This is a genomic window from Actinomyces massiliensis 4401292, from assembly GCF_000269805.1.
GTDB classification, from domain to species: domain Bacteria; phylum Actinomycetota; class Actinomycetes; order Actinomycetales; family Actinomycetaceae; genus Actinomyces; species Actinomyces massiliensis.
Genome location: NZ_JH711481.1, coordinates 1,551,998 through 1,606,824 on the forward strand (window position 1 = coordinate 1,551,998; position 54,827 = coordinate 1,606,824).

Sequence of the window (54,827 nt, forward strand, 5' to 3'; positions counted from 1 at the left end):
AGAGAGGTCATGTGATCCTGGGGACTCTGGAGCTCGTGGTCTGCGCCGTCGGGCTGGGCGGCCTGCTCCTGGCGGTTGCCGCGGGCGCATTCCGCAGGCGCGGCGGGGAGACGCGGTGAAGTGGGCGCGGCGATTGTGACTCACTCGGTCAGCAGACGTCAGACGTCCGGAGGTACACTCCGGGTATGAGCAGCGTTGCCACGGCCCTGCGAGGGCGAGTCGTCACTCCCGTCGAGATTATCGAGGATGGCCTGGTCGTTGTCGCCGAGGGGCACATCCCATGGGTGGGGGCCGCCGCCGAGGCCGAGCGCGCCGGTTGGGGCGACCTGCTCGCCGACGCCGTGGTCGCCCCCGAGAGCGGCTACCTGCTGCCCGGCCTCGTCGACGTCCACTGCCACGGCGGCGGCGGGGAGTCCTTCCCCAATGCCGAGACCGCGGATCAGGCCATGGTCTCCATCCTGGAGCACCGCCGTCACGGCACCACCAGCCTGGTGGCCTCCTGCGTCACCGCGGCCGCCGACGTCCTGAGGGCGCGCGCGTGCGTCCTGGCCGATCTGTGCGACGCGGGCGAGCTCGCCGGCATCCACTTCGAGGGGCCGTTCGTATCGGTGGAGCGCTGCGGCGCCCAGGACCCCACCTACATCATCGCGCCCGATGCGGCCCTGACCCGCGAGCTCATCGAGCTCGGCCGCGGGCACGTGGTCACCATGACGATCGCCCCGGAGAAGCCCGGCATCACCGGCGGCGACGGCGTCGTGGCCGCGCTGATCGACGGCGGGGCCCTGCCCTCCTTCGGGCACACCGACTCCGAAGCCGCTCCGGTGCGCGCGGGACTGGCCGACGCCTCGGCCCGACTCGCTGCGCGTGTCCGTTCCGGCCAGCCGGTGCGTTCGACCCGCTCCACCGCCACCCACCTGTTCAACGGTATGCGGCCCATGCACCACCGCACGCCCGGCCCGGTGCCGGAGTTCCTCGCCGCCGCCCGGCGGGGGGAGTGCGTCCTGGAGATGATCGGCGACGGCGTCCATCTGGCCCCGGAGATCGTCCTGGACATGTTCGAGACCCTTGGGCGGGAGAACGTCATCCTGGTCACCGACGCCATGGCGGCCGCGGGCATGCCCGACGGCGACTACGTGCTGGGGCCCGCCGCGGTCACGGTGGCCGATGGGGTGGCGCGCCTGACCGAGGGCGGTGCGATCGCCGGGGGCACCGCGCACCTGATCGATGTCGTGCGCACCACTTGGCGCGGTGGGGTCGATCTGGTCGATGCCGTCTACGCCGCTTCCTGTCAGGGGGCCGAGGTCCTCGGCGACGACTCGATCGGGGCCCTGGAGCCCGGCAGGTGGGCGGACCTGGTGGTTACCGATGCCGATCTCGCGCCCGTGCGCGTCCTGCGTCGTGGCGAGGTCGTCGTCTGAGGGGTAACGCCTAACGCCGAGATCGGTCGTAACCCGCGCCGAGATCGGTCGTAACCCGCGCCGAGATCGGTCGTATTCCGCCTCGAGATCGGTTGCGCTGTCGCCGATCTGCTGCTCGCCGACGGTTTCGAATTGTGGCATGTGGCCTTTGTCCCCGAGTTCGTCGTGCGTGCCTCGACGTCGGGTCGGCCGGGCCGAAATCGAACCGATCTCGAGCCGGAACTCGACCGATCTCGGTATGGGGTGTGGATGGGTAGGCCTGGCGGGTGTGGTTGCCATCGGTGTTGCACATGGGAGACTGGGGTCTCTGCGGAGTGGGGGCTGGTTTTTGTTGGAATGACGGGCTTATCCGGCGAGCGTCGTGTGCGGCGGTCGGGCTCCCATGTGCGGTGAGGGGGGTCTGCGCATATGGGAGTGGGATTGTGGTCGTTGCTGACGGCGCTGTTCCGCATGATTCCGCGGTTTCCCCCGGCGCGGAGTGCGCGCGAGTGTGCAACATCGGCCGCCCCGGCACATGCGGGTATCAGCAGAGCCGTCCCGCGGCGGTGCAACCCGGCTCATATGCTCTCCAGTCCCGAGACCACCCCACCCGAGACACTCACAGACACCCATCCCGTTCCAGATGTACTGACGCACCACAATCTCGACGCGGAACCGGACCGATCTCGACGCGGATTACGACCGATCTCGGCACAGGTTTCGACCGATCTCGAGCCGGAGCTCGACCGATCTCGGCACGGGTTTCGACCGATCTCGAGCCGGAGCTCGACCGATCTCGGCACGGGTTTCGACCGATCTCGACGACACAGGGAGTGCCTCAGCTCTGCACAATGATCAGCTCGTCGAAGTCGGCGTCGCAGTGGCTCGCCGTGTCCGAGGGGGTGAAGCAGCGGTCCAGCGATGCATTGTGGCTTCGGACCTACCGGCAGGGCGCTGTGTCTGCCCGGCTCGCTTGAGCGGCCGGTCGTCGGGGCTCTCGGGTTGAGGCGTCCTCGTTGTTTTGCTGTTGTCGTCTCTGCTGTCCCTGCTGGTTTCACCGCCCTCGTCCCGCCCCGCGGCGATCACCGAGGAGATGGCGTCCCGTGAGGCCGCCAGGGTCTCGATCGACGCCTGGATCCGGGCCTGTTCGCGCTTGAGATCATTGACGGTCTCCTCGCAGATCGGGGCGAGGCGGCCTGCGCGCTCGGTCAGGCACGGCAGGACGGTGCGGATGGTCGCGGTGCTGAGGCCGGCGTCGAGCAGCTGTCGGATGCGGCGGGCCACCTCGACGTCCTGGCTGCTGTAGTCCCGGTAGCCGGAGGCGTTGCGCGCGGGCACGAGGAGCTTCTGCTCCTCGTAATAGCGGAGAAGTCGAGTGGGGATGCCCGTGCGGTCGGTGACTTCGGAGATGCGCATGTGGGCTGCCTCCCGTCGGGCGATGATCGGTTGATGCCCGGGCATCTTGCCCTCACATTGATGTGAAGGTTGATCCTATCAGGGTGAATGCCGAGCAGTCCTCTCCCGACCGATCCGATCCATCCGCCGCCCAATCCGCCGCCTCGTCCGTCACCTCCGCCGCTCGGTCCCGCATCGGGCGCGCCGTCGTCCTGGCCGGATTCGTGCTTCTGGTGTTCTGCACGGGCACCGCCGAGTACCTGGTATCCGGAGTCCTCCCGCAGCTCGCCGCCGACGTCTCCGTCAGCATTGCGGCCGCCGGCCAGATCGTCACCGCCTACGCACTCGGAGTCGCGATCGGCGGACCCGTCGTCACCGCGCTGACCGCCCGCCTGCCGAGGAAGCGCCTGGCCCTGGCGCTGGGGGCGGTCTTCATCGCGGGCACGGCGATCACCGTGATCGCGCCGTCCTACGCGTGGGTGATCGCGGGCCGAGTGGCCTCGGCATGCAGCCAGGCCACGCTATTCGCCATCGGCCTGACCACCGCGACGGGCCTGATGGGGCAGGCGCGGCAGGGACGGGCGATCGCGATCGTCGGCTCCGGGCTCACGATCGCCACCGTGCTCGGCGTCCCGATGGGCGCCCTGCTGGGTGGCAGTACGAATTGGCGGATGCCGTTCGTCATCGTCGCCGCGGTCGCTGCGCTCGGAGTGCTGCTGCTCGCGACGGCCATGGAACGTACCCCGGCCCCCACCACCGGCGTGGGCGATGAGATCCGGACGCTGCTGCGCGCTCCGGTCCTGCTCGCGGTCGCGACCACGACCATCGGCTTCGCCGGCGTCGGCCTCGTCTTCACCTACCTCGCGCCCCTGCTCTCCGAGGTGACCGGAATCGCCGCCGGGACGATCCCCGGTCTCCTGCTGGCCTACGGAATCGGCGGCTTCATCGGCAATCTGGTCGCCGGGCGCCTGGCCGATCTCTCCGTGAGGGCAACGCTTGTCGGGGTGCTCCTCGCGCTGATCCTCACCCTGGCGGTCTTCCCCCTTCTGGCCCCGCGCCCGGCACCGATGATCGGGGCCGTCCTGATCCTGGGCCTGCTCTCGACCGCCACGATCGCACCGCTGCAGTCACTCGTGCTGCACCATGCCGGAGCCGCGCCGACCCTGTCGCTGGCCGTCAACGTGGGCGCCTTCAATCTGGCCAATGCGATCGGGGCCGCTCTCGGCGGACTGGGCGCCGCTGCGGGGCTGCTGCGCTGGAGCGGATTCGGGGGCGCGCTCCTGGCGGCGGCCGGTCTGGGCCTGGCAGCTGCCGCCCTCCGCATGGATCGCGAGGCCCGCTAGGGCCGGTCGGACGATCACGCGCAGGAGATCGCGGTCGTAACGGCTGCGCCCGCGAGTATCAGAATGATCAGCGCGCCGATAGCCCTTCCCACGGGGTGCCCGAGGTTGATGGTGGTGCCGATGCCGGCTCGCTTGGGCACGATGAGCGAGGGATCCTCCGGATTGATGTAGAACATGCCTCCGAGCCACAGGGCGTCGTGTCGCGCGACATCGACGGCGTCGCCCCCAGTGCGACTCCAATGACGAGACTGGCGGTTCCGAGAGTGAGAGTGAGGGCGAGCATCAGGGCCTTCTGCCCACGGGGGAGAGCGTGTCGAGGCATCGGGCTGCGCTGTCCAGGATGCTCTGCTCGGTGCGGCCGTGGGCCAGGGCCTCGGCTAGCAGGATGCGCAGCCGCTCCTCCCAATGTGCGGTGCTGTGCCGGTCTGCGGCGGGGGCGGGAGAGATGACCGTGCCCGACTTCGCGTTGGTGACCACCAGTCCCTCGGTGCGCAGGAGCTCGTAGGCCTTGGAGACGGTGGCCGGGTTGATGGCGAAGGCCGAGGCGAGCGTGCGCACGGATGCGAGGCGGTCGCCCGGGCGCAGCTCGGATCGGGCGATGCCCTCGACGACGCGGTTGCGGATCTGCTGATAGACCGGGGTGGGGGAGAGCGGGTCGATCTCGATGTCTATGATGAACTCCCTTCTGTGCTATCTGTATGAGTAATAGTAGGACAGAGTGTGGTGTTGGCGCTTACTGCGCTCATTTGCCCCTTCCTGCACGGCTTGAAGAGGCGCAGCAAGGGGGAAATGAGCGTAGTAAGCGATGGGTGGTGCGGAAGCTGCCCCGCCTCAGCCCTCCAGGCCGAGCAGTCGGCGGGAGTAGACCGCCTGGCCGGAGTGCTGGGCGGCGTCGTCGATGATGGAGGCCAGCCGTGAGGCGCGGGTGACCGGCGGCTGCCAGGAGTGGTCGATGACCTCGTCGAGGGATGCCGGGTCCAGGCCGGTCAGGTAGTCGCGGATGAGCGCGTAGGCGGCGTCGAGGTAGTCGGTCAGGACGGCGAGGTCGCTCACGCGCACCAGGGCAGCCTGCTCGGGCGCGTGGCGCCAGTCCTCGGTGTCGTCGGGCAGCGGCAGGGCGAAGCGCTTGCTGAAGCCGGCCGAGGTCCACAGTGCGTCAGTGCCGGCCAGGGCCGAGACCTGCAGGTCGATCTCTCGGGCCGTGTGCCAGGCGAGCCAGGTCAGGGAGTCGATGCGCGGCGCGGTCGTCGGGGCGGGCTGGGTATTCGCCTGCTCGACGGTGACGCCGTCCAGGGCGCGGTCGAAGCGCTCGCGGGAGCGGTCCAGAGAGGCGGTCAGGAGGGTCGGCCAGGGGGTGGCGTTGGTGCTGCTGGTGGGGGTGTCTGTGGGGCGTCCGCTGCTCTCGCTCATGCCTCCACCGTATGCCGTCTGCGACGGGCTGCGGAGGGGGCCGCGCTGGGGCCGGGGCTCGGGCCGGGGCTCGGGCCCGGCCCGCACTTTTAAGGGGGCCGTTTTCGTGTCTCACCCCGATCCTATTCTGTTGTCATGTTCGAGAGCCGGGGTGCTGCTGGGCCGTCCGCGGAGGTCGCCGTGGGCGGTGCTGGTGGTGTGCTGCTGTCGGGCGGTGTCGGCTCGGATGCGTTGGCGGGCTTGTCGGGGATGGTGCCGGGTCCCGGACTGGCGGCTGCGATCGAGCGGTTGGTGGAGCCTTTGCTGGTCTCGGTTCCGGGGGCCGACGGCGCTGCTGGCGGCGGTGACGACGGCGGGAGTGCATCCGGTGCCGGGGCTGCTGGGGCTGACGATGACGGTGCCGGCCTTGTCGGGGACGTCGTGGATCCGGGTGAGCGGGCTCTGGCGGATGCCGCCCGGGCGCTGGTCGTCGACGGCGCCGGGTCCGATGTGCTGGTGGGCTTGGGTGCGGACGTGCTGAGCGAGGCAGTGGCGGCGTGCGGTCGTCTGGCCAGTTGGGCGCAGTGGGCTCAGGCGGTGGTGGCCGAGTGCCTGGCGCGGTGCCCGGATATGAGCGGTGAGCCCTGGATGCCCTCGCGCGATGATCAGTGCTGCGATGGCGGATCTCAAGGGGATGCTCGGGGCCGGGCCGATCGTGATGGCCGGGAGCAGAGTCGATCGGCGTCGTCTGGGGCGTATGCGGCGGGGCGCTGGAACGCCGTCAGTGAGATCGCGTGTCGTCTGGGCGTCTCGCGCACGCGGTCCTCTCACCTGGTTGATCGGGGAGCAGGACTGTTGGACGGCCGTTTGAGGGCGACTTCCGGGCTGCATCGAGTGGGATTGTTGGATGAGTCCAAGGCCGGTCTGCTGGTACGCCGCCTGGTGGAGGAGCCCGCCGTTGTGGCTGAGGCGGTGCAGGAGCGGGTAGTGGGGCGGGCCGTGCACCGCACGAGTGCTCAGGTGGGCAGGGATGTGGATAAGGCTCTGACGGCTTTGGATCCCGATGGGACCAGTGCCCGGGCCAGGCGTCATAGTGCGGGGCGTCATGTGACTCGGCCTCGCGAGGCGGGTACGGGGGTGTGCGAGATGCGCATACTCATGCCCCGCCCCGATGCGTTCCTGGTGGACGCCACCCTGGACGCCATCGCCGCCTCGGCGCGTGCGACGGGGGATCGGCGCACTCTCGGGCAACTGCGCGCCGACGCCCTGGTGTCAATGAGTCTGCACGCCTTGAAGTCCAGTCAGCATCGAGCCGCTGCTCAGTCCTCCGGGGCGGAGTATGCCGCCTTCGCAGCTGCGGATGAGCCCAGGGCTGCGGGCGGAGGAGGGGTCGCGGGTGTGGATGCGATGAGGGCTGTAGATCCAGCGGCCCCAGCGGACTCAACGGCACCCGCGGACCCAGCGGATCTGATGCCCGACGGCGTTCCGCTTCGAGGGCTGTTGACCGCTCTTAGCGACGTGGTCGGCCATACCGCCCCGTGGTGGATGCCCTCGGGTGCCGCTCCCGTGGTCCTGCCGCCGGGGTTGACGGTCAATGTGGACGTCACCGTTCCCCTGGACCACCTGGTCGACCTTCTCGAACCTGAATCGACCGGGAACGATTCATCCGAAAGCTGTCGGGCTGTCACCGCTGCGCCCGGCAGTGGGCCGTCCGGTGGTGGAGTGCTCGGCGGTGGGCTGCCCGGTCACGGAGCGCTCGGTGGCAGGCCTCCGGATGACGGGCCGACCGGTGGTGCGTCTCTAGATGGCGGGCCGCCTGGTGACGGGCGGTCCGATCGCCCCGGTGGTGGAGTGTCCGGTGGTGGCCCCCAAGACAGCAGGTCGCCCAGTGACGGAGCGCTCGGCGGTGGGTGGCCTGGTGGCGGGCCGTCCGATCGCCCCAATGAGGGGCCGTCCAAGTGCGGACTACCAGGCCTTGGCCGCGTTGATTCCGCTGTGCTCGAGGGCGGTTCGCCTGGCAGACGCCTCTCTGAAAGCGGCTCGCGTGGTTTCGCTGCGCCTATTTCAGGATCGACTGATTTCGGTCTGCCCATTTCCGAGTCGCCTGGCCCTGCAGAAGATGCGAGGGCGCTTAGGCCGTCCGTCGCTGTCCAGACCGTGCAGACTGCGCAGACCGTGGAGGCCTCCCTGGGCACGGCCGGGAGGAGTGTGCCCGTACCCGCCGTGGTCGCCAGGGCGCTGGCCGCCGGTGGGACCTGGCGTCGTCTGGTCACCGATCCCGTCTCGGGCACTGTGGTGGATGTGGGCCGTACCCGCTACCGGCCGCCCGCCGCTCTGGCCGATCTGGTGCGCGCTCGCGATGCCGCGTGCACCCACCCCGGTTGCGACGTGCCGGCGCGCGGCTGCGACGTGGACCATATCGTTCCGTGGGCCGGTGGCGGCATCACCTCCTACGAGAACCTGACCTGCCTGTGCCGAGCGCACCACCGACTCAAGCACACCCCCGGCTGGGCACTGACCCGCACCTCCACCGGTGCCCTGATGTGGCGCACTCCTACCGGTGCCCGCTACCACCGTGCACCGGACGGTACCGTTACCATGCTGCCCCGCCGCACCGGACCCCGTCAGCAGGTTCGTCCTGCGGTCCGTGTGCCCGACGCCCTTGCAAAGGACATCACGCCCGCGGTCTTCGACCGCTTGGCCAAAGGACTTGCCGAGTCCGATCCTGCCGGGCGCAAGACAGTACCGGTGTTAACGACTCGGGGTCCCCGTCCTGGCCAGAACCCCGGTGACTTCGAAACCGTCCCTTACTCTCGAGCCCTCCACGAGCTCGGTCTGACTCCGCTGCTCGACGCCATCCCACCCTTCTGAGACACCTTCTGGAACAAGTCAGGCCCAAGAGGGCGGTCGCGAAGCAGCCGGCCGCTGGCTCCCTCCGTCATTCAGGCGAAGACGACGGTGCGCTGCCCATTGAGCAGCACGCGATGCTCGGCGTGCCAGCGCACCGCCTGGGCGAGCACGCGGCGCTCGACGTCCTGCCCCTTGGCGCGCAGGGTCGCCACTGTGTCCTCATGAGCGGCGCGAGTGACGTCCTGCTCGATGATCGGCCCCTCGTCCAGATCCGCCGTCACGTAGTGGGCGGTCGCGCCGATGAGCTTGACGCCCCGCTGATGCGCCTGACGGTAGGGGTTGGCGCCCTTGAAGCTGGGCAGGAAGGAATGATGGATGTTGATGACGCCCCCGTGCAGGCGCTCGCACAGGGCGGGGGAGAGGATCTGCATGTAGCGCGCCAGCACCACCAGCTCGACGTCGAGCTCGCCGACCAGCCGCAGCAGCTCGGCCTCGGCCGCCTCCTTCGTCTCCCGCGTGACCGGAATGCAGGTGAAGGGCGCCCCGTAGAACTCTGCGACGGGCCGTAGGTCCTCATGATTGCCGACAACGCCCACGACGTCGATCGGCAGCCCCTGACTACGTGCCCGGAACAGGAGATCGGTCAGGCAGTGCCCCTCCTTGCTCACCATGATGAGGGTGCGCAGGGGCCGCCCGACCTCATCGAGGCTCCAGGTCATCGTGTAGGTCTCGGCGAGCTCGGCGAGATCCTTCTCCAGCTCCTCGCGCGGAACCGTGGTCATGACCTGGACGCGCATGAAGAACAGGCCGGAATCCTCGTCGCCGAACTGCTTCGACTCAGTGATGTTCCCACCGCGGCGCGCCAGCACCCCGGAGACGGCGTGGACGATGCCGGGCCGGTCAGGGCAGGACAGCGACAGGACGAGATGGGCGGGATCCGAAGCGGCCGGGGAGGCTGGGGAGACCCCCGACGGGGCGGACGGCGTGGCGGGCGTGTTCATGGCACGCAGCCTAGACGCCGTTGCTCTCACGTGCCGTCACGTGCCCTGCCCGGATGCATGCCGTTCGGAACCTCGGCGGTGAGGAATGATCGGCGCCGCCCGCCGGCCCCGGCATCTGGGAGCCTCTTCACGTGCCGTCATGTGCTCCGCTCGGCAGCGCGCTCGGCCTTCCGCCTTCGGCAGCCCGCCTCTCGCCTTCGGCCGCCCGCCTCGCCCCGTAGCGCAGCGCCCCCACTCCGCCGATCGCGCACAGGCCGATGACGATCAGCCCGACTCCTCCCACGCCGTCGGCGCCGCCCACAGCCGTCTCCCCATAGGCCGGATCCAGCGTCTGAATCCCCACAGCTGCGGTGATGAGGGCCATGAGCCCCACGGAGACCGCCTGGCCGACCCGCTCGCCCCCGGACCCGCCGTGGAGCGCCGCAATGAGCGAGTTAGCCGTGAAATAGAGGCCCACGAGCACACTGAGAGCCTCGATCGTGTCGTTGAAAAGCCCCTCGGAGACGAACAGCAGGCCGGTCCAGGCCACTGACGCGACCGTGACCACCGCCGTCGCCCAGGACGTGCGCCTCAGCGCCCCCGCCCAGGAGGGGACCTCGCCGGCGTCGGCCATCGCCTCGATCCCGCGGGCCGTGGGGATGAGCGTGGAGCCCAGGCTCATGACCGCCGAGGAGATCACGGCGATCCCGACGACCGGATTGCCGGTCACGGGAGTCGGATCGACGGTGCTGTAGGCCGTCCCGCCGACCACGGAGAAGGCCACCAGGGCCGCCATGGTCAGTACCGTCACGCGCTGGGGCGCGCCGACGGCGGTGTGCTCGGTGAGCGCGAAGATCGCGTCGAAGCCCCAATAGGCGAAGACCGCGAGCAGGACCGCGCGGAACCAGTCCAGCGGCGATCCGGTCACCGGCGCCAGGTGCACCGCGCCCCCCGCCACGAGCACGACGCACACGATCGTCGCGCCGATCCCGGCGATCACCGCCAGGTACTGCAGCACCGCCATGACGCGCAGCTTGTACAGGTCGATGACGGCGGCGACGGCAGTCAGCGCCGCCGCCAGGAGCGCCTTCACCGGTGTCGGGGCGGACCGGGCCAGAAGGTCGGCGGCCACATAGGCCATTCCCGAGGTGGCGATGATGCCCGTGGACGCCAGGCAGAACCCGGCGAACCAACCGGTGCGGGGCAGGCGCCGTCGCACCCAGGTGTAGACGCTGCCCTTGTGCGGGTCCCGCCGATCGTTGGCGCTCATGCCCTGGGCCACGAGGGCCGCAGGTATCGCCGCCACGATGTACACGACGGCGGTGCCCGAGCCGACCAGTGCGGCGATGAGCGGCGCGGTGACCATGATCGAGTACCACGGCGCGGTCGCGGACAGGGCCAGGGCGGTGCCCTGGGCGATGCTCAGGAGAGGCTGAGGCGCCCGGGATGACCGGGAAGTCGACTGAGAGTGCGGGGGCGAGTACGGCGATGCGGGTCCCAGTGGGGCTCCTCAGATGCGGATCCGGTTGGGCACGAAGCGGCAGTAGTAGTCCGTGATAGGGCCGTCGGACTCGCGGATGCCCAAGCCGTAGCACTCCTCGCCCACCATCCAGGTCCCCAGCACCGGGCGGTTGTGCGGGTGATCGGAGCCGGGGAAGTCGGGCAGCTTGCAGAACTCCTGGATGACGTAGCCCTCGACGCCCCAGCCCCCGGGCTGGACGATGTGCCTGCCCTCGCCGTGCAGCTCGATGTTCGCGCCCTCGCGGGCGTGCAGCGGCTTGATGACGTACTCGGACATGCCCATGGTGTCGTGTCGCGCGCGGGCGTCGTCGGGGTACATGTAGGTGGGGATGAGATTGGCGTGACGCGGGTAGAGGTACCACAGCGCCGCGGACAGCGCCTTGGTGGACAGGAACATCGTCCAGGCGGGCTGGAACCAGTAATCCGGCTTGAGGGAGCAGATGGCCGACCCGAACTCCTCGAACACCATCTCCTCCCACGGGTAGAGCTTGAAGATCGCCTCGAGATGGAGGTTCCCCTCATCGGTGAAGCGTGCATTCTCCCGGTCGAGGCCGATCTGCTTCATCTCCACGAGCTTGCTCTTCAGGCCCGCCTGCACGGCGGTGTCCATGATGTAGCCCGTGGTCATGAGGTCCTCGCCGGAGTCATCGGCGTCGGTGTAGGCGAAGTGGTACATGTGGGGGCGGACGCCGTGGCGCTCGCCCAGGTGGTCGTCGATGCGCTTCCACTGGGCGATGAGCTCCTCGTGCAGGCCGTTCCACTGGTCGATGCCCGTCATCCCCGCCTTGAGGTGGACGTCCTCGTGCCAGTACCACTGGATGAGGGCGGCCTCGAGCAGGCCGGTGGGGGTATCGGCGTTGTACTCCAGCATCCGCGGCGGGCGGCCGTCATTGCCGGAGTAGATGAGGTCGAAGCGCGAGTAGAAGGAGGGATCGTCGCGCTCCAGGGAGGCCTTGGCGTACTCGACCGCCTCGCGCGGGATGCCCAGGTTGAAGGGGGAACCGGGCTTGAGGCACTCCTCGGCGAGGAATCCGGCCGCGTCCCTCGCCATGAGGTGGAGATTCTCGCTGGCCATCTCCAGGGTGTCCACCTCGGTCATGGTGAGCTCGTAGCAGGCGTGCTCGTTCCAGTAACTGGTGGTGACGCCCGTGATGGGATCGGTGGTGTCGGAGAAGACGAGGCCCTGGAGCGCGACGGTCTCCCGCCAGCCCTGGCGCGGCGACATCGGGATGCGCTGCACCGTCAGGACCCCGATCCGTGTCCGGAGCCGGAGCCGAAGCCTCCGCGGCTGGTGCCCGAGCCGCGCGAGTAGGAGCCGCCCGAGCGCTTGGAGGTGGTGACCTTGCTGCTCGAGGGCGGCTTGGAGTCGCTGTAGCCGGAGGGCACCTTCTCGCCGACCGCCGGAGCAGTCACCGAACTGCCCCTGGAGGTGGGTATGTAGACCCAGTGCGGGTGAGAGGAGCCGTGTGACGTGCTGGAGGAGTCGTCGCACTTGTCGTCGTCGGTGCGCTGGTCGGTGCTGGGGTCCTTGCAGACCTTGACGTAGTCGGCGTCGGTGCTGCCGCTCATGGAGGAGCAGCCCGTCAGCCCGCCCACCCACAGCGCCGCGGCCGCCGCGGTCACGGCGGAGACCACCACCCGCTGACCTCGATTCCTCGCGCGCATCCTTCTCCCTTCCCCCACCTCGTGCAGTGCCGCGGCTGCCGCGGCTGGAGTGCCCGACGCCGGTGAGTGCGGGTCCCAGCGTAGGGCGCGCCACCGCCGTCGACAACGGCAGCAGTCCCCATGGTTCTCCATGACGCCCCGTGCCCCGGTCCGCGCGCGGGGTGTCAGAGAGAGTCAGAGAGTCAGAGAGAGGGCGAGGGCGGGCCGGCTCACTCAGCCCTGACGGGCCTTGAAGCGCGGATTCTTCTTGTTGATGACATAGGTGTGGCCGCGGCGGCGCACCACCTTGGAGCCGGGCTGCTTGGCCAGTGAGCGGATGGAGGCGCGAACCTTCATGGGAGTTCTCTCTTCTCCTTCCGGGTCCTGCCGTAGCGGCGCTCGAACTTCTCCACGCGCCCGGCGGTGTCCAGAATCCGGCCCCTGCCGGTCCAGAAGGGGTGCGAGGCGCAGGAGACATCGACATCGACGACGGGGTAGATGTTGCCGTCCTCCCACTCGATGGTCTGATCGGAGGTCATGGTGGAGCGGGTCAGGAAGGCGAAGTCCGCACTCTTGTCGCGGAAGACGATCGGGTGGTAATCGGGGTGGATTCCGGGGCGCATGTGACTGACTCGCTCCTCACCAGGACGACTTCGAGATACCGGGAAGCTCGCCGCGCAGGGCCATCTCGCGGAATCGGACGCGCGAGACCCCGGCCTTGCGCAGGAAGCCGCGCGGGCGCCCGTCGATGGCGTCGCGGTTGCGCAGGCGCGTGGGGGAGGCGTCGCGGGGCAGGGCGTGCAAGGCCGCCATGGCGGCCTCCCGCTCGGCGTCGGTCAGTGCCGGATCGACACCGGCCCGTTTGAGCTCGGCGCGGCGCTCGGCGTAGCGCGCCACGATCCGACGACGGCGCTTCTCGGCCGCGATCTTGGACTTCTTGGCCATCAGCGGGACTCCTTGAACTCCACATGCCGGCGCACGACCGGGTCGAATTTGCGCAGGACGAGACGGTCGGGCGTATTCCGGCGGTTCTTGCGGGTCACGTAGGCGTACCCGGTGCCGGCGGTGGAGACCATCTTGATGACGGGCCTGACATCCTTGGCTTTGGCTGATCTGGTGGCCATCAGACCTTCTCCCCTCTCGCGCGCATCTGCGCCACGACGACGTCGATTCCCTTCTTGTCGATGATCTTGATGCCCTTGGCGCTCACGGTCAGGCGCACGGTGCGGCCCAGGGACGGCACCCAGTAGCGCTTCCTCTGAAGATTGGGCAGCCACCGGCGCTTGGTGCGCCGGTGGGAGTGGGAGATCGAGTGGCCGGTGACCGGCCGGGCTCCCGTGACTTGGCAATAGCGGCTCATGGGTCCACTATATGCAAATGATTCTCACTACAGTCAATTGGGAGGTGCCGTGCACTGCCTCGCACTCATCAGCGCCGTCGACCCGCTGCTGGTGGATCTGACCGCTCTCGCACTCCACGGTCAGGACGCCCTCGTCCTGACCGCGTCCCTGTACGCCGGCGGCGAGGACGACTTCATCCGCCTGACCGCCGCGCAGGTGCCGATCAACGGAGAAGACGGAATAGACGGGGGCGCCCAGGCCCCTCCTGCTTTCCATGTCGCGCGCACCTCGGAGTGCTGGACCTGCTCCCTGCGGGAGGTGCTGGTCGCCATTGCGGAGGACCGCGCTCGCCTCGAGCCCGACGGCGCCACCGTCGTCCTGCTGCCGCCCGGCGTCGAGCTCATCCACCTGGCTCCCCTCCTGGCCGAGGAACTCGCGGAGCTGCCCGGTGTGGCGCTCGCGGGCCTGGCCCACATCATCGACGCCGATACCGCGGCCCGCGACCTGCTCACGCATCAGCGGCTGCCCGACTCGGTCGTCGCCGCCGAGGACCAGTGCGCGGGCGAGGTGCACATGGTGGCCCTCGGCTACGCCGACGTCGTCGTCGCGCTCGGCCGCGATCCGGTCGGGCTTGACCTGGTGGAGCATCTGCGCCCCCATGACACCCTCATGCTGCCCGGCCTGGAGGCCCCGCTCCTGCCCGAACTGCTGGCCCTGCGCCACGACGCCGATGCCGCCGTCGCCCGCGTCCATCCCGCCACGACCCGGGCCTGGGGCGGTCCCGCCGATCATGGCGTATGGACCCTGGACCTGAGCGCTTCTCTGCCCTTCCATCCCGGGCGCCTGCGCGAGCTCGTGGCGGACCTGGCCGGTTACGGCCTGTGTGCTCGCGGCTGCTTCTGGCTGCCGAGTCGTCCCGGGCGCGTGTGCGCCTGGGAGGTGGCGGGCGGGGCCGTGAGCGTGGGCGATGCCGGCACCTGGGACGAGGCCCCCGAGTGGGACCCCGACGGGATGCCCGGCGGGCGGGCCCCGGATGGGGTGATCGGTGTGGCGGGGCCGCGCTGCCACCTGGTGGTCACCGGTCTGGGCGATGCGCAGATGCGCGAGCGGGTGCGGCAGGCGTTCGGCCTGGTACTGCTGCGCGAGGATGAGATGGCCCAGGCCATGTCCTGGATCGGCGCCGATGATGGCCTGGGGGACTGGTTCGGTTCCTGACGCCCTTCTTCCGGGTTTCGCCCGGTGCTGCGGAGGCGGTTTCCGTGCTGGGCTGTCCAAAACGGAGGAGATCTACCCGCTGTTGCTCTCTCCTCAGATACTGATTGCGCAGGTTGGCGCATCGTTTCCAATGGAAACTGAAGGCGCCGCCGCTTTAATCCCCTCCGTTTTGGACACTTCCCAGGTCCGGGCGGCTGGATGGGCGGCCTGCGAGAGCCCCGCCGGAGCGTGAACCCGGCTGCTCAGCACGGAGCGCGGGCGCGGTCTGCGGGCGCGACGCGATAAGGTACGCGTGTCGCGACTGGCGCCGGGTGGGGCACCACCGGGGAGCGGCATCAACCAAGAGCGCTCGCGGGCGACCGCGGGTGCCAGGACTCCGGGGTCGCCCGCCTGGGCCACGGGTCATCCGCCATCCATGCCGATGCGCGCGCCACCGGACGGGCGCTCCCGCAAGCGCATGCCATACCTGAGGAGAGACATGACTGCGGAAGTCATCAACCAGCCCCTTGCCGAGCTCGACCCCGACATCGCCGAGGTCCTCGCCGGCGAGCTCGACCGTCAACGCGGCACCCTGGAGATGATCGCCTCGGAGAACTTCGTTCCCCGGGCCGTCCTGCAGGCCCAGGGCTCGGTGCTGACCAACAAGTACGCCGAGGGCTACCCCGGGCGCCGCTACTACGGCGGCTGCGAGGTGGTTGACGTGGCCGAATCCCTGGCCATCGAGCGGGCCAAGGCCGTCTTCGGCGCCGAGTGGGCCAACGTCCAGCCCCACTCCGGGGCGCAGGCCAACGCCGCCGTCCTCCACGCCCTGGCCAGCCCCGGCGACACCCTCCTGGGCCTGTCCCTGGCCCACGGCGGCCACCTCACCCACGGGATGCGGATCAACTTCTCCGGCAAGAACTACAACGCCACCGCCTACGGCGTGGACGAGACCACCATGCGCATCGAGATGGACCAGGTGCGCGAGGCCGCCCTGCGCGAGCGCCCCGCGGTCATCATCGCCGGCTGGTCCGCCTACCCCCGCCACCTCGACTTCGAGGCCTTCCGCTCCATCGCCGACGAGGTCGGCGCCGCCCTGTGGACCGACATGGCCCACTTCGCCGGACTCGTCGCCGCCGGTCTGCATCCCAGCCCCCTGCCCGCCTCCGACGTCGTGTCCACCACGGTTCACAAGACCCTGGGCGGCCCCCGCTCCGGCATGCTGCTGTCCAACCGGGCCGAGCAGTGGGGCAAGAAGCTCAACTCCGCCGTCTTCCCCGGCCAGCAGGGCGGCCCCCTCATGCACGTCATCGCCGCCAAGGCCGTGGCCATGAAGGTCGCGGGCACCGAGGAGTTCAAGGACCGTCAGGCCCGCACCATTGAGGGCGCCGCCATCCTGGCCGAGCGCCTGCGGGCCGACGATGCGCGCGCCGCCGGCATCCGGCTGGTCACCGGCGGCACCGACGTCCACCTGGTCCTGGTGGACCTGCGCGAGGCCCCCTTGGACGGCCAGCAGGCCGAGGACCTTCTCCACGACGCCGGCATCACCGTCAACCGCAATGCCGTCCCCTTCGACCCGCGCCCCCCGCGCGTGACCTCCGGACTGCGCATCGGCACCCCCGCCCTGGCCTCCCGCGGCTTCGGCGCCGAGGAGTTCACCGAGGTCGCCGACATCATCGCCACGGCGCTGATCGCAGGCGTCGCGGGCACAGCCGACGACGAGACGCTGGCGGGTCTGCGCGGCCGCGTGCGCGCCCTGACCGACGCCTTCCCCCTCTACCCGGGACTGGCCCAGTGAGGGCGCCCTGGAACGGCCCTGCCCGGGTCCTGGACGGCAAGGCCACGGCCGCGACCCTCAAGGCGGAGCTCAAGACGCGCGTGGCGGCGCTGCGCGAGCGCGGCATCACCCCGGGGCTCGCCACCGTGCTCGTGGGGGAGGATCCCGGCAGCGTGAAGTACGTGGCCGGCAAGCACTCCGACTGCGCCGAGGTCGGCATCGACTCCATCCGCATCGACCTGCCCGCCACCGCCTCGCAGGCCGAGGTGGCCGCCGCCGTCGACCGCCTCAACGCCGACCCGGACTGCACCGGCTACATCGTCCAGCTGCCGCTGCCCGCCGGGATCGACACCAACGCGATCCTGGAGCGCATCGACCCCGACAAGGACGCCGACGGCCTGCACCCCACTAACCTGGGCCGCCTCGTCCTGCGCAGCTCCGGCCCAATCGCCTCGTCGCTGCCGTGCACGCCCCGGGCCTGTATCGAGCTCATGACCCGCCACGGCATCGACCTAGCGGGGGCGGACGTGTGCGTCATCGGCCGGGGCGTGACCGTGGGCCGTTCTATCGGACTGCTGCTGGGGCGCAAGGACGTCAACGCCACCGTCGATGTCTGCCACACGGGCACCCAGGACCTGGCCGCGCACGTGCGCTGCGCCGGCATCGTCATCGCCGCGGCCGGCTCGGCCGGCATCGTCACCGCGGACATGGTGGCGCCCGGCGCCGTCGTCCTGGACGTGGGCGTCTCCCGGGCGGTCGACCCCGCCACCGGCAAGGGGCGGATCGCCGGGGACGTCGCCGACGGTGTGGACGAGGTCGCGGCCTGGCTCTCCCCGAATCCCGGGGGAGTGGGGCCCATGACGCGCGCCCTGCTGCTGGCCAATGTGGTGGAGGCGGCCGAGCGTCGGGCGGGCTGAGTCGGCGGCCGGGACGGGCCTGATTCAGTTGCCCGGCTGGAAGTCGCTCTGGGGCAGGCTGCCCGGCGGCAGCTCAGTGATCCTGACGTCGTCGACCCGCGCCCATCGGGACCCGTGGTGCAGCCAGGCCACCAGCTGCGAGACCGCGTCGGCCGGGCCCTGCGCCAGGACCTTGACGTCGCCGTCGGGCAGGTTGCTCACCCGCCCGACCAGGCCGAGTCGCTGCGCCTCCTCGGTGCAGTACCAGCGGAAGCCGACCCCCTGAACCTGCCCCGAGACGAGCGCGCGAATGGTGCGCATGCCGGCGCCCGCAGGGGCGTCCGGGTCGCTGGCCGCGGGCGACGAGCCAGGGCCGGAGCCGGGGCCGGGGCTGCGCAGGCGGGAGAAGATATTCATGGCCCTATCCTCGCAGGCCGCCCGCGCGGGCGGCGGGAGATCAGGAGATGGGGCCGGGCCGTCTCTCAGAAAGACTCAGAAGACTCAGGAAGAGAAGACTCAGAAGGCGTAGTCGACGACGAGCGGGGCGTGGTCGGACCATCTAGTGTCATGGGAATCGGCGCGATCCACGGTGAAGGTCGAGGCGCGCTTGGCCAGGCGCGGCGTGGCGACCTGGTAGTCGAGGCGCCAACCCGCGTTGTTGTCGAAGGCCCTGCCGCGCTGGGACCACCACGTGTAGGGCCCCTGCTCGCCCGGTGCCAGCCAGCGGGCCACGTCGATCCAGCCGGAGGCGAACCAGCCCTCCAGGTGGGCGATCTCCTCGTCCATGACCCCGGCGGTCTTGTTGTGGTTCGGCTTCCAGTTCTTGATGTCGCGCTCGGAGCGGACCACGTTGAGGTCGCCGGCCATGATGACCTGGGGGCCGCCGGACTCACTGGATTCCAGCAGCTCCGCCATGCGCGCGTCCACGAGCTCCAGGTGGGCGTACTTCTGGTCCATCTTCTCGGTGCCCAGCTGGCCCGAGTGCAGGTAGGCCGACACGACGGTGAGCGTGTGGCGTCCGGCGCCGTCCGAGCCCGGCGTCCCCTCTACGGCCAGGTCCACCTCGAGCCACCGGCCCGAGTCGACGTCGGGCTCGACGGTGTCCGGCAGGGCGACGCCGCGACGCACCTCGCCCACGGCGACCACGCTTCCCTCGCGCACGGCGACGGCGACCCCCGCACGCCCCTTGATACGGCACGGCCAAACCTCCGAGCGGTATCCGGGCAGGAGGTCGGAGGCGGTCTTCTCGTCCGCGCGGACCTCCTGGAGCACGAGGACGTCGGGCGCGCTGGCCTCCAACCACGTCGAGATGCCCTTGCGGGCCGCTGCCCGAATGCCGTTGACATTGACGGTGGCGATACGCATGGTGTCAGAGTACGGCCTGTCACGAGGACACCCCGGGCAGGACACTCGTTTTCCATTCGCTTTCTGTGTGCGTTCTGTGCGCCGTTCCCGCTCAGTAGCGGATGGCGTCGATGGGGCGGATGCGCACGGCTACGATCGCCGGGATGATGCCGGACAGCGCTCCCACGCCGGCCGCCGCCAGCAGCCCGGTCACGGCCGCCAGCATGGGGAAGGGCGGATTGGCCGCGATCTCTATTCCCCCCAGCAGGGCGCCCAGCGGCACGACCCTGAGCGCCACGATCGCGAGGCCGACGCCGACCACGCCGGCTACGACGGTCGCCACCACGGACTCCAGCATGATGGAGAAGAAGATCCGTCGACTCGTCGCCCCGAAGGAGCGCCGCACCCCGATCTCGTGGATGCGCTGGCGCACCGTGACCATCGAGATGTTCACCAGGCTCAGGGCGCCCAGGATCATGATGAGGACCCCGGCCGCGGTCACCACGCTCGTGAAGCCGTCCGCGCTCAGATTCGAATTGTTCCCCAGGTTGTCACTGACCTGCGTGGAGCCCTTCCCGAACTGGGCGTCCAGATTCTTCTTGGCGAGATTCTTGACCTCCTTTGTCTGGTCCTTCCCGGCCCAGATCTCGAGCGTCGGCGTCGGGCGCTCGGCCTCCTCGGGCAGTTGCTGCTCGTAGGCGTCCTTCAGGACGAACGCCGACAGCGGCTGCGGGCAGGGGATGGTCTCGCCGTTGGTGTCGGTGGTGGTGCAGTAGTCCGTGCTCCTGTCCGGTTTGAGCACGCCCACAATGGTGAAGGTGGTGCGCACGGGCGTGTAGGAGGTGACGGTGACCGGCTGCGTGAGCTCGGAGATGCCCAGGGCGTCGAGGAAGCCCTGGGAGACCACCAGCGTCGGGGAGGCGTCGTCGACGTCCTCGCTGCTGAACCAGCGGCCCTGCTTCACCTGGGTGTGGTGCAGGGTTCCGTAGCCCAGGCTCACCGCCTGGGTGGAGACCTGGCGCGGTCCGTCGGGGAAGGCGAAGCGCAGCTTGGTCGTGTAGGTGGTGGCCCAGGAGCTCGCCTCGTACCGGGTGACGAAGGATGCCAGAGCGCGGTCGACCCGCTCCGAGGTCTTGGCCGATGTCTCCTTGGAGGCGCCGGCAGAGCCCTGTCCCGAACCGGCGGACCCCTGATTGGAGTTCGACTGCCCAGAGCCGGCCTGCCCGCTGTCCGGGGCGCCCGAGGCCTTGGACCCGGCCTCGTCGGAGTTCGATTGCCCGGAGTCGCTGGAGTCGCCGTCCTCGGAGTCGTCATGACCCGAGGCCGTGACGTCCTTCCCGGTGGGGGAGACGCTGATGGTCACAGTGCCTGGACGCCCCATGTACTTCTCCATATCGGAGTTGATCGCGGTCACCGAGACCTGCCCGATGGCGATGACGAAGGACATGGCGGCCACGGCCGCCCCCACGCCCACGAGCGAGAGCAGCACTCGGACCTTGCCGATGCGCAGCTGCGCCCATGCCTCGATGATCGCGCCGACGAATCCCGTCATCAGGCCGCCGGTCCCTGCGAAGAGTTTCATCGGGCCCCTCCTGCTGCTCCTACCGCTCCTATTGCATCAGCGCCGGGCGCTGGTGCGACTGCTCGGTCCGCCACGGGGGCGAGTTGGACCTCGCTGAACTCCTCCAGGGAGCCCGCCTGGCGCCGACTCACCGAGATCGGGGTCAGCACCCCGTGCTCGAGGCGGTACTGGGTGTGCGCCCGCCCCGCTACGGCCAGGTCGTGGGTGATGAGGATGAGTGCCGCGCCATTGTCGCGGCACTGCTTCTCCAGCAGCTCCATGACGGCCGCCCCCGTGTCGACGTCGAGGGCTCCGGTCGGCTCATCGGCCAGGATGACGCGGGGTCGCCGGGCCAGCGCCCGGGCGATGGCGACCCGCTGCTGCTCGCCGCCCGACAGGCGCCCGATGGCCATCCCCGCCTTGCTGGCCAGTCCGACGGCGTCCAGGAGCTCCTCCGCCCGGGACGTGCGCCTCCAGAAGGCCGTGCCGTGGTCGTACAGGAGCGGGGCTGCGACGTTCTCCGTGGTCGTCAGGCCGCTGATGAGGTTGAAGGACTGGAAGACGAAGCCGAAGGTCTCCCCGCGCAGGTGGGCGCGGCGGCCCTCGCCCAGCCTGGCCGTGTCGATGCCCGTCAAGTGGTAGCTGCCGGAGGTCGGGATGTCGATCAGCCCGAGGGTGTTGAGCAGAGTCGACTTGCCGGTTCCGGAGCGGCCCACGATGGCCACGTGCTCGCCCGGGTGAACATCCAGATCGACGCCGGTGAGGATGTTCAGCGGCGGGGAGTCGGGGACCGTGAAGGTGCGCGTGATGCCGCGCAGACTGATCAGCGGGCCCGAGTTCACAGGATCTCCTTGCCGTTCTCGTCGTAGCAGGCGGAGTTGTCGGGCTCGCACGTGTTGGGGTTGCCGGTGCGGACGATGTCCTTGCCCGGCACGTACTGCAGGATTGTCTCGCCCTCGGCCAGGCCGTTGGTGATCTGAATATTGGTGCCGTCATTGATGCCCAGGGACACCTCGCGCTTCTCGGCGTCCTTGGGGTTGTCGGGGTCGGTCACCACCCAGACGTTCCCCGTCGTCACGGATCCCTCCACGGCCGTCACGGGGGCCAGGACCGCTCCCGTGGCCGAGCCCGCGTCGATGCCGATGGTGATCTTCAGGCCGGCGAAGACCTGCTGCTCAGGCGGCACGGAGCAGCGGACCTCCACTTTGGTGCCCTCCCCGGTGCTGGTGGTGGTACTGCTGCCGTTCTGGCCGGTGGTGGTGGAGGTGTTCTCCTTCGTGCCGATCTTCAGATCCGTGCAGGAGAAGGGCGCGGGGCCGTCCGTCGTCGAGATGGTGGCCGCGGCCGGGGCGTTGGTGAGCCGGTACTGCTGGGCGGCGGTGATGTCGCCGGTGGCGGAGTAGGTCTGCGGGGTCACGGAGGCCACGACCATGCCGACCGTCGTGTCCTGGTTCTCGATGACGTTGTAGGTCACCTTGCCGCTCACCGGGGCGTAGACGGTGCCCCAGGTCACCTTGTCGGAGGGCGTGACGGTGTTGCCCTCGGCGTCGGTCTTCGGCTCCTGCGGCTCGGTCTTCTTCAGGTAGAGCAGGGGCTCGCCCTGGGTGATCATGGCGTCCTTGGCCACGGTGAGGGAATCGACGGTGCCGGTCAGGGTGGCCTTGGCCTCAACCGCCTTGTCCTGGACCACCTGCCCCTTGACCTCGACCGTGCTGGTGATGTCGCCGACCGTGGCGGTCGTGGTTCGGGTCGTCACCTCCAGGCCGGAGGAGATGTCCGCCTGGTTCTGCCCCTCCTGGCCGGAGAAGAAGGCGATCTTCGTCAGGGCTATGGCGATGACCACAGCGATGAAGATCTTGACGGCGGGCAGGATGTATTTCTTCTTCATGCGAGTCTCCAGTTAAGCCCTGAATATGCGGGCGCCCGGGAATTGAGGCGCAGAGGCGCAGAAGTACCACGGCATCGGTACGCCGATGCGCCTCACAGGGGATGACTGAAGCCTATGGTTCCGGGCGTAGGAGGGATTCCTCCTGAAGGAGGAGACGTTCCTATGACCGGGGGAGGACGCCCGATGGGGAAGGTAGGACCCTGGAGGGAGTCGCGCAGGGCTCAGCTCAGCCGGCCGGCGGGAGCCGAGGGGATCGCGTTCAGGAAGGCCGGGGCCGTGAAGTCCGCCTCGGCATAGGCGACGACGACGGCCCGGGCGACGGCGTCGGCGGAATCGGCGTCGACGAGCGCGATCGCAGAGCCTCCGAAGCCGCCGCCGGTCATCCGCGCTCCGTGGGCGCCGGCCTTCCGGGCCGCTGCGACGGCCATGTCCAATTCGGGGCAGGAGCACTCGTAATCGTCGCGCAGCGAGTCGTGGCTGGCGTTCATGAGGGCGCCGACCTCCTCCAGCTTCGGACCGGCCAGCGGGCGGCTGTCGCGCAGCAGCGCGACGAGGCGCCGCGTCCGGTCGATCTCGGTCACCACATGACGGGTGCGCTTGACCAGCTCGTCGGCGTCCGCCTCCGCCTCCCCGTGGCCCGTCGGCCCAGCCGGCTCAGCCAGCCTGCTCAGGTGCGTCTCCAGATCGTCGGGCGCGATGTCCGCCAGGAGGTCGACGCCGAGCATGCGGGCGGCCTTCTCGCAGGCAGCCCGCCGCGCACCGTACTGGCCGTCCACCAGCGAGTGCTCGGCCTTGGTGTCGATGACCAGCAGCGCCAGCCCGGCGGCGCTCAGGTCGAAGGGGACCTGCTCGACCTCGCCGGTGCGGCAGTCCAGCTCCAGGGCGTGGCCGGCGCGGCAGCGCAGGGAGGCGGACTGGTCCATGCCGCCGGTGGGGGCTCCGGCCACCTCGTTCTCCGCGCGCACGCAGGACGTCACCAGGCGCGCGCGACCGGCGTCGTCGGGAGCCTCGGCCGGGCCGGCCAGCCCGAGCGCGTCGACGTCGTCCAGCGCCACCGCGGTGGCGCTCTCCAGGGCGGCCGAGGAGGACAGGCCTCCGCCCAGGGGCACGCAGGAGACCAGCGCGGCGTCGAATCCCGACAGCGGGCCCAGCCCGTCGCGCTCCAAGGCCCAGGCCACACCGGCGATGTAGGCGTTCCAATGGCGGACCTCGCCGGGCGTGCCCTTGGGGCCGATGACGTCCAGGTCCAGGGTGTCGATGCTCTGCGGCGTCAGGGAGGACACGAGCCGCACCGTCCTGTCCTCGCGGCGCCGAAGTGCCAGGTAGGCGCGATGCGGCAGGGCGATGGGCAGGGCGAGCCCGCCGTTGTAGTCAGTGTGCTCCCCGATGATGTTGACGCGCCCCGGTGCGCACCAGACGCCGTCGGGCTCGGCGTCGAAAGCCTCCCTGAACAGGGCGCTGGCGGCCCTGGCCCCCTCCTGCGGGGTCAGGGCGGGGGTGAAGACGGGAGCGGCGCTGGACATCGTGGTCTCCTGGAGTGTGCGGGTGTGGCGGGCGAGCCCGGGCCCCGGCTGCCGATGGCGGGGCGGATGCGGGCGGGCGCACGGCGTCAGTGTGCCAGAAACGACCGGAGACGACGGTCACTTCGCGCATCCTCGAGGGGAGTCCTCCCCGGGGTGACGTCTTCCGGGCTGGGACTGGCGGGGGCGGGCACGGTAATGTGTTCGAGTGGCCGCAAGGGCGTCCACCGCCCGCACGACCCGTAGGAGACCAGGAATCATGGATATCCCCGCACCAGGCGCGCACCAGTGCGTCATCGGTGTGGCCATCGCGCTGCCCGACTCGGATGCCGCCCGGGTGCGCCAGGTGCGTGCGGCTGCCGGCGATCCGCTGGCCCATGTGATTCCCCCGCACATCACGATCCTGCCGCCCACCGCCGTTGATGTGGGCTCGCTGGAGCAGGTGTCCCAGCACCTCCGGCGCGTGGCTCGGCGGACCTCGCCCTTCCGGATCCGCTTGGACGAGGTGGGCACCTTCCGCCCCGTCAGCCCCGTGGTCTACCTCGATCTGAGCCGCGGCGCTCCGGAATGCGAACGTCTCCAGGGCCGCGTGCGCGATGAGGCCGGGCCCTTGGCGCGCCCCCTCAGCTTCCCCTTCCACCCGCACGTCACCCTCGCCCACGAGATCGCCGACGACCACCTGGACGTGGCCGCCGCGGCCGGGGCCGAGTTGGACGTGGACTTCACCGCCGCCCGCATCCACCTCTACCGTCTGCGCCCCGAGGGGGTCTGGGAGGTTGCGGAGTCCTTCGTCTTCGGTCGCGCCTCCGCCTCCCAGGCCGCTTCCGATCCGGTGGGGGCCGCGGATTCGGGCGAACCGGCGGCTCCCGCGCTCCCGGGATAGCGGCCGGGATGGAGATCGGGGTGGCGACCGGGATGGAACCCGGGACAGAGACGTCGTGATCGCGCGGATCAAAGGGCTGATCGGGGCTCTTCAGCGCACCCGGCCGGGGCGGGCCCTCAAGCGCTACGGGACGGCGCGCGGCGCCCTCATGGCCGGGGGAATCGCCTATACCGCGATGTTCTCCATCTTCGCGGCCCTGGTGATCGGCATGAGCACTCTGATGGCGATGATAGGCAACCGTCCCGCCTTCCGCGCCGCCACCATCTCCTCTGTGGACTCCATGCTGCCCGGTGTGCTGGACACCGGCGATGGTCAGGGGCTGGTGACCGTCGAGCAGCTGACGCTGAGCTCGGCCCTCAACTTCGGGTCGGTCATCGCCGGCGTCGCCCTGCTGTACTCGGCGATGAGCCTGATGGGGACCATCAAGACCGCTCTGCGCGCCATGTTCGGCATCGTCAATCCCCCTCCCGGCCCCGTGGTGAGCCAGCTGCTCAACCTGCTCGGGTTCCTCGTCATCGTGGCGGGAGTGCTGGTGACCGCGGTCGCCTCGGTGGTGACCACCACCCTGTCCGGGGGCATCGGCCGCAGGCTCGGCCTGCCCGACTCGCTGACCGGGAGTGGGGCGTGGCTGGCCACACTGGCCGTGTCCTTCATCATCGATGCCGGCGTCCTGGCGATGCTCATCACCGTCTGCGGTGTGCGTCCGCCCAAGCGCGACCTGATCCAGGGCTGCATGCTGGGGGCGCTCGCCCTCGGCGTGCTGCGGCAGGTGGGGACCGGGGCGGTGGGCTCCGCCGCGGTGCGCAACCCGCTGCTGGCGTCCTTCGCCGCCGTCGTGGTCCTGGTGCTGTGGCTGCACCTGACCAGTCGCGCGGTGCTGCTGGTGGCTGCCTGGACGGCTAATCCGCCACTGCCGAGAGAGGTGGAGCACCCCGCGGAGGTGCATGCCCACGAGCGCCCCAACTACGTGACGCTCTCGGTTCCCGAGACCCTGACCTGGCCGCGGCAGTCCCTGACCGGCGCTCTGGAGGCCGACCCGACGGCGCGTCCCGACTACTCTCCGCTGGTCTCCGCCGAGCAGCGCGAATGAGCGATAGCCTGCGGGAGTGAATGAGAATCCTGAACGCATCGGCTGTGCCCACAAGGCCCACAAGGCTCACAACGCCGACCGAGTCGAGAGCGCCGAGCCTGCCGAGCGAGCCGGATCGGATGAGGCGATTCACGCCATCATCCCCGCCGGCGGCGCGGGCACTCGGCTGTGGCCGCTGTCCAGGCGGCACCATCCCAAGTTCCTCCTCGACCTGACCGGCGCCGGTCGCACCCTGATCCAGGGCACGGTGGCGCGCCTGGCGCCCGTGACCGCCACGACGACGATCGTCACCGGCGTCGCGCACGTGGCGGCAGTGGCCGATCAGCTGCCCGAGCTGCCGCGCGACAGCATTCTGGCCGAGCCCCTGCCGCGGGACTCCATGGCCGCCATCGCCCTGGCCGCCGGAGTCATCGCCGCGCGCCACGGCCGCGACGCCGTCGTCGGGTCCTTCGCCGCCGACCACACCGTCGCCGATGAGACCGCCTTCATCGGCGCCGTCCGCCAGGCCGCGGCGCTGGCGCGCGAGGGATGGGTCGTGACCATCGGCATCGAGGCGACCGGCCCCTCCACCGCCTTCGGCTACATCCACTGCGGCGAGAGCCTCGATGTGCCCGGGGCCCCCGATGGGCGCCGGGTGCTCGGCTTCACCGAGAAGCCCGACGCCGCCACTGCGGCCGCCTATCTCGCCACGGGCGACTACCGCTGGAACGCCGGCATGTTCGTCTCCCGTGCGGGCGTCCTGCTGGACCATCTGGCCGCTCACAGGCCCCGGCTCGCCGCCGATGTCGGGGCCATCGCGGCCGCCTGGGACACTCCCGCGCGCGAGGAGGTCCTCGCCGAGCGCTGGCCGGGCCTGGAGAGGATCGCCATCGACCATGCCATCGCCGAGCCCGTGGCCGCGGCAGGGGGCGTGGCCACGGTGCCCGCCGCCATGGGCTGGGACGACGTCGGCGACTTCGACTCCCTGGCCGAGCTCGTGCCGGAGCGCACCCGGGGGCCGGCCGATGGCGTCGCCGTGCTGGACGACTCCGCAGCGGGCGGTCCGGCCGCCGATGTCGAGGCCCTGGCCTCGCCCGGTGCGCTCGTGGCCTCGACCACCGGGCGCAAGATCGCCCTGCTGGGGGTGCCCCGCACCGTCGTGGTCGACACGCCCGACGCCCTGCTGGTGACGACTCCGGACCAGGCGCAGGCGGTCAAGGGCGTTGTCGATCGTCTGCGCGCCGAAGGGCGCGGCGAGCTCCTGTGAGCGCATGCGGTCGGGGATTCAGTCCCCAGACCCTCCTCAAACCTCGTTAGCGACGACGATCTTCCCGACGGCGTGACCGGTTTCGAGGATCTGGTGCGCCTCGCGCAGCGCTTCGGCGCCGATCGGTCCTAGCATTTTCGTCATGGTAGTACGGATGCGCCCGGCATCGACCAGCTCGGAGATGCTGGCCAACGCACGGTGCTGGGCTTCGAGGTCGTAGCCGAAGCGCGGCCGGGTGAACATGAGCTCCCAGTGCCAAGAGATAGCCTTCCCCTTCAACGCGAACAGGTCGAGGTCCCTCTCGTCATCGATCGCGACGATCTCGCCGAACGGGCGCACGATCTCGGTGAATAGCGGGATCCGGCCTTTGCTCTGTGGGGTGAATACCCAGTCCACGCCACCGGGGGCCACGGCCAGGATCTGGTGAGCCAGATCGTCCGAGGAGTGGTCGACTACGGCGTCGGCTCCGAGGGACAGAGCCCATTCACGTGACTCGGACCGGGATGCGGTGGCGATGACGGTCGCGCTAGTCAGTTCCTTGGCGAGCTGGATCAGGATGGATCCCACCCCGCCCGCACCTCCGAGAACCAGCAGGGTTCCGCTCGAGTTCTGGGTGAGGCCGAGCTTGTCGAACAGAGCTTCCCAGGCCGTGATGCCGGTAAGCGGCAGGGCCGCCGCCTGGGCATGGGTGAGCGAAGAGGGCTTCGGCCCGACGATGCGCTCGTCGACGAGTTGGCGGGCAGAGTAGGAGCCGGAGCGCTCGATCGCGCCGGCATAGAACACCTCGTCGCCGGGACGGAACAGCGTCACGTCCTCGCCTACGGCGACGACGGTGCCTGAGGCATCCCAGCCGAGGATACGGTCCTTATCGCCGCGGTTCCCGGAGGCGCGGACTTTCACGTCGACAGGGTTGACCGACACGGCCTGCACCTTGACCAGAAGATCGTGGCCCGTCGGCGCGCCGGGGGCGGGGATCCTCGTGTCAACCAGGCTGTTGGGGCCGTCCAGTGGCCCACCGGCGCGGGAGACGACGGCAGTGACGGTCTCGTTCTGGGGTACGGCTGTCATAGGAGCAGCTCCTTCTGGTGGTGTCGTCTGGCACCGGAAGACGGCGCCCTGATGACCGTAGCCAGAGGTCAGTAGTTACCTGCAAGATTGCTTACTACCTGTTAGATAGTAGATCAACGGTTCTGGGTGCGCGGTCAGTGCGCCTCGTTATGGTCAATGCGCGCGCGAGCCAGCTCGTACTGGGACTCGGCCCAGTCGCGCAGCATGAACATCGGGCGGACCGCACTGCGGCCCGCCTCGGTCAACGAGTACTCCACGTGCAGGGGGACGGCGGGGATCACCATGCGGTCCACAAGACCGAAGTCCTCGAGCCGACGCAGCGTCGCCGTCAGCACCTTCGGCGAGATTCCCTGCAGGCGCCGCTGCAGTTCCCCGAAGCGCAGCGTCTCCTCAGCGAGGGCGCTGATCGCGAGTGCCGCCCATTTGTTGGCGACGACATCCAGCAAGGCCCGGCACGGGCAGTCGGCCGAGTAAACTTGCCCGCGGGTCTGCCCGCTCTTTCCAACCCCCGGTGCGGCACCGTTTGCCGTCATCGCTCTCCGTCCTACTTTTCACGGTCTATTACTTCCTTTCGGATAGTAGCAGACCTTGCGGGTAACTATCGCTTCATGTTTAGCGTCGAGTCATCCCGCGCGGCCCGCGCGGGTCTGAATTTCACGATGAGGAGCACACCGATGCCCCACCCGTTGTTTTCTCGGTGACGCTGACCCGCGCCACTGTCCATGCTGCCCTCGACGCCGACTTTATGAAGTCGGAAGAGTTTGGGTGTCATTAATAAGCAAGCATCGCTGTTCTCGACAGAGAGAATCTCGTAGTTCAGGTGCGCGGCATTCTCGACACGGATGGCGCCGTCGTTCGGGTCATCCGCATCGGCTGCGGCTCTCCTGGGCGGAACTGCGAGGCCGCTTCTGTGACCTTAGCCACCGCTGCATGATCTCGGCTCTACTCGCACCCTGTACTGCATCAGAGCGCAGGCCTTCGAACCACCCCGACCGTCAACACACGACATAGAGAGATTTCCCTGACATGGTTACCCTCGTACCGCGAGCAGCCCTCCAGCCCACCAGCACTCAGATCCCCGCCGGCACCGCAATCCACCTAATTGTCGAGCATCTTAGCGACCTCCTCGTCCGTGTGGAGGCGGTACTCACCCGCGAGCGCTTCACCGACGATAGCTTCACTAAGATAGACCCCTACAGACTTCCGGTCCAGGAGACCCTTGAGGAGGCCGAGGCGCGCGTGCGCTCCGACCTTGGTCGTTTCGCGGAGCGGTTCCCTGACCAGACCCACCTGACCAGCGCATTCACTGCGACGCTCGACCTGGCGGGCGCCTCGGGCCACGGCGTCTCCGCACTCAGCTCCGCCTATAGAGACGCCCTCACCGCGTTCTGCGATGCCTTTGAACCTACATCCTCGTCCAGCAGGGCACACTCCATCTTCACGGACGACGGCCTCGACGTGTATGTGCACATTGATCACGACCGTTACATGCGTCCCGAGCAGGACTTCCTCGCAGCGGCTTCGGAGCTTATCGCCTACCGCCGTGATAGGAACGACAACCTGACCGTTGACGAACGCATTGCAGTGCGCGCCGCCTACTGGCTCCTTGATCAGGGCGTGCACATCCCCGGCAAATACCCGATCTGGGGTACCTCGGGCTTCCGCGACGTGCAGACATACGCGTCGATCACGGACCCCGGCGAGGGGCATCTCGCGGGTACCACTCGCTATCCGGGCTACCTTCGTGGTGTCATCGTCCACGTCGAGCACCTCGAGCGCGGGGTGAGCCGCAGCCGTGAGGAGCTGGAACCGTATCGGATCCCGTCGCCGCGCACGGTCGCCCGCGTCCGCCTGCACGCCGGTGAGGCGGCACCGACCTCGAGCTACATCGGGAGACCCCTGCTGGACGGAACGGTTAATGACTCGCTGATTAAGACCAGCCGCACCTTCGCCGCGGCGGCCTCCTCGTTGCTGTCCGATGGTCTCGCGGAGGTTAAGTTCTCGGTCGAAAGGCTGACGGCCTCCGAGGCGGTCCGCCTGCTGTCCTCCCTCGCCCGTGAGGTGCGACGCGACCGCCATGCCCAGGTCCTGTCTGCCGCTTTCAACATCAATACGCCCGTCCTCGACGATCGTGAGGAAACCGTGCGCGCCCGTGGCGGGGCTGTCCAGGCCGCCACGGCGGAGGAGATCGGACTGCTCGGCATCGAGATCGCTGCCCAAGCCGGTCTCGACAAGGTCACCTGGGATGGAACCGCGGACACCTACCCCAGCCGCTGCATCACCGATCAGCTCGGCGGTCCACTCGCGCTCACTCTGGTTCACCGTGCCCATGAGGTCGGTTTGCTGACCTACTTCTCAGCGGGTTTCAGATTTGCCAACATCCCTGACGCGGTCGTCACTGCGGTGGACGGGATCGGCATCGGGGGTGCTCAGATCCTGCGGCTTATGGACAAGAACACTGGTAACCACGGCCCGTTCCTCCCGGACAACATCAACCGCATCCTCGCCATCCGCGACCAGGCCGCAGATACCCCCGCCGGACGAGGGGCGAGGCTGCTCGCGTGCATGGACCGCCTTCACTTCGAAGGTACTTTGGGTGTCGATGACGAGCCGACACGTGTCGCGCTGTTCGAGGCGCTGTGCAATGGAGATGTTGCGGAGGCCGAGCACATCGCCTCTGGGCTTGTGGGCCTCCTGGCGCTCCCTGTCGACTCCGTTCACCCGCTCCTAGCCTGGGCCAAGCGCCTTCTGGGAGGCTCTGGACTCCTGGCCGAGCAGCGCATAGGTCAAGTGGGATGGGGTCAGTTCGTAGCTCGTGTACGGCGGGCGGCCGACCGTGCCGATCTGATCCAGCTCGCCGATCTTCTGCAGCGGGCATCCTCGTGCGGCGCTGGACAGGCCGTCGCTGCCGTGCACTGACCCCGTCCCGTCCTCCCCAGAAGAAGCCGGGAAGGACGGCCCGGGGTGCGTCCACCTCTACGAGCCGTCGTCGGGAGCCGTCAGGGTCCTGGATCTGCTCTCTCTGCGCGCCTCCGCGGGCCCGGGGCCGCGGGAACTCGGGTACTGGCCGCGCATTCTCGCGGTCATCCTGCCGCGCGAGCTGCGAGGGGCGGAGGGGAGGGCGACGGAGTGCTAGTCGGCTCCGCCGGGTTCTCGTGACTCGAGACTTGAAAGTTTCGGACGCCCGAAATACTCTCATCCCTCATGAGACCCATGTTCATCTGCGGGCGCCGGACGGCGGCCGTCCTCGCCTCCCTCGTCCTCGTTGCCGCGGCACTGCCCCTGACCGCCTGCGGAGCCTCCACAACGAGCGCTGACGACTCCGCCATCAAGGCGGTCGCGTCCACCACTCAGATCTGCGACTACATCACCCAGCTCGCCTCCGACGGCCAGGACGACGGCCTGTCCTTCGACCGCACCGGCGCCGACGGCACGACCGAGCACTTCGGCGCCGACACCGCCAGTGCCAAGACGCACCTGACCCTGACCTGCCTGCTCGCCCCCAACGCCTCCGCCCACGAGCACGACATGACCGCGGAGCAGTCGCGGGCGCTGTCCGAGGCCGATCTCTTCTTCGTCTCCGGCGTCGACCTGGAGCACTTCCTCGACGACGCCGTTACCTCCACCGGCTTCAAGGGCTCCATGGTCGTGACCTCCGGGGTCGCCGGCGCCGCCGACGTCGACGACCTCGACGCCCAGCTGGCCAAGGAGAAGGACCTGCCCTACACCGTCGATCGCGGGACGACCAAGGTGGACGTCGCCACCTGGCCCTTCCCGCCCGAGGACGGGGAGAACGAGCCCGAATTCCGCTTCGACCCGCACGTGTGGACCTCGCCCGCGAACGCCATCGTCCAGGTGACCAATATCGGTGCCGCCCTGGAGAAGGCCTCCCCGGAGTCCGCTGACCTCCTGAGTACCCGCACCCAGAGCTACATCGACCGTCTCAATGACCTGGACGCCTGGGCCCGCACCAGCCTGGAGACCGTCCCGGCCGACAAGCGCGTCCTGTTCACCAGTCACGACGCCTTCGGCTACTTCTCCGCCGCCTACGGCGTGACCTTCAAGGGCGCCGCCCTGTCCGACTTCAACGCCCAGCAGGACGCCACCGCCCAGAAGATCGACGAGACCGCCAAGGCCGTCACGGACTCCGGCGCCGTGGCGATCTTCGCCGAGAACTCCAACAATCCCGAATCCGTCGACAAGGTCGCCAGGACCGCCGGCGTCAAGGCTATTGTCGGGGACGAGGCCCTGTACGGGGACTCGCTGGGCGACCCCGGCTCGGACGGGGAGACCTACATCGGCTCGATCCTCCACAACGTCACCAACCTCACCAAGGCATGGGACGGCACTGTCGCGGAGATCCCGGAATCCCTGAACGAGTGGACGCCCATGTACACAGAGGTCAAGTGAGCCGAATGAATCCAGCGAGCCGAGCGAGCCGAGCGAGCTCTGAACCGGTCGTCGTCCTCGACGACGCGGCCTTCGCCTACAACTCCCGCACCGTCCTGACCGGGGTCACCGGTACGGTCGTGGGCGGCGAGGCCCTGGCCCTCATCGGTCCCAACGGCTCGGGCAAGACCACGCTCCTGCGCGGCCTGCTCGGCATGGTCAGAGTCGCCGCCGGCAGTCTTCGCGTCAACGGCGCCGCCCCCGGTCGAGCGCCGCGCGGATCGATCGGCTACGTCCCCCAGGTCGCCGACCTCGATCCGAGCTTCCCGGTCACCGTCCTCGACGTCGTCCTCATGGGCACCTACTCGCGTCTGGGCCTGATGCGCCGCCCCGGCCGCCGCGAGCGCCGGCGCTGTCGGGAGGCCCTGGACGCCGTCGGGCTGAGCGAGCTCGCCTCTCGGCGCTTCGGCACGCTGTCGGGCGGCCAGCGCCAGCGCGTGCTCGTGGCCCGGTGCATCGCCGCCGAGCCGCGGCTGATCCTCCTGGACGAGCCCTTCAACGGCCTCGACCAGCCCAACCGCGACGCGCTGCTCGACATCATCGCCCGGCTCAAGGACCGCGGCATCGGCGTGGTCGTCTCCACCCACGACTTGGTCCTGGCCCGGCAGACCTGTGAGAAGGCCGCCCTGCTGGCCGGACGGCAGATCGCCTTCGGCCCGCGCGCGGAGGTGCTGGTGCCCGCCCTCATCGAGCAGGCCTACGGCGGAGCCGGTTCGGACCGCCTCCTCGAGCTCGATCCCACGGCGCTGGAACGGGAGGGCGCGGCGAGCGGGGAGGACGCGGAGCAGTGACCGCAGTCATCCCAGCGATCCCAGCAACCGCAGTCATCCCAGCAACCGCGCCGGCCGGCGTCACCAAGACCTTCGCCGACCTCGTCGAGGGCCTGCGCGGCCTGGCCTCCCATGTGCCGGGCCTGGCCCAGTTCGCCTCCGCGCCCTACCTGTTCAGGCCCTTGCTCATGATCGTGCTGCTCGGCGCCGTGTGCGCCGTCGTGGGCACCCTGGTCAACCTGCGCGCCACCGAGTTCACCGCCGAGGCGATGGTCCACGCCGTCTTCCCCGGCATCGTGGCCGGCGCCGTCTACGGGGGCATCGATCGGATCGTCCCCGCGGCCGCTGCGGTGGCCCTGCTCGCCGCCGTCGCGCTGACCTGGGTCACCCATCGTGCGGCCCGCCGCTCCGCCTCCGAGGCGGGCACGGCGGTGGTCCTCACCAGCTTCTTCTCGATCGGGATCATCCTGTCCCTGGCCAAGGGGGACATGTCCGGCCAGCTCGAGGCGCTCATGTTCGGCCGCCTCCTGGAGGTCACCGACCTGCGCCTGGCCCAGGCCGTCCTCATGTGTCTGATCGCCCTGGCGGCCGTGGCCGTCACCTGGAAGGAGCAGGTCGCCTACGCCTTCGACCCCGTCGGGGCCAGGGCGGGCGGCATGCGTCTGCTCATCCTCGACCTGGTGCTCAACATGGCGGTGGCCGCGGTCGTGGTCTCGGCGTCGACGGCGGTGGGCACCCTCCTGGTCATCGGCTATCTCGTCATTCCCGGGGCGACCGGACGCGTGCTGGCCGGTCGAGTGGCCGCCATGGTGGCGGTGGCCCTGGCCGTGGGCATAGGTGGCGGCTGGCTCGGGCTGCTGGTCATGATCGCGCCGATGCCCCACCCGGTCTCGCCGCAGGCGGCCGTGGCGCTGACCATGACCGCCCTGTTCCTGGTGGCGGCGACGCGGGCCTGGTGGCGCAACCGCATCCACGGAGCGCGCCGCGAAGAACGAGACGACGTGGAGGCGGGCGCATGAGCGTGAGCTGGAACGTGCTGGCCCTGCCGCTGGTCGAGGTCGTCCTCATGGGGGCGCTGGCCGGAATCGTGGGGGCTCTGGCACTGCTGCACCGCCGGATCTTCTTCACGGAGTCCCTGACCCACTCCACCTTCCCCGGCGCGGTGGCGGGCGTGGTCGTGGCCTCGGGGCTCAGTCGCGCCCTGGCCGGGCAGCGTGCCGATTACGACCTGCTGACCGTCGCCCTGTTCGTCGGAGCCGTGCTCATGTGCTTGCCCATGATCGCCCTCATGCGCTGGCTGTCGACGATCCCGGGGCTGACCTCCCAGTCGGCCGCGGGGATCGTGCTGACCTTCGGCTTCGCCCTGGGGTACTTCCTGGCCAAGTGGTTCGCCCCGCTGCCGCTGAAGGTCGACGGGTTCCTGACCGGCTCGGTGCTCAACATCGGTCCCGTGGACGTCGCCGTGACGGCGGCGGTCCTGGTCGGGGCGCTGGCGGTCCTGGCGGTGGGCGGCCGCTTCCTGATCTTCCACGGCTTCGACCCGGTCGGCTATCGGGCCGCCGGGCTGCGCGGCGGGCCGGTCGAAGCGGTCCTGCTGGTCCTGATATGCCTGACCATTGCGACACTGGTCCCCGCCGTCGGCACGATCCTGCCCATCGCCCTCGTCGCGGCGCCGGCCGCCGCGATCGCCCCGTGGTGCTCCTCGACGCGCTCGCTGGTGGCCGGATCGGCCCTGCTGGGGGCCCTGACCTGCGTGGCGGGCATGTGGCTGGGGGTCGTGCTGAGCCTGTCGGTGGGCGGCGTCATCGCGGCGATGGCGGGAGCCGTCTACCTCCTGGCCGCAGCGGCGCGCGCCCTGGCATCGCATGTGAGCAGCTGACGCTCTCAGGCGCCGAGCACCCCGCGCATGTCGGTCTTGAGGGCCTCCAGACGGTCGGCGGCGGTCCGGCGGGCCAATTCGACCGGATCCTCGACGCCGACCGGTACGACGACCTCGCAGTGACATGCGAGCCTCGGCTCGGTGTCCGAGGGGTGCACGACGATGCGGTCGTTGGCCGCCGTCTTGATGATCAGGCCGTCTGTCGGCGGGAGCTTCCCGCCGTTGCCGTCCGAGGCCCCGTCCAGCAGGTCGAAGACGTCGACCACGGGGGAGCCGGCCAGTGAGGCGGGCACGCCCCCGGCGCGCAGGCGATCCATGGTCGTGGAGATGAAGGACGCATCCTCTGCATCCTCTGCGCCCCGGCTGCTCACGCTCAGGTGACCGGTGGCATGGAGCCCGTGCTCGCGCGCCAGCCGGTCGAGCAGGTCGGCGATCGAGCGGCCCTGCTGCTTGAGCACGCTGGCCAGCACCGCCAGGCGCACGGAGGCCGAGATGCCGTCCTTGTCCCGCACCGAGGCGGGGTCCACGCAATAGCCCAGCGCCTCCTCGTAGCCGAAGACCAGTCCGGGCACGCGACTGATCCATTTGAAGCCGGGCAGGGCGTTGCGGTGCCCCAGCCCGTGGGCCTGCGCGATCTTGCGCAGCATGCGGGAGGAGACGATCGAGTTCGCCAGGATGCCGGTGCCCGTGAAGGCCGCGAGCTCGGCGGCCTGCTCTCCCAGGACCGTGCCGAGCTCGTCGCCGGTCAGTCGTCGCCAGCCGCCGGTGACGTGCTCGTCCGGGATTGCGGCGCAGCAGCAACCGGCGTCGGGGTCGATGGCGATCACCAGGTCGGCGTCGGCGTCGCGGGCCTGCGCGAGGGGAAGGTCGAGAGTGCCGGCCTCCTCGGGGTCGGGGGAGGCGACGGTGGGGAAGCCGGGGTCGGCGTCGAACTGCTCGGGCACGACGATCACGTCCAGGCCCACGCGGCCCAGCGCGTCGCGGCAGATCCGCCCGCCCACTCCGTGCAGGGCGGTCAGGACGATCTTGAGGGGGGCGGCGGCGCGCATCCGCGCCGCCTTCGCCGCAGTCGCGGTGTAGTCCTCGATGATCTCCTCGCCCAGGGTCTCCCAGCCGGAATCGGGCATCGGTATCCCGGGTATCTCAGGTATCCCGGCCGGGTCGCCGACCGCCTCGATGCGCTCGGCGATCGCGGACTCGTAGGGCGGCGCGATCTGCGCGCCCTGCCCCGGGCCGGTCACGGCGCGCCCGCCCAGGTAGATCGTGAATCCGTTGATCTGGGGCGGGGTGCGGGAGGCCGCCACCATGACCGCGGCGTCGGCCTCGAGGCGCCTGAGCGCGAAGGCGAGGGTCGGGGTGGGGCAGGGGCGGTCGAACAGGACGGCGCGGCCCCCCGCGCCGGTGATGACGGAGGCCGTGTCGCGGGCGAAGACGCCCGAGTGGCGGCGAGCGTCGTAACCGATCACGACGGTGAAACCCTCGCCGAGGGTTTCGCGCAGATAAGCCGCCAGGCCGGCAGCGGCGCGGATGACGACGGCGCGATTCATCCGGTTCGGCCCCGCTCCCAGAGGGCCGCGCAGGCCGTCGGCACCGAGCGTCAGGGTGTCCGAGAAGGCGTCGGTCAGGGCTGCGGCGGCCTCATCGTCGCCGGCCTCGTGGGCGGTCAGCAGAGCGGTCAGCTCTTCGCGGGTGGCGGGGTCGGGGTCCTCATTGATCCAGGCAGTCACGGCAACGGTGTCGAGAGAGCGATCCGGGCGGGTCATGACTTCGACGCTACCGCGAGCCGCCCGTTCCGAACCGTGACAATGACAGCCCTCACCAGTGGTTCCCAACACAAGAACGTGAGGTAGCCAATGACGCCGGCGGGTCCTCACTCCCGACTCGGCCGTACCCTGGGCCCATGAGCGACACCGCCACCTCGCCCCCGCCGCTCGGCGGCCAGGTCCCGGCCCCGGTCGCGGAGCCGGTCGCGCTGCCCGATCTGAACGGCGATCTCGGCGCCCTCACCCTCGCCCTGGTGTCCGCCCCGAGCGTCTCCGGGGCGGAGGCCCCGCTGGCCGACGCCGTCCAGGCCGCCCTGGCGGCGCATACGCACCTGGAGGTTCTGCGGCACGGCAACACCGTCGTCGCCCGCACTCGCCTGGGGCGTCGTGAGCGAGTCGTCGTCGCCGGCCACCTGGACACCGTCCCCATCTCGCCCCGCACCGACAACGTCCCGGGCCGTATTGAGAGCCATGAGAACCTTGAGAGCCTCGAGAGCCTGGAGGACCTGGGCGGCACGGGCGCTCAAGACGGGCAGGGCGGGCAGACGGTCGTGTGGGGGCGCGGCAGCGTCGATATGAAGGGCGGTATCGCGGTGGGCCTGCAGCTGGCCGCGACCCTGACCGCTCCGCGCCGCGATGTCACCTGGGTCTTCTACGACAACGAGGAGGTCGTCGGCGAGCGCAACGGGCTCGGTCGGGCGCTCGCGGCCCACCCCGACTGGTTCGAGGCGGACCTGGCGATTCTCGGCGAGCCCACCGGCGCGGGCGTCGAGGGCGGATGCAACGGCACCCTGCGCCTCATCCTGGACGTGCCGGGTCGGGCGGCCCACTCGGGCCGGGCCTGGCGCGGCGTCAACGCGATCCATGCCGCCTCCACCCTCATCGAGCGGGTCAAGGCCGCCCCGGTGAGGACTGTGGAGGTCGATGGCCTGGCCTACCGGGAGTCCTTCAGCGTCGTCCTCATCGAAGGGGGCACGGCGACCAACACGATCCCCGACCACTGCCGCGTCACGGTCAACTACCGCTTCGCACCCGACCTGACGGCCGAAGAGGCCCTGGCCCGGGCCAAACGCGTGCTGGCAGGGCTCGATCCCGTCGGTGAGGAGACCGACCCTGTCATCGACGCCGGCACCGGGCGGGTCGATGTCGAGCTGGACGACCTGAGCCCGGCCGCGCGCCCGGGACTCGATTCCCCGATGGCCCGTGAGCTCATCGAGCTGGTGCGCGAGCGCGGGGGCGCCGTCGGGCCCAAGTACGGCTGGACCGACGTCGCCCGCTTCTCCGCGGCCGGCATCCCCGCGGTCAACCTCGGCCCGGGCGACCCGATGCTGTGCCACACCGATGACGAGCACTGCCCCGTGGCCCAGATCGAGGCCGTCGCGCAGATCCTGCGCGCATGGCTGGCCTGACGGTCCGACGGCCCGACCGGCCGTGATGAGATCATTCCCCCATGACACGCCAGACCTACCGCAGAGGGCCCGTGATGCTGCGCGGGACCCAGATCCCCGTCCGGACCACCGACGCGCGTCTGCTGGACCACCGCGGCGATGCCGAATGGCTGCACGCCGACCCGTGGCGCGTGCTGCGCATCCAGTCCGAGTTCGTCGAGGGCTTCGGGGCGCTGGCCGAACTGGGGCCGGCGATCAGCGTGTTCGGCTCGGCGCGCACTGCCGCGGACGACCCCGCCTACGCCCTGGCCCAGCAGATCGGGGCGGGTCTGGCGCGCAGCGGCTACGGCGTCATCACCGGCGGAGGCCCCGGGATGATGGAGGCGGCCAACAAGGGCGCCCATGACGCGGGCGGCGTCTCGGTGGGCCTCGGCATCGAACTGCCTCACGAGCAGGGCATGAACGAGTACGTCGACCTGGGCGTCAACTTCCGCTACTTCTTCGCCCGCAAGACGATGTTCCTGAAGTACTCCGACGGCTTCGTCGTCATGCCCGGGGGAATGGGCACGCTCGACGAGCTCTTCGAGGCCGTGACCCTCGTCCAGACGGGCAAGGTCTCCTCCTTCCCGATCGTGCTGGTGGGCTCCGACTACTGGCGCGGGCTGGTGGATTGGATCCGCGGCACCCTGGTGGACTCCGGGACGATCTCGCCCGGGGACGTCGATCTGCTCCCCGTCGTCGACACGGCGCAGGAAGCCGTCGACTACGTGGTCGACGGCGCGCGGCGGTTGCGGGCCGGCGGGGCGGAACCCAGGAGCGGAGCATAGTTGAGCCTTCGTGGACTTAACCACGTTTATCTGAGGATCGGCGTCCTCGTGCCGTAGAATGGGCTGGGCAGTGCGGTGATGAATCCGCGATACAGCACTGAAAGGGGAGCTCATGGCTGCCATGAAGCCCAGGACTGGTGACGGGCCGCTAGAAGTCGTCAAGGAAGGCCGCTCGATCATCATGCGCGTGCCGCTGGAGGGTGGTGGCCGTCTGGTTGTTGAGATCACGCCCGATGAGATCAAGGATCTCCAGGAGGCGCTGGCCTCCGTGAAGTACTGATTCTCGATCCGCACAGACCCGCACAGATCGGCTCAGACTTCCTCAGACCTGCTCAGATCTCTTCAATAGTATGCGGCGCCTGCCGCAGTAAGTAACGACGAGGACCGGGTCCCCGAGGGCCCGGTCCTTGTGCTATTCCTGCACCGCTTCATTCAGGTCATTCAGGTCATTTCAGGCCCGTCAGGCCTGGCGGACGGCCACCAGCAGTCCATCGCCGACCGGCAGGAGCGACACGAGAAGACCGTCGTGATCGCGCAGGGACTTGCCCAGCTCGCGTGCCGCGACCGTGGTGGGGTCGCGTCGAGCGGGATCGGCCACGTGATCGTTCCACAGGGCCCGGGTGATGGCAAGGACGCCGCCGACGCGCAGCATGCGCAGTGCCGGCCCGGCCAGCTTGATCGACTCCTCCGGATCGATGTCGAGCACGACCATGTCGTAGGAGCGGGCCGCCATGCGGGGCATGACGTCGGAGGCCCTGCCCCGGATGATCCGCGTGCGCGCTCCCGGATATCCCGCGGCGTCGAAGGCCCTGCGCGCCTCGCGCTGGAGCTCGGGCTCGACGTCGATGGTGGTCAGCACCCCGTCCGAACCCATTCCGCCGAGCAGGCACAGCCCCGAGACCCCGGTGCCGGTGCCGACCTCCGCCACGGACTTCGCCGCCACGGCGGCCGCGAGCATCTTCAGGGCGGCGCCCGTGGCTGAGGAGACGGGGGCGATGCCGAGCTCGATGCCGCGCAGCCGGGCGTCGGCGATCTGCTCGTCCTCGCTGGGGAACTCCTCGGTGTAGGACCAGCTCAAGGTCTTGTCGGCACTCACCGTTCCACCTTCCGTGCTGCGACCGGTGGTCGCGTGGGATCGGATCTGCCCGTGCACGGCCCTGAGGGGCGGCGCGGGCGAACACACTCATTGTTCCAGGTTGTGGGCGGATCAACGGTATCGCCACTGGCGATGCGCATGCCTCCGGGGTGCGACGGCGCACGTCCCGCATGGTGATCGGGTCCCGCGCTTGGTCCCTATACTGTTGGCGTGCTAGGCGTCTCAGGTTCCGAATTCCTCGTCATCATCCTGGTGGCGGTCATCGTCATCGGGCCTCAGCGTCTGCCCGAGTACACCCGCAAGCTGACTCAGGCCGTGCGGCGGCTCAGGGTATTCCTGGACGACGCCAAGGAGCAGATCGCCGAGGAGGTCGGCCCGGAGCTCGCGGACCTCAATCTGTCCGACCTCGATCCGCGCAACTACGACCCGCGCAAGATCGTGCGCGACGCCCTGGGGGAGGACCTCGACGCCATCCGCAAGGACCTTGCCAATCCGATCCAGTCGGTCGCCAAGGATGCCAGGGACGCGGCCTCCGATGCCGTTAAGACCGAGGCCGCCTCCCGCTCGAAGAAGTCCCTGAGCCGGATGATCGACGACAGGGCCGAGCAGGCTCGCGAGGAGCGCCGGGCGCAGCCTGAGGCTGACACCGAGCCGGTCGAGTCGGTTGAGACTGCCGGGGAGGCGCAGGCTGTTGAGGCTGACGCCGAGCCGGTCGAGTCGGTTGAGGCTGCCGATGAGGCTGTTGAGGCTGACGCCGAGCCGGTCGAGCCGGATGAGGCTGTAGAGGTTGCCGGGGATGCTCAGGATGCTGAAGATGCTCAGGATGCCGAGCTTGACGTCGAGCCGGTTGAGCTGGATGAGCCCGCTGAGGCCCCGACTCCGATCCCCTCGAGCCTGGTCGATGAGATCAATGAGATCGAGGAGGCCGGGGAGGCGATCCGGCCGATCCGCCGGGTGCGGCCGGTGTCCCCGCGAGAGATCGTGCGCGCGGCCAACGCCGCCGCCCGTACACGCGCAGAGGCTGCCGAGGCGCCCGAGGTCGTGATGGCCGCCGATCCCTCTGATTCCTAGGATTCCTCGGTCGGCGCCTGAACCGCTGAACTACATCAGCCGTGGGCGATCGACAGGACAGCGCCGCAGCCAGTCGGTTCCGCGCAGTCCTCCGCTCAGTTCGCCACGTTGAGGCTCAGCCGCCGACCCGCCAGCCCGCGGGAGCGGTGCACGAGCCTGCGGGCCACGTCCACCAGCTCCGCGGCCGCCGGGGCGTCCGCGGCGGGCTCGCCGTCCTGCGCCACCGTCGCGGGCGCGCCGACGTCGGATCCCTCTCGCAGACGGATATCCAGGGGCAGTTGGGCCAGGAGCGGCACCTCGTATCCCAGCGTCCGGGTCAGCGAGTCGCTGACCGTCCGGCCGCCGCCGGAGCCGAAGATCTCCAGGCGCGAGCCATCGGCCTGCGGCATGTAGGACATGTTCTCGATGACGCCGACGACCTTCTGATTGGTCTGAGTGGCGATGAGCCCGGTGCGCTCGGCGACCTCGGCCGCAGCCGTCTGCGGAGTGGTCACCACCAGGATCTCGGCGTTCGGCAGGAGCTGAGCCACGGAGATCGTCACGTCCCCGGTGCCGGGGGGCAGATCGAGCAGGAGGACGTCCAGATCTCCCCAGAAGACGTCGGAGAGGAACTGCTGGACCGCCCGGTGGAGCATCGGGCCGCGCCAGATGACCGGCTGCCTGGACTCCACGAACATCCCGATGGAGATGACCTTCACCCCGTAGGCCACCGGCGGGACGATCATGCCGTCCAGCTGGGTGGGGACCCGCTCCACGCCCAGCATGCGGGGGATGGAGAAGCCGTAGATGTCGGCGTCGACGACGCCCACGCTCAGGCCCTGGGCCGCCATGGCCGCCGCGAGGTTGGCGGTCACCGAGGACTTGCCCACCCCGCCCTTGCCGGAGGTCACCGCGTACACGCGCGTGAGACTGCCCGGCTGGGTGAAGGGGATGACCGGTTCCGCGGCGCCGCCGCGCAGCCGAGTGCGCAGCTCGGCCTTCTGCTCGTCGGTCATGACGCCCAGGTGCACGCTCACCTCGGTGACGCCCTCGACCCCGCCGACCTCGCGACGCGTGTCCTCCGTGATCGTGTCCTTCAGGGGGCAGCCGGCCACGGTCAGCAGAACGCCGACGCTCACGGCGCCCGATTCGCTGATCTCGACCGATTCGACCATGCCGAGATCGGTGATCGAGCGGTGGAGCTCAGGATCGATGACTCGACCGAGAGCCTCGCGAACTGCGTCTTCGGTAGGTGCGGACATGACGCCATCCTAAGTGCGTCCGTGCAGGAACCGTCGTGGTGCACAGCACGTTGAAACGGTTCGGTTCTCGTGTCCCGAGGGCCTGCCGGGATAACGACAGCGTAACCTGGATCGGCCGCCATGTGCGGATGACATCCCCTCCTGCGAGTCGGAAAGAGAAGCGCATGACTTCGACGCAGCGCTCCACCAACCCAACACCCGCATCTCAACGGGGCCGGATCGGCCGGATCGGCGGCCTTGATGGGCTGCGGGCCATCGCGGTCGCCCTCGTCCTCGTCTACCACCTCATTCCCGGGGTCCTTCCCGGCGGGATGGTGGGGGTCGATGCCTTCTTCGTCATCTCGGGATTCCTCATCACCAGTCTTCTGCTCCTCGAGCAGCGCCGCACGGGGCGCATCGACCTCAGGCGCTTCTGGATCAGGCGCCTGCGCCGTATCGTGCCCGCACTCGTCGCCGCCGTAGCCGTGGTCGTGGCCCTGGCCGCCTGCATAGGGGGCGATGCCCTGCTGGCCGTGCGGCGCCAGGTCCTCAGCTCGATCCTGCTGGCCTACAACTGGGCGGAGATCATCGGCGGATCGTCCTACTTCGACCAGACTCAGCCCCTCCTGCTGACCAACGTGTGGTCGCTGGCGGTGGAGGAGCAGTTCTATCTCCTGTGGCCGCTGGTCATCGTCGCCTTCCTGTCGCGGGGCCCGTCGTGGACGCGGCGCAGGTTCGCCGCCCTCGCCCTGGGGCTCTCGGTGGGCTCGGCCGCCTGGGCCCTGCACCTCATGGGGCAGGGGGAGTCCCCCTCGCGCGTCTACATGGGAACCGACACCCACGCCTTCGGGCTCATGATGGGCGCCGCCCTGGCCCTGTGGCACGGGCGCGCGACGGAGGGGCTGACCCTGACCCCTCAGCGCCCGGAGCTGCGCCGGGCGCGGGGGCTGCTGGGATGGGCGGGCCTGGCCGGTCTGCTCATCGTGGCCTGCGTCTCCGACGGGGACGCCATGGCGCAGCCCGGCGGCCTCGGGCCCGTGCCCGCGCTCATCATCGCGTCCGTGTGCGCCCTCGCCGTCGTGCAGGCCCTCACCGGTGAGGTCGCTCTCGCCGCCGGACCGGCACAGCGATTGTCGCGCCTGCTGCAGGCCGAGCCGCTGCAATGGGTGGGCTCGCGCTCCTACGGGCTGTACCTGTGGCACTGGCCCCTGGGGGTCCTGGCCTTCTACGCCATTCCGCCGACGGTCAGCCCCTGGGTGGTGGCGCTCGGCGTCCTGGGGCTGACGCTGTGCGCCACCGAGCTGTCCTACGTCTACATCGAGACCCCCGTGCGGCGCGACGGCCTGATCAGCTGGCTGCGACGGGCCGTACAGCTGCGGCCGCCTCAGATCGTCCCACTGGGGGGAGGGCTCACCGCCGTCGTCCTCCTCATCGTTCTCGCCTTCTCCTCCCAGCCCGGCCAATCCACGGCCCAGCAGGCGATTGCGGCCGGGGGCGAGGCCCTCGGCACTCCGGCCGCGGATGCGGCCTCCGACCCGGCATCGGGCGCCTCCGATGCCGCCTCCTCTGAGAGCGCGAGCCCATTCACCGGCGCGGAGGTCACCGTCATCGGCGACTCCGTGACGGTCGCCGCGGCGCCGAGCCTGGAGGCGAGCCTGCCGGGGATCTCCATCAACGCCGAGGTCTCGCGGTCCGTGTACGCCGCCGTCCCCACGCTCCAGGATCTCGACGCCGCCGGCGCCAGGCCCTGCGTCGTCGTCGCCCTGGCCACCAACGGCCCGATCGAGACGGACCAGCTCGACTCGATCCTGGACTACCTCGGGCCCGACCGCAGGCTCGTTCTCGTCACCGGCTACGGCCCCGCGCGCACGACCTGGATCCCGCCGGCCAACGAGGCGCTGCACGCCTTCGCGCAGGACCATCCCGATCAGGTCGCGGTGGCGGACTGGCAGGCCGCCGTTTCCGGACACCCCGACCTCCTGGTGGACGATCAGGTCCACCCCCAGCCGGCGGGCGCCGAGCTCTACGCGCAGACGGTCACGGACGCGATCGCGAGCCTCGAGCGCTAGCCGCCCTGAGGCCGCGTCGAGTGCGAGTGCGTCGCGTACGACGACCGCGACGAGTACGGGTGCGACGAGTGCGACTCCGGCTCGTCGGTCTCCTCGGAGAGCTCCTCCACGATCTCGCCGACGATCTCCTCGCGCGAGCGGCGCTCCTCGGTGAGCAGCTCCTCCAGCAGGTCGCGCAACTCGGAGCGCACGAAGTCGCGGGTGGCGACATCGTTCATGGCCAGGCGCAGCGAGGCTATCTCGCGGGTGAGGAACTCGGTGTCCTCCAGGTTGCGCTGGGCGCGCTGGCGGTCCTGCTCGGCGGTGACGCGGTCGCGGTCGTCCTGCCGGTTCTGGGCCAGCAGGATCAGAGGCGCTGAGTAGGACGCCTGGGTGGAGAAGGCCAGGTTGAGCAGGATGAAGGGGTAGGGGTCCCAGGCGGCCCCCTCATTGATCTTCACCAGGAGCATGTTCGCCGCGATCCACGCCACCACGAACACCGTCATGTAGAGGACGAACTTCGGCGAGCCCATGAACCGGGCCGTGGCCTCGGCGAAGCGCCCGAAGCCGTCGGAGCGCGAGGATCCCGGCCGGAACCAGCGCATCCACCGCGAGCGGGACCGGGTCACCGGCTGGTCGAGCTGGTCAGGCATTGGCGTTCCTCTCGATCATCTCGTCGGTGACGGCCTCGTCGGCCTCGCGCCAGTCGTCGGGCATGAGATGGTCCAGGACGTCGTCGACGGACACGGCCCCGAGCAGCCTGCCGGCCTGATCCAGAACCGGCAGGGCGGTGAGGTTGTAGGTGGCCAGGAGCCGGGTGACCGTGCCGATCGAGTCATCGGCGTTGACCGGGTCGAGGGCCTTGTCGAGGATGGAGCCGAGCAGGCGCTGCGGGCGCTCGCGCAGAGCCCGCTGGAAGTGGACCATCCCCAGGAACTGGCCCGTCGGGGACTCCAGCGGAGGGCGGCACACGAAGGCGATCGCCCCGAGCGCCGGCTGGACCTCGGCCTTGCGCGCCTGCGCCAGGAAGGTCGCCACATTGGCCTCCGGAGGCAGGATGATCGGCTCGGTGGTCATCAGGCCCCCGGCGGTGTACTCGTCGTACCGCATGAGGCGGCGCACGTCCTCGGCCTCCTCGGGCTGCATCAGTTCGAGCAGCTCGGTGGCCTTCGGCTGGGGGAGGTCCGAGACCAGGTCGGCGGCGTCGTCCGGCTGCATGGCGTCCAGGACGTCGGCGGCGCGGGAGGCGTCCAGGCCCGACAGCAGGGCGACGGCGTCGTCGGTGGACAGCTCCTCGACGGCGTCGGCCAGGCGCTCGTCGGACAGCTCGGCGGCCACCTCGATCTGACGGGACAGGGGCAGGTCCGACAGCACATCGGCCAGGTCGGCGGGCTTGAGGTCCTCCATGGTGGCCAGCAGCGCGGTCGCCCCCTGCTGGTCGGTGCTGCCCGCCAGGCCCGTGACCTCCTCGGGGCGCACCATGAAGGTCTCGCCTCGGCGCAGGCCCAGGGGGCCGGAGGCGCTGCGCTGGACGAACAGGCGCGTCACCTTCCAGTCCATGCCGCGGTCCCGCTCAATGGCGACATCGCGCACGGTGACGGATCCGGTGCCGTCGCGCATGGTGACTACGCGGTCGAGCAGCTCGCCCACGACGAGCGTCTCGACATGGCGCTGCTCGAAGCGGCGGATGTTGACCAGTCCGGTGGTGATGACCGCGCCCGGCTCGATGGCGGTGACCCGCGACAGCGGCAGGAAGACGCGACGGCGCCCGGGCACCTCGATGACCAGGCCCACCGCCCGCGTCTCCCCGCGTATCTGGATCAGGACGATGACGTCGTGGACCTTGCCCACCGGATCCCCGAGGGGGTCGAAGACGGTCGTGCCCACGAGGCGGGCGACGAAGACCCTTGAGACAGTGCGCGTCCTGGTGCTCTCCACAGGCACAGGATAATGCGCCCTGGGCGTGATGAGCCGGTATCGGGCCCCGGGCGGGCGCGTGGCGCGGGGCGGCGTGGGACTATGGAGCCATGAGTCATTTCTCCGCGCGACCCGCGCTCTCGACCCGGGGCGGTGTGATGCCCAGGGGCGACGAGGTGGCCTCCTTCGCCAGCTACGCCGAGGCCCAGCACGCCGTCGATTCCCTGTCCGACGACGGCTTCCCCGTGCAGTGCCTCACCATCATCGGCACCGATCTGCGGCAGGTGGAACGGATCACCGGCCGCATGAGCTGGGGGCGGGCGGTGGCCTCCGGGGCCGGCTCGGGGCTGTGGATAGGCCTGTTCTTCGGCGCGATGATGAGTCTGGTGGGCAATGACGCGGCCGGCAGCATGAGCATGGTGACGGCGGTGCTCCTGGGAGTGGTGTGGGGGATCGTGTTCCAGGTCGGCTCCTACGCGCTGACCCGCGGTCGGCGCGATTTCACCTCGGTGAGCCAGGTCGTCGCCTCGCGCTACTCGATCATCGCCTCGGACCGGGCCGCGGAGGCGGCGCAGGCCCTCGCCGATGTGCCCGGCAACCTCTCGCGGGGCGGGGACGCGGCGCGCCGCGCCGAGGAGCGCCGGGTCGCCCGGGAGCAGACGCGCGGCGGCCCCACGGCGTTCGGATCGCGTCCCGATGAGCGTCCGCGTTACGGCGTCCGCGTGCCCGAGGGCGTCGACCCCGCTGACTACTCAGGCTCCTCCGGCCCGGCTGAGCCCGGGGACGACCAGTCCGCGCAGCCGGGCGGGGTGCCGGAGGCGCGCGAGCCGCGCGAGGGCCGTGAGCCGAGTGAGGATCGCGAGCCGAGCCCGCCGCGTGAGCCGGGCCGGCCGCGTGAGCCGGGCCAGCCGCGCCAGGACCGTGAGCCGAGCGAGGACTTCGACCCCTACCTGCGGCCGGCGTCCGATGAGGGCCGGAGGAACGGATCCGGAGACGACCGGGCATGAGCATCCCTGTGGGCCTGTCCAGCGCCTCCCTTATGCCCTCGGGCGTCGAGAATACCTTCGCGCTCGCCTCCGAGCTCGGCTACGACGGCGTCGAGGTCATGGTGTGGTCCGAGCGCGCCACCCAGGACTCCCGGATCCTGTCCGCACTGTCCGAGCGCCACGGGCAGCCGGTTCTGGCCGTGCACGCTCCCACGCTGCTGCTCACCCGCGGGGTCTTCGGCGTCGACCCCTGGGACAAGATCGACCGCTCCATCGAGCTGGCCTTCGCCCTGGGCGCGCCCAACGTCGTTCTTCACCCGCCCTTCTTCTGGCAGACCCGCTACGCGCGCAGCTTCGTCGCCGGGGTGGCCCTGCGGGAGACGACCACCGGCATGCACCTGTGCGTGGAGAACATGTTCACCTGGCGCTCCCGCGATTCCCGCTCGTCGAGGGAGTTCCAGGCATATTCCCCGACCTGGGACCCGGTGGGCCAGGGCTATCACTCGGTCACCCTGGACATCTCCCACGCGGCCACCTCGGGATCGGACGCCCTGGCCATGGCCCGTGCGCTCGGCCCCACCCTGCGCCACCTCCATCTGACCGACGGCGTGCCCGGCTTCCGGGACGACCATCTCCTGCCCGGGCAGGGCGATCAGGACTGCGCCGGAGTCCTGTCGCATCTGGCGGACACCGGCTTCGAGGAGCGCGGCGGCCAGGTCGTCGTCGAGGTCAAGGCCGGCTCCATGAAGGCCGCTGAGCGTCGCGAGGGCCTGGCCAGCGCCCTGGCCTTCGCCCGCGAGCACCTCGAGGGGGAGGGGTGTACCGAGAGCGTCCACGTCCCCGCGCCCACGCGCAGGCGCTACCGCACCAGCTGATGCGTGTCCGCTGCGCCGTCCCGCTTGCTCAGCAGGCGTGCTCGTGCTCCCGGTGCGCGGCGGGCTCGAGCTGGAAGGTGGCGTGCTCGATGGGAATCGGGAAGTGCTCGGCGACGCAGGCCTGCAGTGAGTCCAGGATCCCCTCGGAGTGCCCGTCGCGCAGGCACTCGTCGCGCACGACGACATGGGCGGTCAGGACCGGCAGGTTGGAGGCGACCGTCCAGGCGTGCAGGTCGTGAACCTCCTCGACGTGGTTCACCTCGAGGACGTGGCGGCGCACCTCGGCCAGGTCGAGCGCCTCCGGCGTGAAGTCCATCAGGACGTGTCCGGCTGAGCGCAGCAGGCTCGTCGCCCGCGGGACGATGAGGGCGACGATGATGAGCGAGGCGACGGCGTCGGCCCGGGTCCATCCGGTCAGGGCGACGACGCCCGCGGCCGCGATGACGCCGACCGAGCCGAGCGCGTCGCTGACGACCTCCAGGAAGGCGGCGCGCGCATTGAGGCTGGAGTCGCGGCCGCCGGCCAGAATGAGCATGGAGACGATGTTGGCGACCAGGCCGATCGCGCCCATGACCAGCATGCCGTCGGCCTCGATCTCTCCGGGCGCGACCAGATCGATGACCGCGCGCACGCCGACGACCACCCCGACCACGGCGAGCATGCCCGCCTGAAGGGCGGCGCCGATGACCTCGGCGCGCCGCATGCCCCAGGTCGAGCGGTCCGTGGGCGGACGAGTGGACAGGTGCGCGGCGGCGAGCGCGATGACCAGCCCCATCGTGTCGGTGAGCATGTGGCCGGCGTCGGCGAGCAGGGCCAGGGAGCCGGTGAGCAGGCCGGTGACCACCTCGGCGATCAGGACCGTGGCGACCAGAGCGAGAACGATGGCGAGCCGCCGGGGCGAGGCGCCGGCGGTATGGTCGTGGGCGCCGTGGGCATCGGGGGCGTGCTCGTGGGTGTGCGCGTGGTGATGGCGGGTGTCCGGGGAGTGGCTGTGACTGTCCGTGTGCGAGTGGTCGGCGGTGCTCACTGGTCCTTCTCGATCCTCTCTGCCTTCTCAGTCTTCTCGGGCTTCTCAGACTTCTCGGGCCCGTGGCCCTCATCGGGGGCGATGCCGGCGGTGGTGGCCGTGGCGCGGGCCAGGGCCCCGGCCGCCACCAGGACGGCGGTGAGTTCGTCGGCGTGCTCGAGGACGCTCACGCGGGCGCGGCCGTGGGCGTGGGTGGAGATGAGCCCGGCTCCGCGCAGAATGGCGAGGTGCTGGGAGACCGTGGACTGGGCCAGGCCCAGGTGATCGGCGAGCTCGCCGACGCGGTGCTCGCCGCCGCGCAGGTGGGACAGGATGGCCAGGCGCGTGGGGTCCCCGAGAACGGAGAGAACTGCTGCCAGGGCGGTGGCGTCGTGGACGGCGGAGGTGTCGTCGGTGACATCGGTGGGCAGGAGCTCATGAACTATCGGCACCCACCGATGGTATCGGTGGGTGCCGAAATGTTGTCAAGAGGTGTCAGAAACCGCTCATGACTCGATCAAGCCGCTCACCCAGGCCTCGACATCATCGGGGCGCCGCGGGATCGCCGCGGTCAGGTACTCGGCGCGACCGTCCTCGCGCATGACGACGTCGTCCTCGATCCGCACCCCCATGCCCCGCAGTTCGGCGGGAACCCGCAGATCGTCCGCCCGGAAGTACAACCCCGGCTCGATGGTGAAGATCATTCCCGGGGCGAGCTCGGCGTCCATCGCCATCTCGCGGCGCGCCTGGGCGCAGTCGTGCACGTCCAGGCCCAGGTGGTGGCTCGTGCCGTGCACCATCCAGCGCCGGTGGTACTGACCCTCCGGGCCCAGGGAGTCGGCCGCCGTCACGCCCTCCGGCAGCAGGCCCCACTCCTCCAGGCGGCGCGCGATGACCTCCATGGCGGCGGCGTGCAGGTCCCGAAAGCGGCAGCCGGGCTCGTTCGCGCGGACGAAGGCGGCGTCGGCGGCCTCGAGCACCGCCTCGTAGACACGGCGCTGCGGAGCGGTGAAGCGACCGTCCACCGGAATCGTGCGGGTCACGTCGGCCGTGTAGAGGGAATCGACCTCCACGCCGGCGTCCACCAGCACCAGCTCGCCGGGCCGGACGGGCCCGTCATTGGTGATCCAGTGCAGGGTGTTGGCATGATCCCCGGCCGCCGCGATCGTGTCGTAGCCCAAGCCGTTGCCCTCCTCGCGGGCCTTGGCCCCGAAGGCGCCCTCCAGTACGCGCTCGCCGCGCCAGTGCCCCGTCGCGCGCGGAATGGAGCGGATGAGGTCGTCGAAGCCCGCCTTGGTGGCATCGACCGCCTTCTGCATCTGGTCGATCTCCCAGGCGTCCTTGACCAGGCGCAACTCGCTGGCCGCCTCTGCCAGCGCGTCGTCGGTCTGCTGGGCCGCCTGGCCCTCGGCCAGGCCGACACTGCGACGCACCTGGTTCACCAGTGCGGTGACCGCCGCGTCGGCCTCCGAGATCACGCGCAGCTGGACGCCGCCCGCGCCCGCGTCCTTGGCCAGGGCGTCGCCGAGGACATCAATGTGGGTGCAGCGGATGCCGGTGGCGGCCTCGACCTCCTCAATGGAGGGGCGCACCCCCACCCACAGCTCGCCGTAGCGCGGATCGGCGTAGAACTCCTGGCTCGTGCGGGAGGCGCGCGGCCGGAAGTAGAGCACGGACTCGTGCGTCGGCTCGCCCTCGGCCAGCTGCTGACCCGGCACGGTCAACGGCTCGAGGACCAGGACCGCGTCGGGCTCGAAATCGGTCCCCGTGCCGGCCATGTGGGCGAAGGCCGAATGGGGGCGGAAGCGGTAGTCGCAGTCGTTGTTCCGAGTCACCAGCGTTCCCGCGGGAATGACCAGACGCTCGCCGGGGAAGCGCGCCCCCAGGGCGGCTCGGCGCCCGGCCGCCCAGCCGGCGGCGTCGTCGAGCGGGGGGAGGCCGGAGGGGCGGGGGCCCCAGCCCGAGCCGATGAACTCGCGGAAGGCCCTGTTGGCGGGCTGGCGGGAGCGGTTGTTGACGCGCTGGCTCAGGGGCTGGTCATGAGTCCGGGCCGGTGACTGCGGGGCCGGTGACTGCGGGGCTCCGGCGGTCTCGCCGGTCTCGGCGGAGGAGGGGCGGTTCGTCTCACTCGTGTCGGTCATGCTCGCATCCTCCCACCGGGCGGCGCATCGGGCCGAATGATCTGGTCTCCATGCGGTCTTCATATACGCGTCGGGAGCACAGCCGGCGAGCCTGTCCCAGCACGCCGGCCGTGATCACGGTCTCCGCCAGCGGGTGGAGGTCGGATTCCCGCGCCTCGGCGGCGACCAGCCGGCAGACCTCGGTCAGTTCACGTGCGAGCACAGGGGCGCCGTCGTCGGTCACCGACAGGTCCTCCTCGCCCTCCGGCCCCGTCAGCCGGATGGTGCGCGGCCATTGGCAGTCGTCGAAGGCGAGGACCCGGTGGTCGGAGGCGATGCGGTTGACGTGATCGCCGGCGCCGGCGGGCGAGGTCTTCGAGTGCAGGCACACGACCTGCAGGTCCACGGGCCCGACTGCCCCTGCGCAGGCGCCGCCGAGTCGGTCGTAGTCGAGCACGACGACGCCGTGGGAGTCGGCTCCCGACTCGAGCGTCCTGCCCACGGCGGTGATCCGGCTCGGCGCCCCGAACAGGTGGACCGCCAGTGAGACCGGGTAGACGCCCAGATCCATGAGGCTGCCGCCTCCCAGTGCCGGGTTGAAGGCCGGGGGCAGCTCCCCGGCGCGCAGGCGATCCATGCGGCTGGAGTACTGCTCCTTGACCAGCACCGCGCGGTGCGGACCCGGCCCGTCGCTCAGCAGCGCGGGCAGCGCCCGACGCAGTGCCGCCGTTCCCGGCTCGAAGGCGGTCAGCCAGCCCTCCATGAGGAAGCGGTCGTGGTGTGCGGCGGCCGCGACCATCGCCTCCGCCTGCTCGGCGTCGAGCGCGAAGGGCTTCTCCACCAGGACGTGGAAGCCCGCCTCAAGGGCGGTGATCGTCTGGGAGGCGTGCAGAGAGTTCGGGGAGCCGATGTAGACGACGTCGAAGGGCGAGGCGCCGCCGGGGCGCCCCGCGGCGAGCATCTCCTCCAGCGTCGCGTACGAGGCCCCGATGCCGTGCTCGGCGGCGAAGGCGGCCGCGCTCTCGGGACGGGCCGAGGTCACGGCGACGACCCGGGCCCGCGGTACGGTGCGGACCGCCTGAAGGAACCAGCGGGCGATGAATCCGGCCCCCACGACTCCGAAGCGGATGGCCGGCGGATCCGCCTCGCCGGGGGAATAGGCGGTAGCGGGCTGGGCCGATGAGATGGGCGAGCCGGGCTGGGTGGATGAGACGGGCGAGCCGGGCTGGGCGGATGAGGCTGCGTCGACGGAGCTCATGGCCCTATTCTCGCACCGCTCCCTACACTGACGCTCGTGCGCATCGACCCCCACACCCATTCGGCCTGCTCGGATGGAACCGACACGCCCGCGGAGCTCATGGCCGCCGCCGCCCGGGTAGGACTCGACGTCGTCGGTCTGACCGACCACGACACGACCACCGGCTGGGCCGAGGCGGCGGCCGCCGTGCCCGCCACCGGCGTGACCCTGCTGCGCGGCACGGAGATCTCCTGCGCCGCCGACGGCGTCACCCTCCACCTGCTCGCCTACCTCTTCGACCCCGAGGACGCCGCCCTGCGCGACGCCTTCGCCCGGGCACGGCGCTCGCGCGACGACCGGGCCCGGCGGATGGTCGAGCGCCTCGCGACCGATTACCCGATCACGTGGCAGGACGTCGTCGAGCAGGCTCCGCAGGCGGTCACCATTGGGCGCCCGCACATTGCGGACGCGCTCGTGTCGTCCGGCTGCTTCCCGGATCGCTCCGCCGCCTTCGCCGGCCCACTGGCCACGGACTCGCCCTACTACGTGCGCCACTGGGCGCTGGATCCCGTGAGGGCATGCGAGCTCGTGCGCAGCGCCGGAGGCGCGCCCATCGCGGCGCACCCGCGCGCCGCCCGGCGGCAGCGCCGCCTCGTGCCCGACTCGGTCTTCGCCGCCATGGCCGAGGCCGGACTGGCCGCCCTCGAAGTCGACCACCGCGACCACGACCCCGCCGATCGCCAGGCTGCCCGGACCCTGGCCCACGACCTCGGTCTGGGGATGTCCGGGTCCTCCGATTACCATGGCAGCGGCAAGCCCAACCGCCTGGGGGAGAATCTCATGCCCCTCGAGCTGCTCGACCGTATTGTCGACGAAGGCGCTCTGCCCCTCATCACCGCCTGAACACCGCCTGATCGCCGCCGACCCTCTGGCCGGCGACCCGTTGTCACCCGCCCCTCAACTAGACAGACAGCCCGCACCCATACGCCCATGCTCGACTCGTTCTTCAACCTCAACCTGTTCGCCACCTCCTTCACGACGGTGCTCGTCATCCAGGACCCGCTCGGGGCCATCCCCATCTTCCTGTCGCTGACCAGCCGCCAGAACCATGAGGAGCGCAAGCGCTCAGCCCGCGAGGCCACCCTGGTCTCCCTGGCGGTGATCCTGATCTTCGCGATCTTCGGGCGCTACATCCTGAAGTTCCTGGGCATCTCCGTGCCGGCCCTGCAGACCTCCGGCGGTCTGCTCCTGCTGCTCGTGGCCCTCGAGCTGCTCACCGACAAGGCGGACGAGAGCCCCGACCCGGATGCGGTGACCACCAATGCGGCGCTGGTGCCCCTGGGCACGCCCCTGCTGGCCGGTCCCGGAGCCATTGTCGCGGCCATGGTGGCGGTCGAGTCCGCCGCGAGTCCGGTCGCGGGGTGGACGTCGGTGACGGCGGCCATGATCGCCACTCACGTGGTCATCTGGCTCACCCTGCGCTTCTCCGTGGCGCTCCACCGCTTCCTGGGGGACTCCGCGATCCGCGTTCTGACCCGGATCTTCGGCCTGCTGCTCGCGGCGATCGCGGTGCAGATGATCGCCGACGGCGTGCTGGCCTATATCGCGGCTGTGCTCTAGCGCTCTGCGCTTCGCCCGTTGCGGCCCTCTGCGCGCCGGTAGATTAGGTCATCGAGAGAGACATTTTGGGACGAGATCGACGGCGCCACCGTCGATCTCGTCCCAAAAAGTCGATCTCGTTCGAGAATGTCTCTCTCGTCAGTCCTCAGCGGGCGGGATGGGCTTGCCGCCGCGGGTGCGTTTGCGATTGCGCGGGCGCCGGGGCCTGTCCGACGATGCGGCGTCGCTG

The 54,827-nt window shown here is 70.1% G+C and carries 55 protein-coding genes (2 of these 55 running past the window's edge); 24 read left to right on the forward strand and 31 right to left on the reverse strand.

From position 1 onward, the window contains the following. Positions 1 to 119, forward strand: the 3' end of a protein-coding gene (locus tag W5W_RS0106640; RefSeq protein WP_017194822.1) for a hypothetical protein. The gene continues 382 nt to the left of window position 1, outside the view; the window shows 119 of its 501 coding nt (coding positions 383-501); its start codon lies off the left edge, out of view; its stop codon occupies positions 117 to 119. Positions 120 to 185: 66 nt separating this feature from the next. Next, positions 186 to 1,418, forward strand: a complete 1,233-nt coding sequence (locus W5W_RS0106645) for an N-acetylglucosamine-6-phosphate deacetylase (RefSeq protein ID WP_008729576.1) — start codon at positions 186 to 188, stop codon at positions 1,416 to 1,418. Between the two features lie 834 nt (positions 1,419 to 2,252). Here W5W_RS0106645 and W5W_RS16440 read toward each other — a convergent pair. After that, positions 2,253 to 2,813, reverse strand: a complete 561-nt coding sequence (locus tag W5W_RS16440) for a MerR family transcriptional regulator (protein WP_008729593.1) — start codon at positions 2,811 to 2,813, stop codon at positions 2,253 to 2,255. Between the two features lie 83 nt (positions 2,814 to 2,896). On the opposite strand from W5W_RS16440, the gene W5W_RS0106655 reads away from it, so the two are divergent. Beyond that, entirely contained in the window at positions 2,897 to 4,135 is a 1,239-nt protein-coding gene (locus tag W5W_RS0106655) for an MFS transporter (protein WP_154650258.1), read from the forward strand. A gap of 14 nt (positions 4,136 to 4,149) precedes the next feature. Here the strand turns inward: W5W_RS0106655 and W5W_RS16370 are convergent, their stop codons facing one another. The 3 genes from W5W_RS16370 to W5W_RS0106670 all read right to left on the reverse strand — a co-directional run bounded on the left by W5W_RS16370 (position 4,150) and on the right by W5W_RS0106670 (position 5,545). Continuing rightward, the gene (locus tag W5W_RS16370) at positions 4,150 to 4,311 is read right to left on the reverse strand and encodes a DUF5808 domain-containing protein (RefSeq protein WP_008729569.1); all 162 of its coding nucleotides are present in this window, start codon (positions 4,309 to 4,311) and stop codon (positions 4,150 to 4,152) included. Positions 4,312 to 4,417: 106 nt separating this feature from the next. Beyond that, entirely contained in the window at positions 4,418 to 4,810 is a 393-nt protein-coding gene (locus W5W_RS0106665; RefSeq protein WP_338009603.1) for a GntR family transcriptional regulator, read from the reverse strand. Between the two features lie 156 nt (positions 4,811 to 4,966). After that, positions 4,967 to 5,545: a DinB family protein gene (locus tag W5W_RS0106670; RefSeq protein WP_008729548.1), complete on the reverse strand. Its 579-nt coding sequence runs from the start codon at positions 5,543 to 5,545 to the stop codon at positions 4,967 to 4,969. 135 nt (positions 5,546 to 5,680) lie between these two features. Here W5W_RS0106670 and W5W_RS14760 point away from each other — a divergent pair, with 135 nt between their 5' ends. Beyond that, on the forward strand, positions 5,681 to 8,395 hold the full coding sequence (locus tag W5W_RS14760) for an HNH endonuclease signature motif containing protein (protein ID WP_238533273.1): 2,715 nt from the start codon (positions 5,681 to 5,683) through the stop codon (positions 8,393 to 8,395). 71 nt (positions 8,396 to 8,466) lie between these two features. Here the strand turns inward: W5W_RS14760 and purU are convergent, their stop codons facing one another. The 9 genes from purU to rpmB all read right to left on the reverse strand — a co-directional run bounded on the left by purU (position 8,467) and on the right by rpmB (position 13,879). Beyond that, positions 8,467 to 9,375 carry a formyltetrahydrofolate deformylase gene (purU, locus tag W5W_RS0106680; protein WP_017194826.1) on the reverse strand — a complete coding sequence of 303 codons (909 nt, stop codon included), beginning with the start codon at positions 9,373 to 9,375 and terminating at the stop codon, positions 8,467 to 8,469. 127 nt (positions 9,376 to 9,502) lie between these two features. Further along, positions 9,503 to 10,720: an APC family permease gene (locus W5W_RS0106685; protein ID WP_017194827.1), complete on the reverse strand. Its 1,218-nt coding sequence runs from the start codon at positions 10,718 to 10,720 to the stop codon at positions 9,503 to 9,505. Positions 10,721 to 10,864: 144 nt separating this feature from the next. Then, entirely contained in the window at positions 10,865 to 12,100 is a 1,236-nt protein-coding gene (locus W5W_RS0106695; RefSeq protein WP_017194829.1) for a glutathionylspermidine synthase family protein, read from the reverse strand. 17 nt (positions 12,101 to 12,117) lie between these two features. Further along, positions 12,118 to 12,540 carry a hypothetical protein gene (locus W5W_RS0106700; protein ID WP_029574133.1) on the reverse strand — a complete coding sequence of 141 codons (423 nt, stop codon included), beginning with the start codon at positions 12,538 to 12,540 and terminating at the stop codon, positions 12,118 to 12,120. 213 nt (positions 12,541 to 12,753) lie between these two features. Continuing rightward, positions 12,754 to 12,876: a type B 50S ribosomal protein L36 gene (ykgO, locus tag W5W_RS0106705; protein WP_017194831.1), complete on the reverse strand. Its 123-nt coding sequence runs from the start codon at positions 12,874 to 12,876 to the stop codon at positions 12,754 to 12,756. Further along, the gene (locus W5W_RS0106710) at positions 12,873 to 13,142 is read right to left on the reverse strand and encodes a type B 50S ribosomal protein L31 (protein ID WP_008729585.1); all 270 of its coding nucleotides are present in this window, start codon (positions 13,140 to 13,142) and stop codon (positions 12,873 to 12,875) included. Before W5W_RS0106710 ends, ykgO begins: the two co-directional genes overlap by 4 nt. A 16-nt stretch (positions 13,143 to 13,158) precedes the next feature. Next, positions 13,159 to 13,464: a 30S ribosomal protein S14 gene (rpsN, locus tag W5W_RS0106715; RefSeq protein WP_017194832.1), complete on the reverse strand. Its 306-nt coding sequence runs from the start codon at positions 13,462 to 13,464 to the stop codon at positions 13,159 to 13,161. Beyond that, a complete protein-coding gene (rpmG, locus tag W5W_RS0106720) occupies positions 13,464 to 13,643 on the reverse strand; it encodes a 50S ribosomal protein L33 (protein ID WP_008729562.1) in 180 nt (59 codons plus the stop codon). The genes rpsN and rpmG overlap by 1 nt, the downstream gene beginning before the upstream one ends. Continuing rightward, entirely contained in the window at positions 13,643 to 13,879 is a 237-nt protein-coding gene (gene rpmB, locus W5W_RS0106725) for a 50S ribosomal protein L28 (protein ID WP_017194833.1), read from the reverse strand. Before rpmB ends, rpmG begins: the two co-directional genes overlap by 1 nt. Positions 13,880 to 13,928: 49 nt before the next feature. Here rpmB and W5W_RS0106730 point away from each other — a divergent pair, with 49 nt between their 5' ends. The 3 genes from W5W_RS0106730 (at position 13,929) to W5W_RS0106740 (ending at position 17,747) form a co-directional block, all read left to right on the forward strand. Next, positions 13,929 to 15,074 (forward strand): CobW C-terminal domain-containing protein, encoded by a 1,146-nt coding sequence (locus W5W_RS0106730; RefSeq protein ID WP_017194834.1) that lies wholly within the window; start codon positions 13,929 to 13,931, stop codon positions 15,072 to 15,074. Between the two features lie 478 nt (positions 15,075 to 15,552). Next, a complete protein-coding gene (glyA, locus tag W5W_RS0106735; protein ID WP_017194835.1) occupies positions 15,553 to 16,851 on the forward strand; it encodes a serine hydroxymethyltransferase in 1,299 nt (432 codons plus the stop codon). After that, the gene (locus W5W_RS0106740) at positions 16,848 to 17,747 is read left to right on the forward strand and encodes a bifunctional methylenetetrahydrofolate dehydrogenase/methenyltetrahydrofolate cyclohydrolase (RefSeq protein WP_017194836.1); all 900 of its coding nucleotides are present in this window, start codon (positions 16,848 to 16,850) and stop codon (positions 17,745 to 17,747) included. The genes glyA and W5W_RS0106740 overlap by 4 nt, the downstream gene beginning before the upstream one ends. A gap of 24 nt (positions 17,748 to 17,771) precedes the next feature. Here the strand turns inward: W5W_RS0106740 and W5W_RS0106745 are convergent, their stop codons facing one another. From W5W_RS0106745 to galK, 6 genes are all read right to left on the reverse strand, one after another. Then, entirely contained in the window at positions 17,772 to 18,143 is a 372-nt protein-coding gene (locus W5W_RS0106745; protein WP_017194837.1) for an acylphosphatase, read from the reverse strand. Between the two features lie 99 nt (positions 18,144 to 18,242). Continuing rightward, positions 18,243 to 19,091: an exodeoxyribonuclease III gene (locus W5W_RS0106750; protein ID WP_008729579.1), complete on the reverse strand. Its 849-nt coding sequence runs from the start codon at positions 19,089 to 19,091 to the stop codon at positions 18,243 to 18,245. A 91-nt stretch (positions 19,092 to 19,182) separates the two neighbouring features. After that, positions 19,183 to 20,652, reverse strand: a complete 1,470-nt coding sequence (locus tag W5W_RS0106755; protein ID WP_008729551.1) for an ABC transporter permease — start codon at positions 20,650 to 20,652, stop codon at positions 19,183 to 19,185. Continuing rightward, positions 20,649 to 21,473: an ABC transporter ATP-binding protein gene (locus W5W_RS0106760; protein WP_008729582.1), complete on the reverse strand. Its 825-nt coding sequence runs from the start codon at positions 21,471 to 21,473 to the stop codon at positions 20,649 to 20,651. The genes W5W_RS0106755 and W5W_RS0106760 overlap by 4 nt, the downstream gene beginning before the upstream one ends. Continuing rightward, positions 21,470 to 22,519: a permuted SH3 domain-containing protein gene (locus W5W_RS0106765; RefSeq protein WP_017194838.1), complete on the reverse strand. Its 1,050-nt coding sequence runs from the start codon at positions 22,517 to 22,519 to the stop codon at positions 21,470 to 21,472. The genes W5W_RS0106760 and W5W_RS0106765 overlap by 4 nt, the downstream gene beginning before the upstream one ends. 221 nt (positions 22,520 to 22,740) lie before the next feature. Beyond that, entirely contained in the window at positions 22,741 to 24,042 is a 1,302-nt protein-coding gene (galK, locus tag W5W_RS0106770; RefSeq protein ID WP_008729560.1) for a galactokinase, read from the reverse strand. Between the two features lie 256 nt (positions 24,043 to 24,298). Here galK and W5W_RS0106775 point away from each other — a divergent pair, with 256 nt between their 5' ends. Genes W5W_RS0106775 through W5W_RS0106785 form a run of 3 tightly spaced genes read left to right on the forward strand, consistent with a single transcriptional unit; the run spans position 24,299 to position 27,258 of the window. Then, positions 24,299 to 24,922: a 2'-5' RNA ligase family protein gene (locus W5W_RS0106775; RefSeq protein WP_008729568.1), complete on the forward strand. Its 624-nt coding sequence runs from the start codon at positions 24,299 to 24,301 to the stop codon at positions 24,920 to 24,922. 55 nt (positions 24,923 to 24,977) lie between these two features. Then, positions 24,978 to 26,012: a YihY/virulence factor BrkB family protein gene (locus W5W_RS0106780; RefSeq protein WP_008729550.1), complete on the forward strand. Its 1,035-nt coding sequence runs from the start codon at positions 24,978 to 24,980 to the stop codon at positions 26,010 to 26,012. Positions 26,013 to 26,028: 16 nt separating this feature from the next. Then, complete coding sequence (locus W5W_RS0106785; protein WP_017194839.1) at positions 26,029 to 27,258, forward strand: mannose-1-phosphate guanylyltransferase; 1,230 nt, start codon at positions 26,029 to 26,031, stop codon at positions 27,256 to 27,258. Positions 27,259 to 27,294: 36 nt separating this feature from the next. Here W5W_RS0106785 and W5W_RS0106790 read toward each other — a convergent pair whose 3' ends face one another. Together W5W_RS0106790 and W5W_RS0106795 are read right to left on the reverse strand one after the other, a co-directional pair. After that, positions 27,295 to 28,326, reverse strand: a complete 1,032-nt coding sequence (locus W5W_RS0106790) for a zinc-binding alcohol dehydrogenase family protein (RefSeq protein ID WP_017194840.1) — start codon at positions 28,324 to 28,326, stop codon at positions 27,295 to 27,297. Between the two features lie 134 nt (positions 28,327 to 28,460). Next, a complete protein-coding gene (locus W5W_RS0106795; protein WP_050980350.1) occupies positions 28,461 to 28,859 on the reverse strand; it encodes a winged helix-turn-helix transcriptional regulator in 399 nt (132 codons plus the stop codon). Positions 28,860 to 29,352: 493 nt separating this feature from the next. On the opposite strand from W5W_RS0106795, the gene W5W_RS0106800 reads away from it, so the two are divergent. The 5 genes from W5W_RS0106800 (at position 29,353) to W5W_RS0106820 (ending at position 35,424) form a co-directional block, all read left to right on the forward strand. Continuing rightward, complete coding sequence (locus W5W_RS0106800) at positions 29,353 to 31,245, forward strand: hypothetical protein (RefSeq protein ID WP_154650259.1); 1,893 nt, start codon at positions 29,353 to 29,355, stop codon at positions 31,243 to 31,245. 294 nt (positions 31,246 to 31,539) lie between these two features. Next, positions 31,540 to 32,736 (forward strand): metal ABC transporter substrate-binding protein, encoded by a 1,197-nt coding sequence (locus W5W_RS0106805; RefSeq protein ID WP_017194843.1) that lies wholly within the window; start codon positions 31,540 to 31,542, stop codon positions 32,734 to 32,736. Positions 32,737 to 32,741: 5 nt separating this feature from the next. Further along, the gene (locus W5W_RS0106810) at positions 32,742 to 33,566 is read left to right on the forward strand and encodes a metal ABC transporter ATP-binding protein (protein ID WP_017194844.1); all 825 of its coding nucleotides are present in this window, start codon (positions 32,742 to 32,744) and stop codon (positions 33,564 to 33,566) included. Beyond that, positions 33,563 to 34,564: a metal ABC transporter permease gene (locus tag W5W_RS0106815; protein ID WP_017194845.1), complete on the forward strand. Its 1,002-nt coding sequence runs from the start codon at positions 33,563 to 33,565 to the stop codon at positions 34,562 to 34,564. Before W5W_RS0106810 ends, W5W_RS0106815 begins: the two co-directional genes overlap by 4 nt. Continuing rightward, positions 34,561 to 35,424 (forward strand): metal ABC transporter permease, encoded by an 864-nt coding sequence (locus W5W_RS0106820; protein ID WP_017194846.1) that lies wholly within the window; start codon positions 34,561 to 34,563, stop codon positions 35,422 to 35,424. Before W5W_RS0106815 ends, W5W_RS0106820 begins: the two co-directional genes overlap by 4 nt. A gap of 5 nt (positions 35,425 to 35,429) precedes the next feature. Here W5W_RS0106820 and W5W_RS0106825 read toward each other — a convergent pair whose 3' ends face one another. Further along, positions 35,430 to 37,187, reverse strand: coding sequence for a phospho-sugar mutase (locus W5W_RS0106825; protein ID WP_017194847.1), 1,758 nt, complete (start codon positions 37,185 to 37,187; stop codon positions 35,430 to 35,432). A gap of 137 nt (positions 37,188 to 37,324) precedes the next feature. Between W5W_RS0106825 and dapE the strand changes: the two genes are divergently transcribed. The 3 genes from dapE to W5W_RS15660 all read left to right on the forward strand — a co-directional run bounded on the left by dapE (position 37,325) and on the right by W5W_RS15660 (position 39,682). Further along, a complete protein-coding gene (gene dapE, locus W5W_RS0106830) occupies positions 37,325 to 38,596 on the forward strand; it encodes a succinyl-diaminopimelate desuccinylase (protein WP_008729592.1) in 1,272 nt (423 codons plus the stop codon). 41 nt (positions 38,597 to 38,637) lie between these two features. Beyond that, the gene (locus W5W_RS0106835; RefSeq protein ID WP_008729583.1) at positions 38,638 to 39,402 is read left to right on the forward strand and encodes an LOG family protein; all 765 of its coding nucleotides are present in this window, start codon (positions 38,638 to 38,640) and stop codon (positions 39,400 to 39,402) included. A 112-nt stretch (positions 39,403 to 39,514) separates the two neighbouring features. Further along, entirely contained in the window at positions 39,515 to 39,682 is a 168-nt protein-coding gene (locus tag W5W_RS15660) for a DUF3117 domain-containing protein (RefSeq protein ID WP_008729587.1), read from the forward strand. 180 nt (positions 39,683 to 39,862) lie between these two features. Here W5W_RS15660 and W5W_RS0106845 read toward each other — a convergent pair whose 3' ends face one another. Further along, positions 39,863 to 40,498, reverse strand: a complete 636-nt coding sequence (locus W5W_RS0106845) for an O-methyltransferase (protein WP_008729573.1) — start codon at positions 40,496 to 40,498, stop codon at positions 39,863 to 39,865. Between the two features lie 210 nt (positions 40,499 to 40,708). Between W5W_RS0106845 and W5W_RS14765 the strand changes: the two genes are divergently transcribed. Further along, a complete protein-coding gene (locus W5W_RS14765) occupies positions 40,709 to 41,569 on the forward strand; it encodes a twin-arginine translocase TatA/TatE family subunit (protein WP_017194849.1) in 861 nt (286 codons plus the stop codon). A gap of 95 nt (positions 41,570 to 41,664) precedes the next feature. On the opposite strand, the gene W5W_RS0106855 is transcribed toward W5W_RS14765, so the two are convergent. Further along, on the reverse strand, positions 41,665 to 42,810 hold the full coding sequence (locus W5W_RS0106855) for a P-loop NTPase (protein ID WP_008729556.1): 1,146 nt from the start codon (positions 42,808 to 42,810) through the stop codon (positions 41,665 to 41,667). A gap of 164 nt (positions 42,811 to 42,974) precedes the next feature. Here W5W_RS0106855 and W5W_RS0106860 point away from each other — a divergent pair, with 164 nt between their 5' ends. Beyond that, positions 42,975 to 44,858, forward strand: coding sequence for an acyltransferase family protein (locus tag W5W_RS0106860; protein ID WP_017194850.1), 1,884 nt, complete (start codon positions 42,975 to 42,977; stop codon positions 44,856 to 44,858). On the opposite strand, the gene W5W_RS0106865 is transcribed toward W5W_RS0106860, so the two are convergent. Beyond that, positions 44,855 to 45,490, reverse strand: coding sequence for a DUF1003 domain-containing protein (locus W5W_RS0106865; RefSeq protein WP_017194851.1), 636 nt, complete (start codon positions 45,488 to 45,490; stop codon positions 44,855 to 44,857). The two genes, W5W_RS0106860 and W5W_RS0106865, sit on opposite strands and share 4 nt — an antisense overlap. Then, positions 45,483 to 46,775, reverse strand: coding sequence for a magnesium transporter MgtE N-terminal domain-containing protein (locus tag W5W_RS0106870; RefSeq protein WP_008729555.1), 1,293 nt, complete (start codon positions 46,773 to 46,775; stop codon positions 45,483 to 45,485). Before W5W_RS0106870 ends, W5W_RS0106865 begins: the two co-directional genes overlap by 8 nt. 89 nt (positions 46,776 to 46,864) lie before the next feature. Between W5W_RS0106870 and W5W_RS0106875 the strand changes: the two genes are divergently transcribed. Together W5W_RS0106875 and W5W_RS0106880 are read left to right on the forward strand one after the other, a co-directional pair. Further along, a complete protein-coding gene (locus tag W5W_RS0106875) occupies positions 46,865 to 47,761 on the forward strand; it encodes a YflT domain-containing protein (protein WP_017194853.1) in 897 nt (298 codons plus the stop codon). Then, a complete protein-coding gene (locus W5W_RS0106880) occupies positions 47,758 to 48,615 on the forward strand; it encodes a sugar phosphate isomerase/epimerase family protein (RefSeq protein WP_017194854.1) in 858 nt (285 codons plus the stop codon). Before W5W_RS0106875 ends, W5W_RS0106880 begins: the two co-directional genes overlap by 4 nt. Before the next feature lie 28 nt (positions 48,616 to 48,643). On the opposite strand, the gene W5W_RS0106885 is transcribed toward W5W_RS0106880, so the two are convergent. Genes W5W_RS0106885 through W5W_RS0106900 form a run of 4 tightly spaced genes read right to left on the reverse strand, consistent with a single transcriptional unit; the run spans position 48,644 to position 52,999 of the window. Continuing rightward, complete coding sequence (locus W5W_RS0106885) at positions 48,644 to 49,642, reverse strand: cation diffusion facilitator family transporter (RefSeq protein ID WP_017194855.1); 999 nt, start codon at positions 49,640 to 49,642, stop codon at positions 48,644 to 48,646. Then, positions 49,639 to 50,073 (reverse strand): ArsR/SmtB family transcription factor, encoded by a 435-nt coding sequence (locus tag W5W_RS0106890; RefSeq protein WP_008732115.1) that lies wholly within the window; start codon positions 50,071 to 50,073, stop codon positions 49,639 to 49,641. The genes W5W_RS0106885 and W5W_RS0106890 overlap by 4 nt, the downstream gene beginning before the upstream one ends. A gap of 54 nt (positions 50,074 to 50,127) precedes the next feature. Beyond that, positions 50,128 to 51,762, reverse strand: coding sequence for an aminopeptidase P family protein (locus W5W_RS0106895; protein WP_017194856.1), 1,635 nt, complete (start codon positions 51,760 to 51,762; stop codon positions 50,128 to 50,130). Then, positions 51,746 to 52,999 carry a Gfo/Idh/MocA family protein gene (locus W5W_RS0106900; RefSeq protein WP_017194857.1) on the reverse strand — a complete coding sequence of 418 codons (1,254 nt, stop codon included), beginning with the start codon at positions 52,997 to 52,999 and terminating at the stop codon, positions 51,746 to 51,748. The genes W5W_RS0106895 and W5W_RS0106900 overlap by 17 nt, the downstream gene beginning before the upstream one ends. A 36-nt stretch (positions 53,000 to 53,035) precedes the next feature. On the opposite strand from W5W_RS0106900, the gene W5W_RS0106905 reads away from it, so the two are divergent. Both W5W_RS0106905 and W5W_RS0106910 read left to right on the forward strand, forming a co-directional pair. Further along, a complete protein-coding gene (locus W5W_RS0106905; protein WP_017194858.1) occupies positions 53,036 to 53,881 on the forward strand; it encodes a PHP domain-containing protein in 846 nt (281 codons plus the stop codon). An 87-nt stretch (positions 53,882 to 53,968) separates the two neighbouring features. Then, on the forward strand, positions 53,969 to 54,598 hold the full coding sequence (locus W5W_RS0106910) for a MarC family protein (RefSeq protein ID WP_017194859.1): 630 nt from the start codon (positions 53,969 to 53,971) through the stop codon (positions 54,596 to 54,598). Positions 54,599 to 54,736: 138 nt separating this feature from the next. On the opposite strand, the gene W5W_RS0106915 is transcribed toward W5W_RS0106910, so the two are convergent. Further along, positions 54,737 to 54,827 carry the 3' portion of a DEAD/DEAH box helicase gene (locus W5W_RS0106915; protein ID WP_017194860.1) on the reverse strand. 1,658 nt of this gene lie beyond the right edge of the window, so 91 of the gene's 1,749 nt are visible here — the last part of the coding sequence; its start codon lies beyond the right edge, outside the window — the gene reads right to left on this strand; the stop codon is at positions 54,737 to 54,739.

What these genes read in the sequence shown, in the direction of transcription:
- W5W_RS0106645 (WP_008729576.1), top strand. Translation starts at nt 186, where the DNA reads ATGAGCAGCGTTGCCACGGCCCTGCGAGGGCGAGTCGTCACTCCCGTC.
- W5W_RS16440 (WP_008729593.1), bottom strand. Translation starts at nt 2,813, where the DNA reads ATGCGCATCTCCGAAGTCACCGACCGCACGGGCATCCCCACTCGACTT.
- W5W_RS16370 (WP_008729569.1), bottom strand. Translation starts at nt 4,311, where the DNA reads ATGTTCTACATCAATCCGGAGGATCCCTCGCTCATCGTGCCCAAGCGA.
- W5W_RS0106670 (WP_008729548.1), bottom strand. Translation starts at nt 5,545, where the DNA reads ATGAGCGAGAGCAGCGGACGCCCCACAGACACCCCCACCAGCAGCACC.
- W5W_RS14760 (WP_238533273.1), top strand. Translation starts at nt 5,681, where the DNA reads ATGTTCGAGAGCCGGGGTGCTGCTGGGCCGTCCGCGGAGGTCGCCGTG.
- purU (WP_017194826.1), bottom strand. Translation starts at nt 9,375, where the DNA reads ATGAACACGCCCGCCACGCCGTCCGCCCCGTCGGGGGTCTCCCCAGCC.
- W5W_RS0106685 (WP_017194827.1), bottom strand. Translation starts at nt 10,720, where the DNA reads ATGGTCACCGCGCCGCTCATCGCCGCACTGGTCGGCTCGGGCACCGCC.
- W5W_RS0106695 (WP_017194829.1), bottom strand. Translation starts at nt 12,100, where the DNA reads ATGTCGCCGCGCCAGGGCTGGCGGGAGACCGTCGCGCTCCAGGGCCTC.
- W5W_RS0106700 (WP_029574133.1), bottom strand. Translation starts at nt 12,540, where the DNA reads ATGCGCGCGAGGAATCGAGGTCAGCGGGTGGTGGTCTCCGCCGTGACC.
- ykgO (WP_017194831.1), bottom strand. Translation starts at nt 12,876, where the DNA reads ATGAAGGTTCGCGCCTCCATCCGCTCACTGGCCAAGCAGCCCGGCTCC.
- W5W_RS0106710 (WP_008729585.1), bottom strand. Translation starts at nt 13,142, where the DNA reads ATGCGCCCCGGAATCCACCCCGATTACCACCCGATCGTCTTCCGCGAC.
- rpsN (WP_017194832.1), bottom strand. Translation starts at nt 13,464, where the DNA reads ATGGCCAAGAAGTCCAAGATCGCGGCCGAGAAGCGCCGTCGTCGGATC.
- rpmG (WP_008729562.1), bottom strand. Translation starts at nt 13,643, where the DNA reads ATGGCCACCAGATCAGCCAAAGCCAAGGATGTCAGGCCCGTCATCAAG.
- rpmB (WP_017194833.1), bottom strand. Translation starts at nt 13,879, where the DNA reads ATGAGCCGCTATTGCCAAGTCACGGGAGCCCGGCCGGTCACCGGCCAC.
- glyA (WP_017194835.1), top strand. Translation starts at nt 15,553, where the DNA reads ATGACTGCGGAAGTCATCAACCAGCCCCTTGCCGAGCTCGACCCCGAC.
- W5W_RS0106745 (WP_017194837.1), bottom strand. Translation starts at nt 18,143, where the DNA reads ATGAATATCTTCTCCCGCCTGCGCAGCCCCGGCCCCGGCTCCGGCCCT.
- W5W_RS0106750 (WP_008729579.1), bottom strand. Translation starts at nt 19,091, where the DNA reads ATGCGTATCGCCACCGTCAATGTCAACGGCATTCGGGCAGCGGCCCGC.
- W5W_RS0106755 (WP_008729551.1), bottom strand. Translation starts at nt 20,652, where the DNA reads ATGAAACTCTTCGCAGGGACCGGCGGCCTGATGACGGGATTCGTCGGC.
- W5W_RS0106765 (WP_017194838.1), bottom strand. Translation starts at nt 22,519, where the DNA reads ATGAAGAAGAAATACATCCTGCCCGCCGTCAAGATCTTCATCGCTGTG.
- galK (WP_008729560.1), bottom strand. Translation starts at nt 24,042, where the DNA reads ATGTCCAGCGCCGCTCCCGTCTTCACCCCCGCCCTGACCCCGCAGGAG.
- W5W_RS0106775 (WP_008729568.1), top strand. Translation starts at nt 24,299, where the DNA reads ATGGATATCCCCGCACCAGGCGCGCACCAGTGCGTCATCGGTGTGGCC.
- W5W_RS0106790 (WP_017194840.1), bottom strand. Translation starts at nt 28,326, where the DNA reads ATGACAGCCGTACCCCAGAACGAGACCGTCACTGCCGTCGTCTCCCGC.
- W5W_RS0106795 (WP_050980350.1), bottom strand. Translation starts at nt 28,859, where the DNA reads ATGACGGCAAACGGTGCCGCACCGGGGGTTGGAAAGAGCGGGCAGACC.
- W5W_RS0106800 (WP_154650259.1), top strand. Translation starts at nt 29,353, where the DNA reads ATGGTTACCCTCGTACCGCGAGCAGCCCTCCAGCCCACCAGCACTCAG.
- W5W_RS0106805 (WP_017194843.1), top strand. Translation starts at nt 31,540, where the DNA reads ATGTTCATCTGCGGGCGCCGGACGGCGGCCGTCCTCGCCTCCCTCGTC.
- W5W_RS0106810 (WP_017194844.1), top strand. Translation starts at nt 32,742, where the DNA reads ATGAATCCAGCGAGCCGAGCGAGCCGAGCGAGCTCTGAACCGGTCGTC.
- W5W_RS0106820 (WP_017194846.1), top strand. Translation starts at nt 34,561, where the DNA reads ATGAGCGTGAGCTGGAACGTGCTGGCCCTGCCGCTGGTCGAGGTCGTC.
- W5W_RS0106825 (WP_017194847.1), bottom strand. Translation starts at nt 37,187, where the DNA reads ATGACCCGCCCGGATCGCTCTCTCGACACCGTTGCCGTGACTGCCTGG.
- dapE (WP_008729592.1), top strand. Translation starts at nt 37,325, where the DNA reads ATGAGCGACACCGCCACCTCGCCCCCGCCGCTCGGCGGCCAGGTCCCG.
- W5W_RS0106835 (WP_008729583.1), top strand. Translation starts at nt 38,638, where the DNA reads ATGACACGCCAGACCTACCGCAGAGGGCCCGTGATGCTGCGCGGGACC.
- W5W_RS15660 (WP_008729587.1), top strand. Translation starts at nt 39,515, where the DNA reads ATGGCTGCCATGAAGCCCAGGACTGGTGACGGGCCGCTAGAAGTCGTC.
- W5W_RS0106855 (WP_008729556.1), bottom strand. Translation starts at nt 42,810, where the DNA reads ATGTCCGCACCTACCGAAGACGCAGTTCGCGAGGCTCTCGGTCGAGTC.
- W5W_RS0106860 (WP_017194850.1), top strand. Translation starts at nt 42,975, where the DNA reads ATGACTTCGACGCAGCGCTCCACCAACCCAACACCCGCATCTCAACGG.
- W5W_RS0106865 (WP_017194851.1), bottom strand. Translation starts at nt 45,490, where the DNA reads ATGCCTGACCAGCTCGACCAGCCGGTGACCCGGTCCCGCTCGCGGTGG.
- W5W_RS0106875 (WP_017194853.1), top strand. Translation starts at nt 46,865, where the DNA reads ATGAGTCATTTCTCCGCGCGACCCGCGCTCTCGACCCGGGGCGGTGTG.
- W5W_RS0106880 (WP_017194854.1), top strand. Translation starts at nt 47,758, where the DNA reads ATGAGCATCCCTGTGGGCCTGTCCAGCGCCTCCCTTATGCCCTCGGGC.
- W5W_RS0106895 (WP_017194856.1), bottom strand. Translation starts at nt 51,762, where the DNA reads ATGACCGACACGAGTGAGACGAACCGCCCCTCCTCCGCCGAGACCGGC.
- W5W_RS0106900 (WP_017194857.1), bottom strand. Translation starts at nt 52,999, where the DNA reads ATGAGCTCCGTCGACGCAGCCTCATCCGCCCAGCCCGGCTCGCCCGTC.
- W5W_RS0106910 (WP_017194859.1), top strand. Translation starts at nt 53,969, where the DNA reads ATGCTCGACTCGTTCTTCAACCTCAACCTGTTCGCCACCTCCTTCACG.